The sequence below is a fragment of the Pseudomonas sp. ICMP 460 genome (genome assembly GCF_002723595.1).
Lineage (GTDB): Bacteria > Pseudomonadota > Gammaproteobacteria > Pseudomonadales > Pseudomonadaceae > Aquipseudomonas > Aquipseudomonas kitaguniensis.
This window is the reverse complement of record NZ_LKBR01000001.1, coordinates 1-56887: the sequence shown is the minus strand read 5'-3', so window position 1 is coordinate 56887 and position 56887 is coordinate 1. Positions and strand designations below refer to the sequence as shown.

At 59.4% G+C, this 56887-nt stretch carries 50 protein-coding genes, 3 tRNA genes and 1 rRNA gene (1 of these 54 cut by a window edge); 28 read left to right on the top strand and 26 right to left on the bottom strand.

The window, feature by feature from the left end; genetic code table 11:
• From rpoD to rpsU, 3 genes are all read right to left on the bottom strand, one after another.
• Positions 1-537: the 5' end (the start) of an RNA polymerase sigma factor RpoD gene (gene rpoD / locus AO240_RS00275; protein WP_099234711.1), read on the bottom strand. It extends 1311 nt beyond the left edge of the window; only the first 537 of its 1848 coding nucleotides appear in the window; its start codon is at positions 535-537; the stop codon falls past the left edge of the window.
• A gap of 67 nt (positions 538-604) precedes the next feature.
• Entirely contained in the window at positions 605-2575 is a 1971-nt protein-coding gene (gene dnaG / locus AO240_RS00270; RefSeq protein ID WP_099234710.1) for a DNA primase, read from the bottom strand.
• A gap of 445 nt (positions 2576-3020) precedes the next feature.
• Positions 3021-3236, bottom strand: coding sequence for a 30S ribosomal protein S21 (gene rpsU, locus AO240_RS00265; RefSeq protein ID WP_002551877.1), 216 nt, complete (start codon positions 3234-3236; stop codon positions 3021-3023).
• 202 nt (positions 3237-3438) lie between these two features.
• Here rpsU and tsaD point away from each other — a divergent pair, with 202 nt between their 5' ends.
• The gene (gene tsaD, locus AO240_RS00260; RefSeq protein ID WP_058415255.1) at positions 3439-4464 is read left to right on the top strand and encodes a tRNA (adenosine(37)-N6)-threonylcarbamoyltransferase complex transferase subunit TsaD; all 1026 of its coding nucleotides are present in this window, start codon (positions 3439-3441) and stop codon (positions 4462-4464) included.
• 33 nt (positions 4465-4497) lie between these two features.
• Here the strand turns inward: tsaD and plsY are convergent, their stop codons facing one another.
• On the bottom strand, positions 4498-5067 hold the full coding sequence (plsY, locus tag AO240_RS00255) for a glycerol-3-phosphate 1-O-acyltransferase PlsY (RefSeq protein ID WP_099234709.1): 570 nt from the start codon (positions 5065-5067) through the stop codon (positions 4498-4500).
• 72 nt (positions 5068-5139) lie between these two features.
• Here plsY and folB point away from each other — a divergent pair, with 72 nt between their 5' ends.
• Positions 5140-5493, top strand: a complete 354-nt coding sequence (folB, locus tag AO240_RS00250; RefSeq protein WP_058415257.1) for a dihydroneopterin aldolase — start codon at positions 5140-5142, stop codon at positions 5491-5493.
• On the top strand, positions 5484-6002 hold the full coding sequence (gene folK, locus AO240_RS00245; RefSeq protein ID WP_099234708.1) for a 2-amino-4-hydroxy-6-hydroxymethyldihydropteridine diphosphokinase: 519 nt from the start codon (positions 5484-5486) through the stop codon (positions 6000-6002). The genes folB and folK overlap by 10 nt, the downstream gene beginning before the upstream one ends.
• A 176-nt stretch (positions 6003-6178) precedes the next feature.
• On the opposite strand, the gene AO240_RS00240 is transcribed toward folK, so the two are convergent.
• The 11 genes from AO240_RS00240 to AO240_RS00190 all read right to left on the bottom strand — a co-directional run bounded on the left by AO240_RS00240 (position 6179) and on the right by AO240_RS00190 (position 20310).
• Positions 6179-7411, bottom strand: coding sequence for a multifunctional CCA addition/repair protein (locus AO240_RS00240; protein ID WP_099234707.1), 1233 nt, complete (start codon positions 7409-7411; stop codon positions 6179-6181).
• A gap of 63 nt (positions 7412-7474) precedes the next feature.
• Positions 7475-9040 carry a SpoVR family protein gene (locus tag AO240_RS00235; RefSeq protein WP_058415260.1) on the bottom strand — a complete coding sequence of 522 codons (1566 nt, stop codon included), beginning with the start codon at positions 9038-9040 and terminating at the stop codon, positions 7475-7477.
• Positions 9037-10308 carry a YeaH/YhbH family protein gene (locus AO240_RS00230; protein WP_099234706.1) on the bottom strand — a complete coding sequence of 424 codons (1272 nt, stop codon included), beginning with the start codon at positions 10306-10308 and terminating at the stop codon, positions 9037-9039. Before AO240_RS00230 ends, AO240_RS00235 begins: the two co-directional genes overlap by 4 nt.
• 119 nt (positions 10309-10427) lie before the next feature.
• On the bottom strand, positions 10428-12350 hold the full coding sequence (locus AO240_RS00225; protein ID WP_058415262.1) for a PrkA family serine protein kinase: 1923 nt from the start codon (positions 12348-12350) through the stop codon (positions 10428-10430).
• A 285-nt stretch (positions 12351-12635) separates the two neighbouring features.
• On the bottom strand, positions 12636-12965 hold the full coding sequence (glpE, locus tag AO240_RS00220) for a thiosulfate sulfurtransferase GlpE (protein ID WP_099234705.1): 330 nt from the start codon (positions 12963-12965) through the stop codon (positions 12636-12638).
• A 33-nt stretch (positions 12966-12998) separates the two neighbouring features.
• On the bottom strand, positions 12999-13847 hold the full coding sequence (locus AO240_RS00215) for a symmetrical bis(5'-nucleosyl)-tetraphosphatase (protein ID WP_099234704.1): 849 nt from the start codon (positions 13845-13847) through the stop codon (positions 12999-13001).
• Positions 13847-14227, bottom strand: a complete 381-nt coding sequence (gene apaG, locus AO240_RS00210; RefSeq protein WP_058415265.1) for a Co2+/Mg2+ efflux protein ApaG — start codon at positions 14225-14227, stop codon at positions 13847-13849. The genes AO240_RS00215 and apaG overlap by 1 nt, the downstream gene beginning before the upstream one ends.
• Positions 14228-14380: 153 nt before the next feature.
• The gene (gene rsmA, locus AO240_RS00205; RefSeq protein WP_058415266.1) at positions 14381-15193 is read right to left on the bottom strand and encodes a 16S rRNA (adenine(1518)-N(6)/adenine(1519)-N(6))-dimethyltransferase RsmA; all 813 of its coding nucleotides are present in this window, start codon (positions 15191-15193) and stop codon (positions 14381-14383) included.
• Positions 15190-16179: a 4-hydroxythreonine-4-phosphate dehydrogenase PdxA gene (gene pdxA, locus AO240_RS00200; protein ID WP_099234703.1), complete on the bottom strand. Its 990-nt coding sequence runs from the start codon at positions 16177-16179 to the stop codon at positions 15190-15192. Before pdxA ends, rsmA begins: the two co-directional genes overlap by 4 nt.
• Positions 16176-17510 (bottom strand): peptidylprolyl isomerase, encoded by a 1335-nt coding sequence (locus tag AO240_RS00195; RefSeq protein ID WP_099234702.1) that lies wholly within the window; start codon positions 17508-17510, stop codon positions 16176-16178. The genes pdxA and AO240_RS00195 overlap by 4 nt, the downstream gene beginning before the upstream one ends.
• A complete protein-coding gene (locus tag AO240_RS00190) occupies positions 17491-20310 on the bottom strand; it encodes an LPS-assembly protein LptD (protein ID WP_099234701.1) in 2820 nt (939 codons plus the stop codon). The genes AO240_RS00195 and AO240_RS00190 overlap by 20 nt, the downstream gene beginning before the upstream one ends.
• 130 nt (positions 20311-20440) lie before the next feature.
• On the opposite strand from AO240_RS00190, the gene AO240_RS00185 reads away from it, so the two are divergent.
• Genes AO240_RS00185 through AO240_RS00175 form a run of 3 tightly spaced genes read left to right on the top strand, consistent with a single transcriptional unit; the run spans position 20441 to position 22906 of the window.
• Positions 20441-21466, top strand: a complete 1026-nt coding sequence (locus AO240_RS00185; protein WP_099234700.1) for an aminoglycoside phosphotransferase family protein — start codon at positions 20441-20443, stop codon at positions 21464-21466.
• Positions 21463-22137, top strand: a complete 675-nt coding sequence (gene murU, locus AO240_RS00180; RefSeq protein WP_099234699.1) for an N-acetylmuramate alpha-1-phosphate uridylyltransferase MurU — start codon at positions 21463-21465, stop codon at positions 22135-22137. The genes AO240_RS00185 and murU overlap by 4 nt, the downstream gene beginning before the upstream one ends.
• 1 nt (position 22138) lies before the next feature.
• Positions 22139-22906 carry a TerB family tellurite resistance protein gene (locus tag AO240_RS00175; protein ID WP_099234698.1) on the top strand — a complete coding sequence of 256 codons (768 nt, stop codon included), beginning with the start codon at positions 22139-22141 and terminating at the stop codon, positions 22904-22906.
• 62 nt (positions 22907-22968) lie between these two features.
• Here the strand turns inward: AO240_RS00175 and AO240_RS00170 are convergent, their stop codons facing one another.
• Positions 22969-23943 carry an alpha/beta hydrolase family protein gene (locus tag AO240_RS00170; RefSeq protein ID WP_099234697.1) on the bottom strand — a complete coding sequence of 325 codons (975 nt, stop codon included), beginning with the start codon at positions 23941-23943 and terminating at the stop codon, positions 22969-22971.
• Between the two features lie 77 nt (positions 23944-24020).
• On the opposite strand from AO240_RS00170, the gene AO240_RS00165 reads away from it, so the two are divergent.
• The 10 genes from AO240_RS00165 (at position 24021) to trpE (ending at position 36851) form a co-directional block, all read left to right on the top strand.
• A complete protein-coding gene (locus AO240_RS00165; protein WP_099234696.1) occupies positions 24021-26015 on the top strand; it encodes a histidine kinase in 1995 nt (664 codons plus the stop codon).
• A gap of 18 nt (positions 26016-26033) precedes the next feature.
• Entirely contained in the window at positions 26034-26663 is a 630-nt protein-coding gene (locus AO240_RS00160; protein ID WP_099234695.1) for a response regulator transcription factor, read from the top strand.
• 225 nt (positions 26664-26888) lie between these two features.
• Positions 26889-28001, top strand: coding sequence for an ABC transporter ATP-binding protein (locus tag AO240_RS00155; protein ID WP_099234694.1), 1113 nt, complete (start codon positions 26889-26891; stop codon positions 27999-28001).
• 43 nt (positions 28002-28044) lie between these two features.
• A complete protein-coding gene (locus AO240_RS00150; protein ID WP_099234693.1) occupies positions 28045-29085 on the top strand; it encodes an ABC transporter substrate-binding protein in 1041 nt (346 codons plus the stop codon).
• Positions 29086-29282: 197 nt separating this feature from the next.
• On the top strand, positions 29283-30515 hold the full coding sequence (locus AO240_RS00145) for an ABC transporter permease (RefSeq protein WP_099234692.1): 1233 nt from the start codon (positions 29283-29285) through the stop codon (positions 30513-30515).
• Positions 30516-30526: 11 nt separating this feature from the next.
• Positions 30527-31351: an ABC transporter permease gene (locus tag AO240_RS00140; protein ID WP_099234691.1), complete on the top strand. Its 825-nt coding sequence runs from the start codon at positions 30527-30529 to the stop codon at positions 31349-31351.
• A gap of 1228 nt (positions 31352-32579) precedes the next feature.
• Positions 32580-33728 carry an iron-containing alcohol dehydrogenase gene (locus tag AO240_RS00135; protein ID WP_099234690.1) on the top strand — a complete coding sequence of 383 codons (1149 nt, stop codon included), beginning with the start codon at positions 32580-32582 and terminating at the stop codon, positions 33726-33728.
• Positions 33729-33811: 83 nt separating this feature from the next.
• The gene (gene rpe / locus AO240_RS00130) at positions 33812-34486 is read left to right on the top strand and encodes a ribulose-phosphate 3-epimerase (protein WP_099234689.1); all 675 of its coding nucleotides are present in this window, start codon (positions 33812-33814) and stop codon (positions 34484-34486) included.
• Positions 34483-35301, top strand: a complete 819-nt coding sequence (locus AO240_RS00125) for a phosphoglycolate phosphatase (RefSeq protein WP_099234688.1) — start codon at positions 34483-34485, stop codon at positions 35299-35301. Before rpe ends, AO240_RS00125 begins: the two co-directional genes overlap by 4 nt.
• Before the next feature lie 68 nt (positions 35302-35369).
• Positions 35370-36851, top strand: a complete 1482-nt coding sequence (gene trpE, locus AO240_RS00120) for an anthranilate synthase component I (protein ID WP_099234687.1) — start codon at positions 35370-35372, stop codon at positions 36849-36851.
• A gap of 60 nt (positions 36852-36911) precedes the next feature.
• Here the strand turns inward: trpE and estP are convergent, their stop codons facing one another.
• The gene (estP, locus tag AO240_RS00115) at positions 36912-38834 is read right to left on the bottom strand and encodes an esterase EstP (RefSeq protein WP_099234686.1); all 1923 of its coding nucleotides are present in this window, start codon (positions 38832-38834) and stop codon (positions 36912-36914) included.
• A gap of 422 nt (positions 38835-39256) precedes the next feature.
• Between estP and AO240_RS00110 the strand changes: the two genes are divergently transcribed.
• The 4 genes from AO240_RS00110 to AO240_RS00095 all read left to right on the top strand — a co-directional run bounded on the left by AO240_RS00110 (position 39257) and on the right by AO240_RS00095 (position 42522).
• Positions 39257-39850 carry an aminodeoxychorismate/anthranilate synthase component II gene (locus AO240_RS00110; protein ID WP_099234685.1) on the top strand — a complete coding sequence of 198 codons (594 nt, stop codon included), beginning with the start codon at positions 39257-39259 and terminating at the stop codon, positions 39848-39850.
• Positions 39851-39859: 9 nt separating this feature from the next.
• Positions 39860-40909: an anthranilate phosphoribosyltransferase gene (gene trpD, locus AO240_RS00105; protein ID WP_058415279.1), complete on the top strand. Its 1050-nt coding sequence runs from the start codon at positions 39860-39862 to the stop codon at positions 40907-40909.
• Entirely contained in the window at positions 40906-41745 is an 840-nt protein-coding gene (gene trpC / locus AO240_RS00100) for an indole-3-glycerol phosphate synthase TrpC (RefSeq protein WP_099234684.1), read from the top strand. Before trpD ends, trpC begins: the two co-directional genes overlap by 4 nt.
• A gap of 81 nt (positions 41746-41826) precedes the next feature.
• Complete coding sequence (locus tag AO240_RS00095) at positions 41827-42522, top strand: lipoate--protein ligase family protein (RefSeq protein WP_099234683.1); 696 nt, start codon at positions 41827-41829, stop codon at positions 42520-42522.
• Here AO240_RS00095 and crp read toward each other — a convergent pair.
• A complete protein-coding gene (crp, locus tag AO240_RS00090) occupies positions 42519-43163 on the bottom strand; it encodes a cAMP-activated global transcriptional regulator CRP (protein WP_099234682.1) in 645 nt (214 codons plus the stop codon). The genes AO240_RS00095 and crp overlap by 4 nt on opposite strands.
• A gap of 245 nt (positions 43164-43408) precedes the next feature.
• Here crp and AO240_RS00085 point away from each other — a divergent pair, with 245 nt between their 5' ends.
• Entirely contained in the window at positions 43409-43831 is a 423-nt protein-coding gene (locus AO240_RS00085; protein WP_005792019.1) for an OsmC family protein, read from the top strand.
• 58 nt (positions 43832-43889) lie between these two features.
• Here the strand turns inward: AO240_RS00085 and coq7 are convergent, their stop codons facing one another.
• From coq7 to hemJ, 6 genes are all read right to left on the bottom strand, one after another.
• Positions 43890-44537 carry a 2-polyprenyl-3-methyl-6-methoxy-1,4-benzoquinone monooxygenase gene (coq7, locus tag AO240_RS00080; protein ID WP_058415283.1) on the bottom strand — a complete coding sequence of 216 codons (648 nt, stop codon included), beginning with the start codon at positions 44535-44537 and terminating at the stop codon, positions 43890-43892.
• 91 nt (positions 44538-44628) lie between these two features.
• Complete coding sequence (locus AO240_RS00075; protein ID WP_058415284.1) at positions 44629-44967, bottom strand: histidine triad nucleotide-binding protein; 339 nt, start codon at positions 44965-44967, stop codon at positions 44629-44631.
• Between the two features lie 46 nt (positions 44968-45013).
• Positions 45014-45802 (bottom strand): SDR family oxidoreductase, encoded by a 789-nt coding sequence (locus tag AO240_RS00070; RefSeq protein ID WP_099234681.1) that lies wholly within the window; start codon positions 45800-45802, stop codon positions 45014-45016.
• A 63-nt stretch (positions 45803-45865) separates the two neighbouring features.
• Complete coding sequence (locus AO240_RS00065) at positions 45866-46828, bottom strand: DUF805 domain-containing protein (protein ID WP_099234680.1); 963 nt, start codon at positions 46826-46828, stop codon at positions 45866-45868.
• Positions 46829-46897: 69 nt separating this feature from the next.
• Positions 46898-47860, bottom strand: coding sequence for a nitronate monooxygenase family protein (locus AO240_RS00060; RefSeq protein WP_099234679.1), 963 nt, complete (start codon positions 47858-47860; stop codon positions 46898-46900).
• Positions 47861-47884: 24 nt separating this feature from the next.
• Positions 47885-48313 carry a protoporphyrinogen oxidase HemJ gene (gene hemJ, locus AO240_RS00055; protein WP_099234678.1) on the bottom strand — a complete coding sequence of 143 codons (429 nt, stop codon included), beginning with the start codon at positions 48311-48313 and terminating at the stop codon, positions 47885-47887.
• Positions 48314-48448: 135 nt separating this feature from the next.
• On the opposite strand from hemJ, the gene argC reads away from it, so the two are divergent.
• Positions 48449-49483: an N-acetyl-gamma-glutamyl-phosphate reductase gene (gene argC / locus AO240_RS00050; protein WP_010206935.1), complete on the top strand. Its 1035-nt coding sequence runs from the start codon at positions 48449-48451 to the stop codon at positions 49481-49483.
• Positions 49484-49691: 208 nt separating this feature from the next.
• A complete protein-coding gene (erpA, locus tag AO240_RS00045; RefSeq protein ID WP_007906865.1) occupies positions 49692-50042 on the top strand; it encodes an iron-sulfur cluster insertion protein ErpA in 351 nt (116 codons plus the stop codon).
• Between the two features lie 87 nt (positions 50043-50129).
• Here erpA and AO240_RS00040 read toward each other — a convergent pair whose 3' ends face one another.
• Together AO240_RS00040 and AO240_RS00035 are read right to left on the bottom strand one after the other, a co-directional pair.
• Positions 50130-51221, bottom strand: coding sequence for an anhydro-N-acetylmuramic acid kinase (locus AO240_RS00040; RefSeq protein WP_099234677.1), 1092 nt, complete (start codon positions 51219-51221; stop codon positions 50130-50132).
• 3 nt (positions 51222-51224) lie between these two features.
• Positions 51225-52637, bottom strand: coding sequence for a peptidoglycan DD-metalloendopeptidase family protein (locus AO240_RS00035; protein WP_099234676.1), 1413 nt, complete (start codon positions 52635-52637; stop codon positions 51225-51227).
• A 209-nt stretch (positions 52638-52846) separates the two neighbouring features.
• On the opposite strand from AO240_RS00035, the gene tyrS reads away from it, so the two are divergent.
• The 5 genes from tyrS (at position 52847) to AO240_RS00005 (ending at position 56732) form a co-directional block, all read left to right on the top strand.
• Positions 52847-54046: a tyrosine--tRNA ligase gene (tyrS, locus tag AO240_RS00030; protein ID WP_099234675.1), complete on the top strand. Its 1200-nt coding sequence runs from the start codon at positions 52847-52849 to the stop codon at positions 54044-54046.
• 628 nt (positions 54047-54674) lie between these two features.
• Positions 54675-56302: ribosomal RNA gene (locus AO240_RS00020) — 16S ribosomal RNA — on the top strand.
• Positions 56303-56457: 155 nt separating this feature from the next.
• A tRNA-Ile gene (locus AO240_RS00015) sits at positions 56458-56534 on the top strand.
• A 15-nt stretch (positions 56535-56549) separates the two neighbouring features.
• Positions 56550-56626: transfer RNA gene (locus AO240_RS00010), tRNA-Ile, on the top strand.
• 30 nt (positions 56627-56656) lie between these two features.
• Positions 56657-56732, top strand: a tRNA-Ala gene (locus AO240_RS00005).
• Positions 56733-56887 lie beyond the last annotated feature (155 nt).

The window sequence follows — 56887 nt, the reverse complement described above, 5'->3', positions numbered from 1 at the left end:
GGCGGCAGGCGGCGCAATGCCGTCGTCCGGGTCGATATAGCCGCTCAAGACGTCGGACAGGCGACCACCTTCGGTGGTGACGCGAGTGTACTCGGAGAGAATGTGGTCAACCGTGCCAGGGAAGTGCGCGATTGCGCCCATCACTTCACGGATACCCTCTTCAATACGCTTGGCGATTTCAATTTCGCCTTCACGTGTCAGCAACTCGACGGTGCCCATTTCACGCATATACATGCGCACAGGGTCAGTCGTGCGACCGATGTCGGTCTCCACCGCAGCCAGCGCGGCAGCGGCTTCTTCAGCGGCTGCCTCGTCGGTGTCGGAGTCGGCCAACATAAGGGCGTCCGCATCCGGAGCACTCTCGTGTACGGGGATCCCCATGTCATTAATCATGCGGATGATGTCTTCCACCTGCTCTGGATCTGAAATATCCTCAGGCAGGTGGTCGTTGACCTCTGCGTAAGTCAGATATTTCTGCTCACGACCAAGGGTGATCAACTCTTTGATACGAGACTGCTGTTGCGCTTTTCCGGACATAACACCCTATCCACTGAAGGTCTTGGCGGGCAAAAAACAAGCCGAGGATTATACCCGAGCTATGACCTCACACGCCAGCTGAGGTCGGGTTTGATGCGCAAACATTCTGTTTTAAGAGGTCACGCATCTGTTTTGCTATCTGAATTTGCTCTTCGGCCGATAATCCCGGCTGTTTTGCTCTTTTGATCAGGTCATCCAGGGTCTGCGTATGTTGACCCGCCGATAACCTAGTAATGGTGTCTAAAAACTGTTGTTCAAGGTTATCCCCGTCAATTAGCCACTCCTTTTCCGCGAGTGCTTTCAAAAGACGCCCCTGATCCGTGCCATGCCAGCGAGCCATCAGCTGAATGGAGTTTAGCTTGGGATTTTTCTGCAACGCTCCGATCAGCGCAATTAACAGCTGGGCGTAAGTGTTGCTCTCGTTGGCGAAGTGATCTGCCGTTTCAACCTTTCCGGCCATCTGGGGGTGGTGAATCAGTGTGCGAAGCGCAATAAGTGTAGGCGCCTCTACCCCAACCGGTGTTCGCGGCCCGCGAGGTTCATCGCGAGCGCCGCGCTTGGCATTTTTGCTCCAGGGCTTGTCGTCCCATTTCTTGCCGCCGGCGCCAGGTTTCTTCGGCGTCCAATCCTGCTGAGGCGCGTAGGCGTCTTGCGATGGATGGAAGTCGGCGTAGTCCGGCATCGCATCGTAATTCATGCCTGGGTCGTAGGCGGGCGGCGCCTCTTGCGGCGCGCTGTGCACCAATTGGCTGACGGCCTCACCGCTCAAACCGGTAATTTCCATGAGTCGCTGGCGCATCAAGGTGCGCAGGTTGGCGCCCGGCACTTTATCAATCAATGGCGCCGCGAGGGTGGCCATGTGGGCCTTGCCTTCGAGGGAGCGCGGGTCGGCTTCTTCGGTCAGTTGCTGGAAGAAATAGTCCGCCAGCGGCTGCGCATGTTGATTGATGCGCGCGCGGAACGCGTCGGTGCCTTCGGAACGCACCAGGGTGTCCGGGTCTTCGCCTTCGGGCAAGAACAGAAAGCGCGCACGCCGCCCATCCTGCAAGCTTGACAACGTGGCCTCGAGTGCGCGCCAGGCGGCGTTGCGGCCGGCCTGGTCACCGTCGAAGCAAAACAGCACGCTGGGCACTACGCGAAACAGGCGTTTCAAATGTTCTTCGCTGGTGGCGGTGCCGAGCGTCGCCACGGCGTTACGCAGGCCTTGCTGGGCCAGTGCGATCACGTCCATGTAGCCTTCAACCACAATGATCTCATCGAGGTTGCGATTGTTTTTGCGCGCCTCGAACAGGCCGTAGAGTTCCTGGCCCTTGTGAAATACCGCGGTTTCAGGGGAGTTCAGGTACTTGGGCTTGTCGTCCCCCAAGACCCGGCCACCGAACGCGATGATTCGGCCGCGGCTGTCGCGGATCGGAAACATCACGCGGTCGCGAAAGCGGTCGTAGCGCTTGCCGGTCTCGGCGTTTTCCACCAGAAGGCCGGCGTCGATCATGGCTTTCTGCTGCAGGGTGTCGCTGCTCAGGTGCTTGTACAGGTTGTCCCAGCCTGGCGGTGCGAAACCGAGGCCGAAGTCCCGGGCGATTTCGCCGGTGAGGCCGCGGCCCTTGAGGTAGTCGACGGCGGCCTTGCGCTGCGGATGGCTTTTTAATGCCTGACGATAAAAGTCGGCAGCGGCAGTCAGCAGCGGGTACAGCGGCGAGTCGGTGGGTTGCCGTGGTTTGTGCGGCCGGCCACTCTCTTCGCGCGGGACTTCCATGCCGGCGGCTTTCGCCAAGTCCTCGATAGCCTGGGGGAAATCCAGGTTGTCGTGGTCCATGAGGAAGCCGAGGGCATTGCCGCCCGCGCCGCAGCCGAAGCAGTAATAGAACTGCTTGTCGGGGCTGACGCTGAACGATGGGGTCTTTTCCTTGTGAAACGGGCAGCAGGCCGTGTAGTTCTTGCCGGCTTTTTTCAGTTGCACGCGCGAGCTGACAACATCGACGATGTCGGTGCGGTTCAGAAGGTCGTCAATAAAGCTCTGGGGAATTAGCCCGGCCATGGCGTTCTCGTCATCACTGCGTGTAAATGAGGGCCCGTGAAGTGTTCAAGCGCACGTAACGAGTGCTCGAGCATCTAGCGTCTGCATGGGTTGTAAGGAAGTGTATCTGCCGAATGCTCGCTGACGTTAACTTCAGGTCAGTTTTCGACGTGGAAATGTTGCCCCAAGAGCCCGGTCTTGACCAGTGGTGGCCTCGGAAACTCATCGGCGGGCACAGTCGACCTGTTGATCGGCTGCCTGAAAAAAAGGGGTGTGCTCGTCAGTAGCCTTGTAAGGCTCGTCAGAAGAGACGTGCACCGCTGGCAAAAGAGCCAGTCCTGACGTGTGAAGCGGTGTCTCGGTCGCATGGGCGGCGTCGACGATAAAACATCAAGCGATATCCGCAAATGCCAATAGCCCGGCTGAGGGCCGGGCTTGGCAGAAGCTTGCTACGAACGTCTGTGTATTAGTACAGACGAACGGCGCGGCGCTGCTCGCGCTGAACTTTCTTGGCGTGACGCTTAACAGCGGCTGCTGCTTTACGCTTACGCTCAGAAGTTGGCTTCTCGTAAAATTCGCGGCTACGAACTTCAGCCAGTACACCGGCTTTTTCGCAGGAGCGCTTGAAACGACGCAGAGCTACGTCGAAGGGTTCGTTCTCTTTAACTTTGACGGCTGGCATCCAGAGCTACCTTCTTTCATTACCGGGATCAACGTTCTCGTCGCAAAAAATTCGCGGCTGAGGTCGTCGGTTTTTAAGGGTTGCGGATGTTAACCTCTCATTGCCCGGAATGCAAAGCCTCTGATCGAAAACCGCTAGTCGGGAGGGGGAGTGGGGACTATTATGCGCGCCTTCGAATTCAGCCTCTACAAGGCGCAAACCCATGCTAGTACTGGGACTTGAAACCTCCTGCGATGAAACCGGTGTCGCACTTTACGACAGTGAACGCGGGCTTTTGGCCGATGCACTGTTCAGCCAGATCGACCTGCACCGCGCCTATGGTGGCGTGGTGCCGGAGCTGGCCAGCCGTGATCACGTCAAACGTATGTTGCCGTTGATTCGCCAAGTGTTGGACGAGGCCGGTTGCGTACCGACCGAGATCGACGCCATTGCCTATACCGCTGGCCCCGGATTGGTCGGAGCCCTGCTGGTTGGGGCCTCTTGCGCCCAGGCGCTGGCATTTGCCTGGGGCATTCCGGCCCTCGGCGTGCACCACATGGAAGGCCATTTATTGGCGCCCATGCTGGAAAAAACACCGCCGCAGTTCCCGTTCGTCGCTTTGTTGGTTTCGGGGGGGCATACGCAGCTGGTTCAGGTCGATGCGATCGGCCAATACACCCTGTTGGGCGAGTCTCTGGATGACGCCGCCGGTGAAGCTTTCGACAAGACCGCGAAGATGATGGGCCTCAATTATCCGGGTGGCCCGGAAATCGCCCGGCTTGCCGAAAAAGGCGCTCCAGGCCGCTATACCTTTCCGCGCCCGATGTGTGATCGCCCGGGTTTGATGTTCAGCTTCAGCGGCTTGAAAACCTCCGCGCTGAATACCTGGCAGCACAGCGTCAGCGCCGGAGACGACAGTGAGCAAGCCCGTTGCGACATCGCACTGGCGTTCCAGCAGGCCGTGGTGGAGACTTTGACCATCAAGTGCAAGCGCGCCCTGAAGCAGACGGGCATGCAGCGCCTGGTAATCGCTGGTGGCGTCAGCGCCAACAAGGCGTTGCGCACTTCACTGGAAAAAATGCTCGGTGACATCAAGGGCGAGGTGTTTTACGCGCGCCCTGAGTTTTGCACCGACAATGGCGCGATGATCGCCTACGCGGGTTGCCAGCGATTGCAGGCCGGGCAGCATGAAAGCCTGGCGATCAGCGTGCAGGCACGTTGGCCGATGGAGCAATTGTCACCGTTGTAGTCGCCAGGCGTGAGCCGGGTTCACCGACGGTATTTAAAAATGCCGTTCGCGCCCGGCAAACAGGTCGCGTAAATTGCCGCGGTGGCGCCATGCGATCAGCAGTGTCAATACGCTCATCGGCAACAGCGCTGCAGGTGCTTGCCAAGCCAGCAATGGCAGGGTGAGCGGCGTGGCGATCAACGCCGCCAGTGAGCTGGTGCGGGTCAGGTAGAACGTCAGCAACCAGGCAAGCACGGCCAGCAACGCTGCCGGAGGGTAAATCGCCAGCAACATGCCGGCCGCCGTGGCGACACCTTTGCCACCGCGAAAGCGGAAGTACAGCGGAAGCATATGGCCGAGCACCGCACACACGCCCACCCAGGCCTGTTGTTGCAAGGGCAGGCCTGCAACGCTGGCGATCAGTACGGGCAGCAGGCCCTTGCAGGCGTCGCCCAGCAGCGTCAATACGGCGAGTTTCTTGCCGGCCAGGCGCAACATGTTGGTGGCGCCGGCATTGCCTGAGCCACTCATTCGCGGGTCGGGCTTGCCCGTCAGGCGGCTGAGCAAAATGGCGAAGGACAGCGAGCCAAGCAGGTAGGCAAAAATTGCCAGTGACCAAAACATGCTAACTATTCCGGGCGAGGACGCCCTGATTCTAACGGGGCATCGCGCCCTTGTCGTGCTGCGGAGAAGAGCGTGGACAGAGTGTTTATCGAAGGCCTGGAAGTCGACACCGTGATCGGGGCCTACGACTGGGAGCGCGGCATCAAGCAATGCTTGCGCCTGGACCTGAGTTTCGCCTGGGACAATCGCCCAGCCGCCGCCGGTGACGACCTGGCCCTGGCGCTGGATTACGCCAGTGTGTCCGCGCGTATTCAGGCCTTTGCCGAGCAGTCGCAGTACCAACTGGTAGAAACCTTTGCCGAGCGCCTGGCCGAAGTGCTGATGAGCGAATTCCAGATTCCCTGGCTGCACCTCAAGTTGACCAAGCCCGGCGCCGTGCCGGCTGCCAGTGGCGTAGGCGTGGAGATCGAGCGCGGATGTCGCTGACTCAGATTTACCTGGGGCTTGGCAGCAATATCGAGCGCGAGCGCCATCTGCGCGCTGGCCTGGATGCGCTGGCGAGTTTTTTAACGGACGTGCGGTGTTCGCCGGTGTTCGAAAGCCAGCCGGTGGGTATCAAGAGTGGGCCATTCTTCAACCTGGTGGTGTCGGCCTATACCGAGCTGCCCTTGATGGAGCTGGACCGCCGATTGAAATTCATCGAGGCCGACAATGGCCGTTATGCACCCGACCGCAAAGGCCTGCCGCTGGACATTGACGTGTTGCTGTACGGCGAGCAGGTAGGGAATTTCGACGGCCTGATGCTGCCGCGCGCAGAGATCCTGAAAAACGCCTTTGTGCTGTGGCCGCTGTCGCTGATGGCCCCCGACCGTGTGCACCCGCAGGCAGGCAAAACACTGGCTGAGCTGTGGCGCGACGCGCAGATCGACCAAGTGCTGGCGCCTGTCGGCTTCGAGTGGCAAGGCCAGCAACTGACCCCGGCTGCGTTGCTCTAGACACCAGGCTCCCCACGGCAAGCATGCTTTCTGCAGCCGAGCGAGCTTACTGTGGTGAGGGCGCTTACTGTGGCGAGGAGGCTTGCTGTGGTGAGGAGGCTTGCTGTGGCGAGGGGGCTTGCTCCCGTTGGGCTGCGTAGCGGCCCCAAAAATCTCAGAGCCACGCACCCAATGAATCATGGAGCAGCCTTTTGCTCTTTGTAAGCCTTCAGCGCCCCAAGCCGCTCACGCTTTAACGCCTCGCCCAACTCCGCGCCTTTAAACCCCTTCTCCAGCAGCGGCGCCACCGCAACATCGCGCGCCACCTGCGCCGCGCCGCGCAAATAATCCGCCTGTGGATAACTTCGTTGCTCAAAGCCCTTGCGGCCTCGTGCATCCATCTCACACGCCGCCACAAATTCCTCAAAGCGCTGCGGTCGACGATACACGTCAAAACTCTGCAGCAATTCCAGCAATGTCGAGGCTTTCAGCTCCAGCGCGCGGTGCCCATGCGTGTGGTATTGGCCCACCAGCAGCGCCAGCTCCTGGCAGTCCCTTGGCACTTTAAAGCTCTCGTTGACCGCCTTGATCAGCTTCAAACCCGTGTGCTCGTGGGCAATATGCTGCGGCAACTTATCCACAGGCGTCAGGCCTTTGCCCACGTCATGCAGCAAGCACGCCCAGCGCACAGTCAGCGGCTGGGCGTGCAGGGCTGCCTGTTTGAGCACGCTCAACGTGTGTACGCCGGTGTCGATTTCCGGATGATGAATTGCGGGCTGCGGCACGCCGAACAGCGCATCCACCTCCGGCATCAAAGTTTTCAGCGCGTTGCAGTCGCGCAGTACCTGGATAAATACCTGAGGTTGATCTTCCATCAGCGCCCGCGAGATTTCCTTCCAACTGCGCTCCGGCGTCAACGCTTCCAATTCGCCGGATTCGCTCAGATGGCGCATCAGTTCCAGGGTTTGCGGCGCCACGGTGAAACCCAAGGGCGCATAACGCGCTGCAAAGCGTGCAACGCGGAGTACGCGCAGCGGATCTTCGGCGAACGCGGGCGAAACGTGACGCAAAATGCGTGCTTCCAGGTCTCGCTGGCCGTGGTAGGGGTCGGTCAAGTTGCCGTCATCGTCCTCCGCCATCGCGTTGATGGTCAGGTCGCGGCGAATCAGGTCTTCTTCCAGCGTGACCTCGGGGCTGGCGTGGAACACAAAGCCGCCATAACCCCGGCCACTCTTGCGCTCAGTGCGTGCGAGGGCGTATTCGTCGCCGTTTTTCGGGTGCAGGAATACCGGAAAATCAGCGCCGACCGGCTTGAAGCCTTTGGCCAGCATTTCTTCGGTGGTTGCGCCGACGACGACGCGGTCGATGTCGGTGACCTTGATGCCTAGCAAGCGGTCACGTACCGCACCGCCGACTGTGTAGATTTTCATGAAAAAGCCTCCATTAGCGGCACAGGATAACGCCTGCGCCCGACCCGTGGAGGCTTTGCTGTTTCAGAGATGAACCACGGCCATGTCCAGGCGGCCGTAGTCGTTGTCGCTGTGCTCGCTGCGTGGGGGCACATGATGGGTTTTCATCACTTGATCGCCCTGCAGCGTCTCCAGGTGGATGTCGAAACCCCACAACCGATGCAGGTGCTTGAGCACTTCTTCGGTGGACTCGCCCAACGGCTTGCGGTCGTGCTGCTGGTGGCGCAGGGTCAGCGAGCGGTCGCCGCGCACATCGATGCTGTAGATCTGCACATTCGGTTCGCGATTGCCCAGGTTGTACTGCGCCGCAAGTGTTTCGCGAATGGTGCGGTAGCCGGGCTCATCGTGGATCGCAGGCACCACCAAGTCATCCTTAAGGTCGTCATCCATGATGCTGAACAGCTTGAGATCACGAATCACCTGAGGTGAAAGGTACTGCAGGATGAAGCTCTCATCCTTGAAGCTGCTCATGGCGAATTTGATCGTCGACAGCCAGTCGCTGCCGGCGATTTCGGGAAACCAGTGGCGGTCTTCGTCGGTTGGGTGTTCACACATGCGCCGGATGTCGCGGTACATTGCAAAGCCAAGGGCATAGGGGTTTATACCGCTGTAATACGGGCTGTCAAAACCAGGCTGGAACACCACGCTGGTGTGCGAGGTGAGGAACTCCATCATGAAACCGTCGGTGACCAGGCCCTCGTCATACAGGTCGTTCATCAGCGTGTAATGCCAGAACGTCGCCCAGCCTTCGTTCATCACTTGGGTTTGGCGCTGTGGGTAAAAGTACTGGGCGATCTTGCGCACGATGCGCACAATTTCGCGCTGCCACGGTTCCAGCAGAGGCGCGTGTTTTTCCAGAAAATACAGGATGTTTTCCTGAGGTTCGGCGGGAAAGCGCGCATTGTCTTTATCGCTGTTCTTGTCGGCACGTTTGGGAATGGTGCGCCACAGATCGTTGATCTGCTTCTGCAGGTGCTCCTCGCGCTCCTTCTGGCGCAGGCGTTCTTCCTCGGCAGAAATCGGGTAGGGGCGTTTGTAGCGGTCGACGCCGTAGTTCATCAGGGCGTGGCAGGAGTCGAGCAGGTCCTCCACCGCGTCGATGCCGTGGCGTTCCTCGCATTGCATGATGTACTGCTTGGCGAACACCAGATAGTCGATGATTGAGCTGGCATCGGTCCAGGTGCGGAACAGGTAGTTGCCCTTGAAGAAACTGTTATGCCCATAACACGCGTGGGCGACCACCAGCGCCTGCATGCAGATGGTGTTTTCTTCCATCAGGTAGGCGATGCACGGGTCGGAGTTGATCACGATCTCGTAGGCCAGGCCCATCTGGCCTCGGGTATAGGACTTTTCGGTGCTGAGGAAGTGTTTGCCGTAGGACCAGTGGTGATAGCCCAGCGGCATGCCGACGGAGGCGTACGCGTCCATCATCTGTTCGGCGGTAATCACTTCGATCTGGTTGGGGTAGGTATCCAGCGCATAACCCGCCGCAATGCGGCTGATTTCCCGGTCATACGCCTGGATCAGTTCAAAGGTCCACTCGGAGCCAGTGGAAAGGGGTTGGCGCTTATGCTCTTTTTTGGCGGTCATGTCACTAACCTGCGCTGGAAGAGTTCACGGAAGACCGGGTAAATATCGCCGGCCGAGACCAGTTGCTGCTGGGCGAACGTGTCGGCAAAGGCGTCGCCGATGCGCTCATATTCGAACCACAGGGCCTGATGCTCACGAGGGGTAATTTCGACGTAGGTGTAGTACTGCACGAACGGCATGATCTGCTTGATCAGGATATCGCGGCAGATCGGCGAATCGTCGTTCCAGTTGTCGCCGTCAGAGGCTTGCGCCGCATAGATATTCCACTCACTGGCCGGGTAGCGCGCAGCCATGATCTCTTGCATCAGCTTCAAGGCGCTGGACACGATGGTGCCGCCGGTTTCCCGTGAATAGAAAAATTCTTCTTCGTCCACTTCCCGGGCGCTGGTGTGATGGCGGATGAACACCACGTCGATCTTGTCGTAGTTTCGCTTGAGAAACAGGTACAGCAAAATAAAGAAGCGCTTGGCGATGTCTTTGGTGGCCTGGGTCATTGAGCCCGACACGTCCATCAGGCAGAACATCACGGCCTTGGAACTGGGGTTGGGCTGTTTGACCAACAGGTTGTATTTCAAGTCGAAGGTATCAAGAAACGGCACACGATGTATGCGTGCGCTGAGTTTCGCGATTTCACCCTCAATCTCCTGAATATCGCCGAAGTTATCCGGTTCTTCGCGTTTCAGGCGCTCCAGTTCGGCCTTGGCCTCGCGCAGTTTCGCGCGGCTGCTGCCAGACAGCGCGATACGCCGCGCATGCGCGGAGCGCAGTGTGCGAATAATGTTGATCCGCGACGGGTTGCCCTCGTTGCTGATGCCGGCGCGCACCGTCTTGAAGGTATCGGTACCGGTCAGGTTGCGTTTGACCAGATTGGGCAGTTCCAGGTCCTCAAACATGAATTCCAGGAATTCTTCCTGGGTGATCTGGAACACGAATTCATCCATGCCTTCGCCGGTATTGCCGGCTTTGCCTGGGCCTTTGCCGCCGCCACCGCCTTGGGGGCGCTGGATATGCTCGCCAGTGGTGAATTCCTTGTTGCCGGGGTGTACGACGGTTTGCTTGCCGCCACGGCCGTGGTGCAGCACCGGTTCGTCAATGTCGCGTCCGGGAATACTGATTTGTTCGCCATGCTCCATGTCGGTAATGGAGCGGCGGCTGACGGCCTCTTCAACGGCCTTTTTGATGTGGTCACGGTAACGCCGCAGGAAACGCTGACGGTTTACCGTGCTCTTGTTCTTGCCATTGAGGCGTCGGTCGATCACATAGCTCATAGGGGCCCCTCCGGGGAGCTTCAAGTCGTAAGCTATAAGCTGCAAGCAAGCGCCCGATGAAGCCAGGCACAGTGGCTCTTGCCTTGCAGCTTGTAGCTAAAAGCTTGCCGCTGCCGCTCTTACTGCGATTTCCGGACCCGTAGGTACCATTCCGAAAGAAGGCGTACCTGTTTGTCGGTGTAGCCACGTTCGACCATGCGCGTCACGAAGTCGTTGTGTTTTTGCTGGTCCTCCTTGCTGGCCTTGGCGTTGAAGCTGATCACCGGCAGCAGGTCCTCGGTGTTGGAGAACATTTTCTTCTCGATAACCACCCGCAGCTTCTCGTAGCTGAGCCATGTAGGGTTCTTGCCATTATTGTTGGCCCGGGCGCGCAGCACGAAGTTGACGATTTCGTTGCGGAAATCCTTCGGATTGCTGATGCCAGCGGGTTTCTCAATCTTCTCAAGCTCCTCGTTGAGGGCCACTCGGTTGAGAATTTCGCCGGTTTCCGGGTCGCGGTATTCCTGGTCCTGAATCCAGAAGTCGGCGTACAGCACGTAGCGGTCGAAGATGTTTTGACCGTACTCGCTGTAGGACTCCAGGTACGCGGTCTGGATTTCCTTGCCGATAAACTCGATGTAGCGCGGCGCCAGGTATTCCTTGAGGAAACGCAGGTAGCGCTCGCGGGTCTCGGCCTGGAATTGCTCCTGTTCGATTTGCTGTTCCAGCACGTAAAGCAGGTGCACCGGGTTGGCGGCAATCTCGTGCGGGTCGAAGTTGAAGACTTTGGAGAGGATCTTGAACGCGAACCGCGTGGAAAGGCCGTTCATGCCTTCATCCACGCCCGCCGTGTCGCGGTATTCCTGAATCGACTTGGCCTTGGGGTCGGTGTCCTTGAGGTTTTCGCCGTCGTACACACGCATCTTCGAGTAGATGTTCGAGTTTTCCGGCTCTTTGAGGCGCGACAGCACGGTGAACTGCGCCAGCATCTTCAGGGTGTCAGGCGCGCAATGGGCTTTGGCCAGGGAACTGTTGAACAGCAGTTTGTCGTAGATTTTGATCTCATCGCTGACCCGCAGGCAGTACGGCACCTTGACGATGTAGATCCGATCGATGAAGGCTTCGTTGTTTTTGTTGTTGCGGAAGGTGTGCCATTCCGACTCGTTGGAGTGGGCCAGCAGAATGCCGGTGAACGGAATCGCGCCGAGCCCTTCGGTGCTGTTGTAGTTACCTTCCTGGGTCGCGGTAAGCAGTGGGTGCAGCACCTTGATCGGTGCCTTGAACATTTCGACGAACTCCATCAAGCCTTGGTTGGCCCGGCACAGCGCGCCCGAATAACTGTAGGCATCGGCGTCGTTCTGCGGGAATTCCTCGAGTTTGCGAATATCAACCTTACCCACGAGCGCCGAAATATCCTGGTTGTTCTCATCACCCGGCTCAGTCTTGGCCACGCCGATCTGGTTGAGGATCGACGGGTAGAGTTTCACCACGCGGAACTGGCTGATATCGCCGCCAAATTCGGCCAGGCGCTTGGTGGCCCAAGGCGACATGATGGTATTGAGGTAACGCCGTGGAATGCCGAAGTCTTCTTCGAGGATCGCGCCATCTTCCGTGGCGTTGAACAGCCCCAGGGGCGACTCGAACACCGGTGAACCCTTGATCGCGTAGAAGGGCACCTTTTCGATCAACTGTTTGAGCTTTTCGGCCAGCGACGACTTACCGCCGCCGACAGGGCCGAGCAGGTACAGGATCTGTTTCTTCTCTTCCAGGCCTTGGGCGGCATGGCGGAAGTAGGAGACGATCTGGTCAATGCATTCTTCCATGCCATGGAAGTCTTCAAAGGCCGGGTAGCGGCGGATCACCTTGTTGGAGAAGATTCGCGACAGGCGCGAATTATTGGCCGTTTCGACCAGTTGAGGCTCGCCAATTGCCAATAACAGGCGTTCGGCGGCAGACGCATAGGTGCTGCGGTCCTTTTTGCACAGGTCGAGATACTCTTGCAACGAGAGTTCTTCGTGCTGTGTGGACTCAAAGCGCTGTTGGAAGTGGCTAAAGATACTCATGACGTCGTCACCTCGCTCGATACGTGGAGCCGACGCCGGGTCAATCAGTCGATGCTGGCAGTCATTGGTGATCACCCATGACCGTTTTCCCCCCAGAACACCCTGAAACGTTACCGATGACCCGCACGCCGGTGTACCGGCTCTCCCCTGATTTGGATGGCCTGCGCTTAAGGATAGTTCGGAATCAGGGAGGTCAAGGCGGGATGCGTAATTAGTTTGCCCGCGCCGTTCGTCAGAAACGGCGCGAGCCCAAGCGTCACGCGGGGTAGCGGGGTGTGAAAAAAATTATTGCGAATCGCCGGAGTCAATGTCTGCAGGATAGGTCGTACGCCACAGTTCAAAGCCACCGTCCAGGCTGTAGACGTCGCTGAAGCCCTGGCTGATCAGATAAGCCGCTGCGCTCTGGCTGGAATTGCCGTGGTAGCACCCCACGATCACTGGCGCGTCGAGGTCGGCTGCGCGGATAAAGTCGGCAATGTTGACGTTGTCCAAGTGCCGTGCACCGCTGATATGCGCGGCGGCATACGTCGGCTGATCGCGGATGTCGACGACCACAGCACCTTGCTCGCGCAGGGCCTGTGCTTGTTCGGGAGAGATACGTTTGAATTCGCTCATGGCGGGCTCCTTGGGCAGGGTTGCAAGCGGCGTCTAGCGCTGGGCGGCCGGCAGTGTAACGGGAATAGGGGCGTTGCACTGGCAGTTCAGGCGCTCGCCGGTGTCGATGTTCATCAGGGTCATGCTGCCGCCCCACACACAGCCTGTGTCGAGGGCGAACACGCCAGGTTCTTCGCATTTGCCTTCAAGGGCCGCCCAGTGGCCGAAGATGATCTTCGTGTCACGGGTTTTGCGTTCCTTGTGCGCAAACCACGGCTTATAGCCGGGCAGTGCGGTATCGGCGCCTTCCTTGCTCTTGAGGTCCAGCTTGCCTTCGGCGGTGCAGAAACGCATGCGCGTGAAGTAGTTGGTGATCACGCGCAGGCGGGGCACGCCGTTCAGGTCGTTGTCCCACTTGACCGGCTCGTTGCCGTACATGCCGTCGAGGTAGGCGCTGTACAGGGCGTCATCGGCCAGCGCGCTTTCGACTTCGGCGGCGCACTTGAGGGCTTTCTTCAGCGTCCATTGGGGTGGGATGCCCGCATGCACCAAGGCGGTGTTGCGGCCTTCGTCGTAATGCATGAGCTTTTGTCGGCGCAGCCAATCCAGCAGTTGCGCGCGGTCGGGCGCTTGAAGAATTTCGCGCAGGGTGTCGCCCTTTTTCAGGCGCTCGATGTTCTTGTCGGCCGCCAGCAGGTGCAGGTCGTGGTTGCCCAATACGCACACCAGTGAGTCGCGCAGGTCATACAGGTAGCGCAGGGTGGCGAGGGACTCGGGGCCGCGATTGACCAGGTCACCGACCAGCCACAAACGGTCGCTTGCCGGGTCGAAGGCGACTCGCTCCAGCAAGCACTTGAGAGGCTCAAGGCAGCCTTGCAGGTCGCCGACCGCGTACGTCGTCATCAGTGCAGCGCCCCAGGCACCGCGAGGCGGAAGGGCGCGATGATGGCATCGAACAGTTTGCCGTCAGTGGCTTTCATCTGAAACGAACCCTGCATGGTGCCGACCTTGGAGGTCATCACCGTGCCGCTGCTGTAGGTGTGGCTTGCGCCGGTGTCGATCAAGGGTTGCTGGCCGACCACACCCGCGCCGCGCACTTCCTCGACCTGGCCGTCACCGTCGGTGATCACCCAGTGGCGCGACAGCAGCTTGGCCGGCACCTGCCCGTTGTTTTTCACGGTAATGGTGTAGGCAAAAGCGAAACGGTTATGTTCGGGTTGGGACTGGTCCGCGAGGAAGCGGGTAACGACGCTGACGTCGATCTGGTAGCGAGGATCGGACATGCAAGAGGCCTTAAAAGCAAAAGCTTGGGACAGCAGATGCGGGTCAGTCTAGGCCAAGAGCAGGGCACTAGGCCAGAAATGCTCACAGGCTTGTCGCGATAGCATCAGCGCGCATTGGCTGACGCATCGCGAGCAAGCCCGCTAACGCACGCTTTAGTCCGCAGCGGGCGCAGGCTGTATGGCCAACTGGTCGGCCAGGCGCACGAACGCTGCCAGGTCCAGTTGCTCGGGGCGCAGGCTGCCATCAACGCCGGCCGCCTGGATTTCGTCGTTGCTGAGCAGGTTCTTCAGCGTGTTGCGCAAGGTTTTGCGGCGCTGGTTGAACGCTTCACGTACCACGCGCTCCAGCAGCTTGTGATCTTTGGCCGGGTGCGGCAGCACAGCGTGTGGCACCAGGCGCACGATGGCCGAATCAACCTTCGGCGGCGGGTTAAACGCGCCGGGGCCGACGTTGAACAAGTGTTCCACGCGGCAGTGGTACTGAACCATGATCGACAGGCGACCCCAATCGCCGCCACCTGGGCCTGCGGCCAAGCGCTCAACCACCTCTTTTTGCAGCATGAAGTGCATGTCGCGGATGAGGCCTGCGTTGTTCAGCAGGTGAAAAATCAGCGGCGTAGAGATGTTGTACGGCAGGTTGCCGACCACTCGCAGGCTGTTGGGGGCTGCATCAAGGCTGGTGAAGTCGAACTTCAGTGCATCGCCCTGGTGCAAGTTGAAGTTGGGCATGCCGGCGAATTGCTGATTGAGGATCGGGATCAGGTCCTTGTCCAACTCAACTACGTCCAGCTGGCCACCGCTGTTCAGCAGGCCTTTGGTCAGTGCACCCTGGCCTGGGCCGATTTCCAGCAAGCGGTCGGAAGATTTGGCGTGGATGGAGCGCAGGATGCGGTCGATTACGCCAGCGTCGTGCAGGAAGTTTTGCCCGAAGCGCTTGCGCGCCCGGTGTTGGTAATGCTCGGTCATAGTCGGGTCTCGGCCATCTGATAGGCGGTTTCCAGGGCCACGTGCAGGCTGCCGGTATCGATCCTGCCGCTGCCTGCCAGGTCCAGGGCAGTGCCATGGTCGACGGAGGTGCGGATGATCGGCAGGCCCAGTGTCACGTTGACTGCGGCGCCGAAGCCTTTGTATTTCAGCACGGGCAGCCCCTGGTCATGGTACATCGCCAGCACTGCGTCGCAGTGCTCCAGATATTTGGGGGTAAACAGAGTGTCCGCTGGCAGTGGGCCGCGCAGGTCCATGCCTTCTTGGCGCAGACGCTCTAATGTCGGTTCAATGATGTCGATTTCTTCATGGCCCAAGTGGCCGCCTTCACCGGCATGCGGGTTGAGCCCACAGACCAGGATGCGTGGTTGGGCAATGCCGAATTTCTGTTGCAGGTCGGTGTACAGAATGCGAGTAACGCGTTCAATGCGCTCGGCGGTGATGGCATCGGCGATGTCACGCAGCGGCAGGTGCGTGGTGACCAAGGCCACGCGCAAGCCGCGTGTGGCCAGCATCATCACCACTTGGGCGGTGTGGGTCAGCTCTGCAAGGAACTCGGTATGGCCCGAAAAGGCGATGCCGGATTCATTGATCACACCCTTGTGCACGGGCGCGGTGATCATGCCGGCGAAGTCGCCGTCGAGGCAGCCTTGGCCGGCACGCGTCAGGGTTTCCAGCACAAATGCCGCATTGGCCTTGTTCAGCTGGCCGGCAACCACGTTGGCTTGCAGTGGGGTGTGCCACACATACAGGCTGCCCGCCGGTGCGGGCTGGTCGGGCCAGTTGCCTGGCGCCGCGTCCAGCAGCGTGACGGCCACGCCCAGTTGCGCGGCCCGCTCAAGGAGCAGGTCACGGCTGGTAATGGCAATCAGAGGGTGTGGCTGGGGTTGCGAGGCGAGCAGCAGGCAAAGGTCTGGACCAATGCCGGCCGGCTCGCCGGGTGTTACCGCGAAACGCTGTGGTTTCACTGAGTTGCCTGGTCGGTGCCTGTTTGTTCGGCGCCTGGCAGCTTGTTTTCTACATAGGCTTCGTCACGGATCTGACGCAACCAGGTTTGCAGCTCTTCGTCGTACTTGCGGTTACGCAAAACGGTCAGTGCTTGTTGCTCGCGGGCCTGGTTGGTGTTGTCGGTCGCGCGGCGACCCAGCACTTCCAGTACGTGCCAGCCATATTGAGTTTTGAACGGCTTGGACAGCACACCTTGCGGCGTTTTGGCCATGACGTCCTGGAACTCCGGTACCAGTGCTTTCGGGTCGATCCAGTTCAGGTCGCCGCCGTTAAGGGCCGAGCCCGGGTCTTCCGAGAAGCTCTTGGCCAGGGTGGCGAAGTCTTCACCCGCCTCTATGCGGTCATAGATCTTCTGGGCCAGTTCCCTGGTTTGCGCCTCGGTACGGATTTCGCTTGGTTTGACCAGAATGTGACGAACATGCACTTCGTCTCTCAGTGAGGTCTCGCCGCCGCGTTTTTCCAGCAACTTGAGGATAATAAAGCCGCCTGGCGTACGTGCTGGCTGGGTGATTTCACCCGGCTGCATGGCGCTCAGCTCACGGTCGAACGGAGGTGGCAATTGGGCAGCTTTACGCCAGCCCATATCACCGCCGTCCAGGGCGTTGTCGCTGCCCGATACGGCAATCGCGGTCTGCGCAAAATCAGCACCGGCTTTCAGGCGGTCATAAACGGCCTGAGTTTTTGCGGCGGCGGCATTGAGCTGCTCGGCGTTGGCGCTGTCCGGGGTCGGGATCAGAATGTTGGCCAGGTGCAGCTCTTCAGAGAGCTGCATCTTGCCAAGGTCGGAGGCCAGGAAGTTTTTGACTTCCTGCTCGGACACTTGAACCCGCTCGGCCACACGGCGCTGACGCACACGGCTGATGATCATTTCGCGGCGGATCTGGTCACGCGCGTCCTCATAGGACAAACCGTCGTGGGCCAGTGCAGCACGGAACTGGTCAATGCTCATGTTGTTGCGTTGAGCGATGGTGCCGACGGCCTGGTTCAGTTCTTCGTCCGAAATACGGATGCCGGAACGATCGCCGATCTGCAGTTGCAGGTTTTCGACGATCAGGCGTTCCAGCACCTGTGGGTCCAGGACGCTGGTAGGCGGTACGCCGCCGCCACGTTTGGCGATGGTTTGCTGAACTTCCTTGACCCGTTGGTCCAGTTGGCTCTGCATGATCACGTCGTTATCGACGATGGCCACTACCTTGTCCAGCTGTTGAACCGCAGCGTGTGCCGATGCGGTCCCCAGGAACAGCGCGCCCAGCACGAGTGGGCGCAAGCAATCAGAAAGCTTGATCTTCACGTTCACGATAACCTTGAATGCCTTTGTCGAGGAAGCTCTCTACCTTGGCGCCGGTCAGGCCGCCGAGTCCTTTAAGGACTACCTGGAAGAAGAGCCCGTGGTCACCCTTTTCGTTAAGCGGGGCGATCTGGCTGTATTCGTCGTTGGAAACCCAGTAACGGTTGATGACGCGCAGTTTCCAGCAGCAGTTGTCGTACTCGAAACCACCGAAGGCTTCCAGGGTACGGTTGCGGGCATAGTCATACTGCCAGCGGGAGATCAGGTTCCACTGCGGAATGATCGGCCACATCATCGAGAAGTCGTGTTGCTGGATTTTGTAGTAATCCTTCACGTAGTTCGCGGTATCCGATGGCACGCTGTAGTCACCACCAAACTGCCACTTGCCGGTCAGCTGGTTGTACACCACCTGGTCGTTGCGATAGCGGTAGCCGAGGTTGATGATCTTGTTCGGGTTGTCTTCCGGCTGGTAGTGGAACATCGCGCTGCCCGAACGTGGGCTGTGCTCTTCGGTGTCCCAGTTGTAGTCGGCCGTGGCGCGCCAGTCGCGGTTGAAGCGGAACTCGTATTCCAGGGCGATTGGCGACACGTCAGACTGTGCGTCGGCACGATCAGCCGCCAGGATGCCCGGCAGTTGAACCTCGCGGTTCTTGAAGTACACCGCCTGGCCCACGGAAACGCGCTGACGTTCAAAGCCGTTCTCTTCGATCCAGCGGCTGGTCAAGCCCAGGGACAGCTTGTTCTCGTCGCCGATCCGGTCGGTGCCGCTGAAGCGGTTATCGCGGAACAGCGAGGCGTAGCTGAACGAGTACTCACTGGTGTCGAATACCGGAATATCGCTTTGGTCCTTGTTAGGCACATAGAGATAGTAGGCACGTGGCTCCAGGGTCTGGCGATACTCTTTGCCGAACCAGTTGGTATTGCGGTCGAAGTACAGGCCGCTGTCGACGCTGGCGACTGGAATTGCGCGGTCCTGGGAGCTTTTGAACACCCCGCCTGCATAAGGAGAGGCACCCGGCTGCAGAGCAGCGGCTTGAGCGGCAATAATGTCGTTCTTGCCTTTGCTATCCAGGTCAAGATCGTACTTGGTATAGACGTACTTGAGCTTCGGCGTAATAAAACCGTAGGTCCAGTTCATCGGGTAATCGACGGCCGGGGCGGCGGTCAGGCGCGTACCGTTTGCACGCGTGAGGCCGGCGACGTTGGTGTCCAGACGCGGTGACGTAGCACCGTCTTCGTTAGTAAACGTGCCAGTTTCCAGGTCACGGTCAAAGCGAACAGCTTCCGTCTCATAGGTAAAGTTCAGCCCGCCCGGGTGGTAAGGCAGCGCACCGTTGAAGGTGATCTGCGGCAACCGGTCATAAGGCGTGATCTGGGAGATCGTCGACAGCTGGTAAGCCTGCAGGTTAACGCGGGCTTGATACGAGTCGCCCCGATACGTCACAGAACCTTGCTGGTTAAGGAAGTCGCGGTTTTGAACCCCTTCCTCGTAGGACTTCAGGTCCTGGAAGTAATAAGGATCGCTGATTTTGGTGTAATCGACCTGGGTCGATATCCGCGAGTCCAAGCCGCCACGGTGCTGCCAATTGAGCATGTAGCGGGTACTTTCGTAATCGCTCTGCTTGTTGCGCTCGTCGTTGTCGTCGTTCAGGTACGCACCGCCGAACTGGCCTTCGCTGGACTTGGTGAGGTAGCGGAATTCGCCTTCCATCATCATGCCGCGTTTGGTCATGTATTGCGGGTACAACGTGGCGTCGTAGTTCGGCGCCAGGTTGAAGTAGTAAGGCGTGACGAGTGTAAAGCCGCTTTCGCTGCCGGTGCTGAAGCTCGGCGGCAGGAAGCCGGATTGACGACGATCGTCGATCGGGAAATAGATGTACGGGGTGTACAGGATCGGAATGTTCTTGATCCGCAACGTCGCGTTGGTCGCCGTACCGAAACCGGTGGCGGGGTTCAACGTGATGTTGTTGCCGCGCAGTTGCCAGGCGTTGCTGTCTGGCTCGCACGTGGTGTACGTACCGTCTTTGAGACGGATGATCGCGTTTTCAGCACGTTTTGCGTACAGCGCGTTACCGCGGATACGCGACTTGTGCATCACGTATTCAGCGTTGTCGATCTGGGCCGCGCCGGTATCGAGCTGTACCTGGGCATGATCGCCGACGATCAGCGCACCGTTGTCGCGCAAGCGAACGTTGCCGTTCAGCTCGCCACGGTTCTCGGCCTGATACAGGCTCGCCTCTTCAGATTCCAGCTGCATGCTGCCCTGGCGCATGACGACGTCACCGGCCAGGGTCGCGACTTGCTGTTCCTGCTCGTAACGAGAGGCCTTGGCACCGATAAAGGTCGGCGCATCGCTCTTGTTGGTCTTGTCGTTCATGCCGGGACGCATCGGCTCGACGTACGCGCCGGAGCAATAAGGACCGGTTTCGGCCAACTGGGCGGCGGTCAGCTTCTCGCGAGGCACCCAGTCCAGGTGGCTATAGTCGGCGCTGCGCGAACGCAGGCCACGGCCCTTGGACTCGGTAACCAGAGCGGTCTTCGGTGCGGCGTCGGCGCTGCCACCAGCGTCGGCTTGCGCCGTGCTGTTGGCCGAGCTGACGGCTGCACCGTCATGCACCGGTCGCGGTGGCAATGGGGCTGCGGCGCTTTTCGGCGCACAATCCCAGGCACCCGAAGCAGAGACTGAGCAGTCATACTGTTCCGCGGCGACCACGAATGAGGTGGCGAAAGGTTGCATGGCCAGCAGACTGCCGGTTACCAGCAACGGAAATTTTCTACGAAACGCGGGGGATTTCAATGCCATCTTATTAGTCCGGGCTTCCTGCGTGCCATCTGCCCGCGGTGTGGGCCGCACGCCTCTCGATGGTCTGAAAAAGATGCGTGATAATAAAGCATGACCCGCTTGACGGCTAGCGCCGTCGGAGACCCTTGTAATGCCCGAGCAAGATCTACGTTTACAACAGCTGAAAGTCTGGCTGGATGAGCAGCTGCCGATCCTTTTCAACGCGCAAGGTTGGGGCTCCGTACCCCCGGCCACATTGACTGCGGCCAGCAGTGACGCGAGTTTCAGGCGTTACTTCCGGTGGGAGGGCGGTGGGCATGGTTTTGTCGTAATGGACGCACCGCCACCCCAGGAAAACTGCAAACCTTTCGTCGATATCGCTGATTTACTCGCGAAATCCGGCATAAACGTTCCAAAAATTTATGCAGAAGATTTGCCGCGCGGCTTTCTTTTGCTGAATGACCTGGGCACAAAAACCTATCTGGACGTAATTGACGACAAAAACGCCGATCAATTGTTTGCCGATGCCATCGACGCGTTGCTCGCGTTTCAGCAATTGCCGATGGACGCGCCGTTGCCCAGTTATGACGTCGCCTTGTTGCGCCGTGAGCTGGAATTGTTTCCGGAGTGGTACGTTAAAAGGCACTTGGGCATCACGTTCGACGCCCAGCAACACGCGCTCTGGCAGCGCGCCAGCGATCACTTGATCGACAGCGCCCTGGCCCAGCCAACAGTGCTGGTGCATCGCGACTATATGCCGCGCAACCTGATGATCAGCCAGCCGAACCCCGGCGTACTGGATTTTCAGGACGCGGTCTACGGCCCGGTTACTTATGACATCACGTGCCTGTTCAAGGACGCGTTCCTCAGTTGGCCCCACGCCCGCGTGCGTGAATGGCAGCGCGGTTACTGGCAGCGCGCCGGTGCGCTGGGCATTCCCGTGCAGGCAGACTTTGAAGAGTTCCTGCGGGCCAGCGACCTGATGGGCGTGCAGCGCCACCTCAAGGTAATCGGCATTTTTGCGCGCATCTGCCACCGTGACGGCAAGCCGCGCTACCTGGCGGATGTGCCGCGCTTCTTTGCTTATATAGAAGCGGTACTGGCAGACCGGCCTGAATTGGACGCGTTGGCTGAGTTACTGGCCAGTTTGCGCCAACCGGTCGAGGCCGGCCTATGAAGGCCATGATTTTGGCGGCCGGCAAAGGCGAGCGCATGCGCCCGCTGACGCTGCACACGCCCAAGCCGCTGGTGCAGGCGGGTGGCAAGCGGTTGATCGAATATCACCTGGAAGCACTGGCCAAGGCGGGGTTCACCGATATTGTGATCAACCATGCCTGGCTTGGGCAGCAGATCGAAAGCTACCTGGGCGACGGCGCGCAGTATGGCCTGCGCATCCAGTATTCAGCCGAAGGCGAGCCGCTGGAAACCGGCGGCGGGATCTTCCAGGCATTGCCGCTGTTGGGCGACGAACCCTTCCTGGTGGTCAACGGGGATATTTGGACGGACTACGATTTCACCCGGTTGCGCCAGCCTCTTCAGGGCCTGGCCCACTTGGTGATGGTGGATAACCCGGCGCATCACCCGTCAGGCGGTGATTTTTACCTCGATCAGCAGTTGCTTCATGATGCGGCGCCCGGTGCCGATAACCTGACCTTCAGTGGCATTTCAGTGCTCGACCCGCAGTTGTTCGCAGGTTGCAGCGCGGGCGCCTTCAAGCTGGCGCCGCTGTTGCGCGCGGCGATGGCGAAAGGTCTGGTAACGGGGGAGCACATGACGGGACGCTGGATTGATGTCGGCACGCTGGAGCGTCTGGCGCAGGTCGAAACCTTGCTGATTGCGGGGCAATAAAATGTTGTGGCCAGGGACGCTGATCGGCGCCGGGGCTGGCTATGCCATTGCCAGTATTCCGGGGGCCTTGTTGGGCGCATTGCTGGGGCAGGCGCTGGACCGCCGCCTGCAACTGCAGAGTTGGGCGCAGTTGCGCGAGCGCCTCGGCGGGCGCCCGGCGTTACGCAACGATGAATTGCTGTTCGTGCTGTTGGGGCGCCTGGCCAAAAGTAACGGGCGGGTGGTGGACGGGCATATTCAGCAGGCGCGGCAAGAAATGCGCTCGTTGGACATGAGCGAGTCAGCCCAGCGCCGGGCGATTAATGCGTTTAATCGCGGCAAGTCGGGTTCTGACGGCATGCGCACGTATCTGCGGGTGCTCAAGGCTCAGCCGCATGCTGCGGAAGGCGTTTTGCGTGCGTGTTGGCGGATGGCGTGGGCGGATGGCAGGGCGGATGAGGTGGAGCGCCGTTTGATCAACCTGTGGGGAAAGTGGCTCGGTTGGACGCCGCAGCAGTTGCAGGCGCTGGCGCTGGATTTCGCACCGGAGCGTAAACCGTTGGCTAATCGCGGTGGCGCGTATCAGGAGGCGTTGCGGGTGTTGGGTGTGACGGCGACGGCTGAGCCTGATGCGATCAAACGAGCTTATCGCCGACTGCTCAGCCGGCATCACCCGGACAAAATCGCCGGCAGTGGCGCTACGCCTGCTCAGGTGCGCGAGGCGACTGAGCGAACGCGCGAGTTGCACAATGCTTATGCGTTGATTCGCGAGCGCCGCGATTTTCGATAGGCTCGGATGATCGTCCCCACGCAGAGCGTGGGAACGATCAAACGCGCGCAACCCGACCCGAATCAGTCGGTGGCCGGCTGTGGGCTCAGCCACCCGCGAATTCGCCGGTACAACTGCTCTTGCTCAGCCGAGCTGTTACCGGGCAGTGTCTTCAGTGACACCTGTTTATACCCGTCATTCTTCGCACGCTTGGCCGCCTGAACACGTGCCAATGCATCCTTACGCTCTTGCGCGCCGTCTTGATAGAACACATCCGCCGTAGGCACTTTCAGCGTTGGCGCGAGTTTTTGCAGGTCTGGCTGCCGAGCCACCGGCGTCTTGCCGGCCACCATCACCAGCTTCTGCACCTGAGATGGCTGCTTCTCGCTCAGGTAACGCGCAGCCCACCAGGCGCCGGTGCCATGCCCGAGCAGCACTACGCTGCGCGCGCCTTGGGTCTGGGCAAAGGCAACGCCGGCGTCGATGCGGTCGAAAATCCGCTTGGCGTCGGTTTTGTCCTGTTCATCTGCGCCCGGCACCACCGCCGGGTCGGTGCCTTCGGCTTCGGCGCTGGCGGCTTGCTCGATGGGTTTGGCGGCCGTGCTGCCGTCTTTGCTGCTGGTGTCGACGGCTGCCTTGGGGGCTTCGATGACCCGTGGTGGCAGCGTGTCCATGTTCACATCCGGCAGCGACAGGCTGAGGGTGCCCCAGTTGGCGTCCGGTAATTTGTTGCGCAACGGCGCGATTGCTTGCGGCCAGTCAGCACTTTCGCCCGCGCCCGGCACGATAATCACCACGCCTTCGGCTTCTGCGCTGTTGGCCGGTTTCCACAGGGCCAGGAACGAATCACTGCCGGCCTGCAACTGTTGCTGCTGTTGCTGGGGAATTATGCGTTCAAGGGCGTTGGCCTCTTCCTTGCTGCGTTCGGGCAGGGCTTGGCGTTCCAGCGGTTTTTCTGCGGTGGAGGCGGGTTCGTCGGCGGCCTGAACAGAAAAGACGCTGGTAAATAGCAGCGACAGGCACAATGCTGGCAGTGCCGAGCGGTTTCGATAGGGCATTGTTAAATTCCGGCCAGAGGTGATTACAGCAGCCTAATAGGTTGGTCAGTATTTGTCAGTGATGTGAGACGTGGATCATGGGTTTTCGCTTCCTGCTGATTATAGGCTGTGTGCTTTTTGCGCTGATGGCGAGTGCCGCGCCAGCGCCCGCCGCCGCGCAGGCACAGCTCAATGCGCAGCAACGCGAGTGGTTGGCCGAGCACCCGCAACTGCGCGTGGGCGTGGTATTGCAGGCGCCGTACGCGCAATACGATCGGCGCTTGCAGCGCTTGTCCGGGGCCAATGTCGAGTTGATGCAGTGGCTGGCCAAAGCGCTGAATATCGAGCTGACGTGGCGCAACTTCCAAAGTCAGGAGCAATTGGAAGCCGCCGTGCGCGAGGGCGAGGTGGACATCGCCCCCGGCCTGCAGCAGACCCCGACCAGCTTGCGCCTGTGGTTATTTACCGACCCTTATATGCGCGTGCCCCAGCACATTGTGGGTATCCGCGAAGGCGGTGGCGCGGTGGAGCTGGAGAAACTCGATGAGGTTTCTCGCGTCGCCGTGCGCATGCCCAGCGTCGTGGCCGACTACTTGCGCAGCAATTATCCCAACCTGAACCTGCAAGGTGTGCCCATGGAACGCCAGGCCTTGCAATTGCTGGTCAGCCAGCAAGCGCGTTATGCCGTGGTGGATGAAGCGCAACTGAGCCGCTTGTCCGGCGAGGCGGAGTTCGCCGGGCTGGCGGTGGTGGGCGACATCGGCCTGCCGCAACTGCTGCGCGTGGCCACCCGGCGGGAATGGCCGCCATTGGCAAGCATCATGCAAAGCGCCTTGCGCGCTATACCCGCGCGCGACCTCGACCAGTTGCATAACCGCTGGCTGCAACCGCAGGCCCCCCGGTTGGCGGAGTCTGCGGCCGTGTGGAAAAACCTCAGCCTGCTGTTGGCGATGTTCCTGCTCGGCAGCCTCGCAGTGGTGGCTTGGCAGCGTCGCCAGCAACGTGGCCTGGAGCAAAGCTTGTTGGCGGCTCGGGAAGAAAGTGCAGCGCGCGCAGCCGGTGCCGAAGCCTTGCAGTTGACGCAGTTTTCCATCGATCAAAGTACGGTCGGCATCCTCTGGGTCAACTGGGACAGCCACGTGCGTTACGCCAACTTCGCCGCCGAAACCATGCTGGGTTACCGCCCGGGCGCGTTGATCGAGCGGCCGCTGATCGATGTTGACCCGGCGTTGAACATGGACCGCTGGCTTGACGTGTGGAAACGCGCGCGTGCCAGCGAGGAGGGCGCGCAAAACTTCGCCACCGATTGCGTGCGCGCCGACGGCAGCCGCCTGCCCGTCGATGTGTCGTTGAGCTTTCTGCGGTTTGCCGAGGCTGAATACCTGGTGGTCTACCTCAACGACGTCACCGAGCGTCGCCGCTACGTGGCCGCCCTGCTGCAAAGCGAGGCACAGTTGCGCGAGCTGTCCGCCCACCTCGAAACCGTGCGCGAAGAAGAAAAAGCGCGTATCGCCCGTGAAGTCCACGATGAACTTGGGCAGATGCTCACGGTGCTCAAGTTGGAAACCTCGATGTGCGAGCTGGCCTATGCGCAACTCGACCCCGGCTTGAACGAGCGCTTGAACAGCATGAAGCGCCTGATCGCCCAGTTGTTTCAACTGGTGCGCGACGTGGCGACCGCGTTGCGCCCGCCGATTCTGGACGCCGGCATCGCCTCGGCTATCGAATGGCAAGCCCGCCGCTTCGAAGCGCGCACGCAAATCCCTTGCCTGGTACAAGTCCCGGAGAACCTGCCAGCCTTGAGCGATGCCAAGGCGATCGGCCTGTTCCGTATCCTGCAGGAAGCGCTGACCAATGTGATGCGCCATGCCCAGGCGCATACTGTCGAGCTGAGTTTGGTGGTAGAGGGCGCCCACCTGCGGTTGACCATCAGCGACGACGGCGTTGGCTTCGTGCAGGCGCAAGGGCGCGCGGTGTCATTCGGCTTGGTCGGCATGCGCGAGCGCGTGCTGATCATGGGCGGGCAACTGAGCCTGGACAGCGAATTGGGCGAGGGCACCACCTTGAGTGTCACGGTGCCGCTGGATACATAACCCTAAGAGGAACGCCCTGTGATTCGCGTATTGGTAGCCGAAGACCACACCATTGTTCGTGAAGGCATCAAGCAATTGATCGGCCTGGCCAAAGACCTGCTGGTGGTCGGCGAGGCGAGTAATGGCGAGCAATTGCTCGAGACCTTGCGCCACGTGCCGTGCGAGGTGGTGTTGCTGGACATCTCGATGCCGGGCGTGAATGGCTTGGAAGCCATCGCGCGCATTCGTACATTGAACAACCCGCCGGCTATTTTGGTGTTGTCGATGCACGACGAGGCGCAAATGGCCGCGCGTGCGCTTAAAGTCGGTGCGGCAGGGTATGCCACCAAAGACAGCGACCCTGCGCTGTTGCTCACGGCGATTCGCAAGGTCGCCGCCGGCGGGCGTTATATCGACCCGGACCTGGCCGACCGGATGGTCTTTGAGGTCGGCCTGACCGATTCCCGACCCTTGCATTCGCTGCTGTCGGAACGTGAGTTTTCGGTGTTCGAGCGCCTGGCTCAAGGCGCCAACGTCAATGACATCGCCCAGCAACTGGCGCTGAGCAGCAAGACCATCAGCACCCACAAAGCGCGGCTGATGCAGAAGCTCAATATCACCTCGCTGGCCGAGTTGGTGAAGTACGCCATGGAACACAAACTGATCTGACCACCTGTCTATAAACGACACTGCGAAAACACCGCCAAGCCCGTTCTTGTGGCTTGCAGCTCGACCCTTGCGGCGGCACCGTTCCATCCCCGCCATCGGTGTAGGGCAATCCCTACCCAAAACCTTCCATCCGGCTGATGCAATTCTCTCCCAGCCCCCGATTTCCGGGGGCTCGCGGCTGGACTACGCTTGTGCCACAGCAGTCCAAAATACAAAGGTGCGGGTATGAGCGAGGTGGATTCAAATGATGTGCTGGTCAGCTTTCGTGGCGTGCAAAAGAGCTACGACGGCGAGAACCTGATCGTCAAAGACCTCAACCTGGAGATTCGCAAGGGCGAGTTCCTCACCCTGCTCGGGCCATCGGGTTCGGGCAAGACCACCAGCCTGATGATGCTCGCAGGTTTTGAAACCCCCACCGCCGGTGAAATCCTGCTGGCCGGGCGCTCCATCAACAACGTGCCACCGCACAAACGTGACATCGGCATGGTGTTTCAGAACTACGCCTTGTTCCCGCACATGACCGTCGCCGAGAACCTGGCCTTCCCGTTGTCGGTGCGCGGCTTGAGCAAGACCGACATCAGCGAGCGGGTCAAACGCGTGCTGAGCATGGTGCAGCTCGACGCCTTCGCCCAGCGCTACCCGGCGCAATTGTCCGGCGGCCAACAACAGCGGGTGGCGCTGGCGCGTGCGCTGGTGTTCGAACCGCAACTGGTGCTGATGGACGAACCCCTCGGCGCCCTCGACAAACAACTGCGCGAACACATGCAGATGGAGATCAAGCACCTGCACCAGCGCCTCGGCGTGACCGTGGTGTACGTGACCCACGATCAGGGCGAGGCCTTGACCATGTCTGACCGCGTGGCGGTGTTCCATCAGGGCGAGATCCAGCAAATCGCCGCGCCGCGCACGTTGTACGAAGAACCGAAAAACACCTTTGTTGCCAACTTTATCGGCGAAAACAATCGCCTCAGTGGGCGCCTGCACAGCCACACCGGCGAGCGCTGCGTGGTCGAGTTGGCGCGCGGCGAGAAGGTCGAGGCGCTGGCGGTGAATGTCGGCCAGCTCGGCGGCCCGGTGACCCTGTCGGTGCGCCCCGAGCGCGTCAGCCTCAATAGCGCCAGCGAAGCCTGCGTGAACCGTTTTTCCGGGCGCGTGGCGGAATTTATCTACTTGGGCGACCACGTGCGCGTGCGCCTGGAAGTCTGCGGCAAGGCCGATTTTTTTGTGAAACAACCGATTGCCGAGCTGGACCCAGCACTGGCGGTCGGCGACGTGGTACCGATTGGCTGGCAAGTCGAGCACGTGCGTGCACTCGACCCACTTCTAGAGGCGAATTAATCGCCCCCATGGCTTCACCACCCCTGCATCGGAGAGAACAACAATGTTGAGATCCCTTAAATATTCAGCCCTGGTTTTAGGCGTGATGGGCGCGGCACAGGCCATGGCAGGCCCGGACCTTACCGTCGTGTCGTTTGGTGGCGCGAACAAGGCGGCGCAGGTAAAGGCCTTCTACGCACCGTGGGAAAGCGCGGGCAACGGCAAGATCGTCGCCGGCGAGTACAACGGTGAAATGGCCAAGGTCAAGGCGATGGTCGACACCAAAAGCGTGTCCTGGGACTTGGTGGAAGTCGAGTCGCCGGAGCTGTCGCGTGGTTGCGACGAAGACATGTTCGAACCGCTGGACCCAAAACTGTTCGGTAACTCGGCTGACTACGTGAAAGGCGCTATCCAGCCGTGCGGCGTGGGCTTTTTCGTGTGGTCGACCGTGCTGGCCTACAACGCCGACAAGCTGAGCAGCGCGCCGACCAGTTGGGCGGATTTCTGGGACACCAAGAAATTCCCGGGCAAGCGCGGCCTGCGTAAAGGCGCCAAGTACACCTTGGAATTCGCCTTGATGGCTGACGGTGTGGCGCCCAAGGATGTGTACAAAGTGCTGGCCGGCAAAGACGGCCAGGACCGCGCATTCAAGAAGCTCGACGAACTCAAACCGTCGATCCAATGGTGGGAAGCCGGCGCACAACCGCCGCAATACCTCGCCTCGGGTGACGTAGTGATGAGCTCGGCCTATAACGGCCGGATCGCCGCCGTGCAAAAAGAAAGCAACCTGAAAGTGGTGTGGAACGGCGGCATCTACGACTTCGACGCGTGGGCCATTCCTAAAGGCCTGGCCAAGGACCGCGCTGAAGCCGCGAAGAAATTCATCGCGTTCACGGTGCAGCCGCAGCAGCAGAAGACCTACTCGGAAAACATCGCCTACGGCCCGGCCAACACCCAGGCCGTACCGTTGCTGGCCAAGGACATCCTCAAGGATATGCCGACCACGCCGGAAAACATCGCCAACCAGGTGCAGATCGACGTGAGCTTCTGGGCTGATAACGGCGAGCAACTTGAGCAGCGTTTCAATTCCTGGGCCGCCAAGTAACCAGCCACACCGCTAAACCCCTGTGGGAACCGGTAAGTGTGGGAGCGGGCTTGCTCGCGAATGCGGTGGGTCAGTCTCTTCATTTGTTGACTGTCACATCGCCTTCGCGAGCAAGCCCGCTCCCACACAAGCCCGCAGCCACATGAGATCCGCTGTGTTGGGCAGAGTGCTTTCATTTTCACGTTCCGGAGTTTGCCATGGTTATCGCCATTCCCAGCCCCACCCTCAAGCAGCGCCTGGCGCGTGCCGAGCGGCTTAATCGCTGGAAGGCCCAAGCCTTGATTGCGCCGCTGGTGCTGTTTTTGCTGCTGGTGTTTCTGGTGCCGATTGTAGCGCTGCTCTACAAAAGCGTCGGCAACCCGGAAGTGGTGGGCGGTTTGCCGCGCACCGTGGTGGCGGTCAAGACGTGGGATGGGCGCGGCCTGCCGGGTGAGCCGGTGTACCAGGCGCTGAGCGAAGACTTGGGCGAAGCGCGTAAAAACCAGACCTTGGGCGATCTGTCGAAACGTTTGAACATGGAATTGGCCGGCTATCGCAGCCTGCTGACCAAAACAGCGCGGGCGCTGCCGTTTGCCCAAGCGCCGGGCTCTTATAAAGAAGCGCTGGAAAGCCTTGATGAACGCTGGGGCGACCCGGCGTACTGGCAGGCTATCCGGCGTAACACCAGCAACCTTACGCCTTACTACTTGCTGGCGGCCGTCGATCACCGTATCGATGACCTTGGCGAAGTGGCCCCGGCCACCCCTGACCAAGCGATCTATCTGGACATCTTCGCGCGGACCTTCTGGATGGGCCTGGTAATCACGGCCATCTGCCTGTTGCTGGCCTATCCTCTCGCGTACCTGCTGGCCAACCTGCCGGCGCGCAAAAGTAACTTGCTGATGATTCTGGTGTTGCTGCCGTTCTGGACTTCGATTCTGGTGCGGGTGGCGGCGTGGATCGTGTTGCTGCAGTCGGGTGGCTTGATCAACAGCGCCCTGATGGGCATGGGCCTGATCGACAAGCCGCTGGAGTTGGTGTTCAACCGCACCGGGGTGTACATCTCAATGGTGCACATTTTGCTGCCGTTCATGATTCTGCCGATCTACAGCGTGATGAAAGGCATCTCGCCGACCTATATGCGCGCGGCGATTTCGCTGGGCTGCCACCCATTCGCCAGCTTCTGGCGCGTGTACTTCCCGCAAACCTACGCGGGTGTCGGCGCCGGTTGCCTGCTGGTGTTCATTTTGGCGATTGGTTACTACATCACCCCGGCGCTGCTGGGCAGCCCCAACGACCAGATGGTGAGCTACTTCGTGGCGTTTTACACCAACACCAGCATTAACTGGGGCATGGCCACCGCTTTGGGCGGCTTGCTGCTGCTGGCGACCGTGGTGCTGTACCTGATCTATAACCGGCTGGTGGGCGCCAGTCGCCTGCGCCTGAGCTGAGGAACCTTGCGATGCTGAGCCCTTATCTGTCACCGGTGGAACGCCTGTGGTTCTACAGCTTGCGGATTCTCTGCGGCTTGATCCTGCTGTTCCTGATATTGCCCGTGCTGGTGATCATCCCGTTGTCATTCAACAGCGGCAGTTTCCTTGTGTACCCGCTGCAAGGTTTCTCGCTGCATTGGTATGAGGATTTCTTCGGCTCGGCCGAATGGATGCGTGCGCTGAAGAACAGCATTATTGTGGCGCCAGCGGCCACGGTGCTGGCCATGGTGTTCGGCACCTTGGCGGCGATTGGCCTGACCCGTGGGAATTTTCGCGGTAAGGCGCTGGTGATGGCCCTGGTTATTTCGCCGATGGTGGTGCCGGTGGTGATCATCGGCGTGGCCAGTTACCTGTTCTTTGCGCCGTTGGGCCTGGGCAACAGCTTCTTCTCGCTGATCGTGGTGCATGCGGTGCTGGGCGTGCCGTTTGTGATCATCACCGTGTCGGCGACGTTGCAGGGCTTCAATCACAACCTGGTGCGGGCGGCGGCCAGTCTTGGCGCATCGCCATTGACTGCGTTTCGTCGGGTGACCTTGCCATTGATCGCGCCGGGCGTGATTTCCGGGGCGCTGTTTGCCTTTGCCACCTCGTTTGATGAGGTGGTGGTGACGCTGTTCCTCGCCGGCCCCGAGCAAGCGACCTTGCCGCGCCAGATGTTCAGCGGTATCCGCGAAAACCTCAGCCCGACGATTGCCGCCGCTGCGACCTTGCTGATCGCGTTTTCGGTACTGCTGTTGCTGACCCTGGAATGGCTGCGTGGGCGCAGCGAAAAACTGCGCACCGCCCAGGTCTAAAGCCCTGCAGAGGTCAACATGTGGGAAGGGGCTTGCTCCCGATGGCGGATTGCCGGCCGACTTATTTATCAACTGACAGAATGCTATCGGGAGCAAGCCCCCTCCCACAGTGGTTTTGTGTTGGCCCTGAAGTCACCATTACTGTTGCTGACCCACCGCCCAGGTCTAAAGCCCAGCAGCCATCAACATGTGGGAGGGGGCTTGCTCCCGATGGCGGAGTGCCAGCCGACTTATTTATCAACTGACAAAATGCTATCGGGAGCAAGCCCCCTCCCACAGTGGTTTTGTGTTGGGCCTGAGGTCACTATTACTGTTGCTGACCCACCGCCCAGGTCTAAAGCCCAGCAGCCATCAACATGTGGGAGGGGGCTTGCTCCCGATGGCGGATTGCCGGCCGACTTATTTATCAACTGACAAAATGCTATCGGGAGCAAGCCCCCTCCCACATTGGTTTTGTGTTGGGCCTGAGGTCACCATTACTGTTGCTAACCCACCGCTCAGGTCTGGAGCCTGGCAGAGGTCAATATGTGGGAGGGGGCTTGCTCCCGATGGCGGATTGCCGGCCGACTTATTTATCAACTGACAAAATGCTATCGGGAGCAAGCCCCCTCCCACAGTGGTTTTGTGTTGGGCCTGAGGTCACTATTACTGTTGCTGCCCCACCGCTCAGGTCTAAAGCCCGGCAGAGGTCAATATGTGGGAGGGGGCTTGCTCCCGATGGCGGAGTGTCAGCCGACTTATTTATCGACTGACAAAATGCTATCGGGAGCAAGCCCCCTCCCACAGTGGTTTTGTATGGGGCCTGAAGTCACCACTACTGTTGCTGACCCACCGCTCAGGTCTGGAGCCTGGCAGAGGTCAACATGTGGGAGGGGGCTTGCTCCCGATGGCGGATTGCCGGCCGACTTATTTATCAACTGACAAAATGCTATCGGGAGCAAGCCCCCTCCCAAAGTGGTTTTGTGTTGAGCCTGAGGTCACCATTACTGTGCTGCCCCACCGCTCAGGTCTGAAGCCCGGCAGAGGTCAACATGTGGGAGGGGGCTTGCTCCCGATGGCGGAGTGTCAGCGACTTATTTATCAACTGACAAAATGCTATCGGGAGCAAGCCCCCTCCCACTGGTTTTGTGCTGGCCGGGTAATGACCATTCAGCTGCTGAATGGAAGACAACGCTTTTCAGTCAGCTACTCTCAATGCCAGCCCATCTATTAATAAGAGGCCGCGCACATGAGTACTTCCTCATTCAAGATCGCCCACAAACTGCTGACCGGCGCGGGTGCCATTGAGCAATTGGCTGCCGAACTCACGCGCCTGGATGTAGATAACCCGCTGATCGTCACCGATGCCGCGCTGGTCAAATCCGGCACGGTTGCGCTGGCGCTGGCGCACTTGGGCGATCGCGCCTACGAGATTTTCGACCGCGTGCTGCCTGACCCGGAAATCGCCATCGTCGAAGACTGCATGCGCGTGTACCGCGAGGGCGGGCATGACGGCCTGATCGGCCTGGGCGGCGGCAGTGCTATCGACATTGCCAAGAGTGTCGCGGCCTATGCCGGTTACCACGGCGCACTGGCGGACTTGTTTGGCGTCGATCAAGTGCCGCGTAAAGGCCCGCCGCTGATCGCTATCCCGACCACTGCCGGTACAGGCTCGGAAGTGACCAATGTGGCGATCCTCTCCGACAAGGTCGCGCAGCTGAAAAAAGGCATCGTCAGCGACTACTTGCTGCCGGATGTGGCGCTGATCAGTCCACAAATGACCCTCACTTGCCCGCGCAGCGTTACCGCTGCCAGTGGCGTGGATGCGCTGGTGCACGCGATCGAATCTTACCTGTCGCTGAACGCCTCGCCGATCACCGACGCGCTGGCCATCGGCGCGGTCAAGCTGATCGCCAACGCGCTGCCCAAGGCCTACGCCAACCCGGCCAACCTGCAGGCGCGCGATGACATGGCCACCGCCAGCCTGATGGCCGGTATGGCGTTCGGCAATGCCGGCGTGGGCGCGGTGCATGCGTTGGCGTACCCGTTGGGCGGGCGCTTCAATATCGCCCACGGCGTGAGTAATGCCTTGTTGCTGCCCTACGTGATGCACTGGAACAAGCTGGCCTGTGTCGAGCGCATGCGCGACATTGCCCAAGCCATGGGCGTAAACGTAACGGGTTTGAGTGTTAACGATGCCGCCGACCAGGCCGTAGAGGCGATGACGCGACTCTGCGCCGCGGTCGAGATCCCGGCGGGCCTGCGCACCTTCGGGGTTCCCGAGGATGCTATCGCGGCCATGGCCACGGAAGCGGCGGGCATCGAGCGGCTGATGCGCAACAACCCGCGCAAGCTCAGCGCGGCGGATATCGAGAAAATCTACCGGGCAGCTTACTAGTCGTTGAGTCAGGTCACGGTGCGCAGGGCAAAGCATGAGGTATACAATGCGCGCCATCGTGATTTAGCTCAAAAAGGTGCGTCATGCAGCCCTTCGTTATCGCTCCATCGATTCTCTCCGCCGATTTCGCCCGCCTCGGTGAAGAAGTGGACAAGGTGTTGGCCGCCGGTGCCGACTTCGTGCACTTCGATGTCATGGACAACCACTACGTGCCCAACCTGACCATCGGCCCGATGGTTTGCGCGGCGCTGCGCAAGTACGGCATCACCGCGCCGATCGATGCGCACCTGATGGTCAGCCCGGTAGACCGCATCATCGGCGACTTCGTTGACGCCGGCGCGACCTACATCACCTTCCACCCGGAAGCCTCGCTGCACGTTGACCGCACCCTGCAACTGATCCGCGAAGGCGGCTGCAAGGCGGGCCTGGTATTTAACCCGGCCACGCCGCTGAGCGTGCTTGAGTACGTGATGGACAAGGTCGACATGGTCTTGCTGATGAGCGTCAACCCGGGTTTCGGCGGGCAGAAGTTCATCCCCGGCACCCTCGACAAGCTGCGCCAGGCGCGTGCGCTGATCGATGCCTCGGGGCGTGACATCCGCCTGGAAATCGACGGTGGGGTCAACGTCAATAACATCCGCGAAATCGCTGCTGCCGGTGCCGACACGTTCGTCGCGGGTTCGGCGATTTTCAATGCGCCGGACTACCAGCAAGTCATCGACACGATGCGAGCCGAACTGGCGCTGGCGCGTCCATGAGCGGCTTCGAGCAGTTGTTCCCCGGCAAACTGCCACGGCTGGTGATGTTCGATCTGGACGGTACGTTGATCGACTCGGTGCCAGACCTGGCCGCAGCCGTGGACGAGATGCTGCTCAAGCTGGGGCGCAAGCCGGCCGGGGTCGAGTCGGTACGCGACTGGGTCGGCAACGGCGTGCAGATGCTGGTGCGCCGCGCGTTGGCCAACCACATCAATGCCGAAGGGGTGGACGAGGTCGAGGCCGAGCACGCGCTGACGTTATTCAATGCGGCGTATGAAAGCAGCCACGAGCTGACGGTGGTGTACCCCGGCGTGCGCGACACCCTCAAGTGGCTGCACAAGCAAGGCGTGGAAATGGCCTTGATCACCAACAAGCCAGAGCGTTTTGTTGCGCCGCTGTTGGACCAGATGAAAATTGGCCGGTATTTTCGCTGGATCATCGGTGGCGATACCTTGCCGCAGAAGAAGCCCGACCCGGCGGCGCTGTTTTTCGTGATGAAAATGGCCAATATTCCGGCCTCACAGTCGTTGTTTGTCGGTGATTCGCGCAGCGATGTACTCGCCGCAAAAGCTGCGGGCGTGCAGTGTGTGGCGCTGAGCTACGGCTATAACCATGGCCGGCCGATTGCCGAAGAATCGCCGGCACTGGTGATTGATGATCTGCGGTTGTTAATCCCCGGTTGCTTGGGAGCGGGCGCTGAGATAACGTTGCCCGATACCGACTCAACCCCTTCTGGAAATCCCATCGTGGTGGTCACTCGCAAACTCTGGATGAAAGTCATCAAGGCCCTGGCCCGCTGGCGTTGGCGCGCCTGACCGAGCCTGGCCGCGCTGCGGCACGTTTGCACACCTGACCGTTTGACCCTCAAGCCACGAGGCACCCCATGATCCGCGAAGAATTCCTGCGTTTGGCCGATGCCGGCTACAACCGTATTCCCTTGGCCTGCGAAACCCTGGCCGACTTCGATACGCCGCTGTCGATCTACCTGAAGCTGGCCGATGCGCCCAATTCCTACTTGTTGGAGTCGGTGCAGGGCGGCGAAAAATGGGGCCGTTACTCGATCATCGGGCTGCCGTGCCGCACCGTACTGCGCGTGCATGACCACCATGTGAGCATCACGCATGACGGCGTCGAGATCGAAAGCCTTGATGTAGAAGACCCGTTGGCCTTTGTCGAAGCATTCAAGGCGCGCTACAACGTGCCGACCATTGCTGGCCTGCCGCGTTTCAACGGCGGGCTGGTCGGTTACTTCGGCTACGACTGCGTGCGCTACGTCGAAAAACGCTTGGGCAAATGCCCGAACCCGGACCCTCTGGGCGTGCCGGATATTCTGCTGATGGTGTCTGATGCGGTGGTGGTGTTCGACAACCTCGCCGGCAAGATGCACGCGATTGTGCTCGCCGACCCGTCCCAGGCGGACGCCTTCGAGCAAGGCCTGGCCAGCCTCGAAGCGCTGATGGAAAAACTGCGTCAGCCGATCACTCCGCGTCGCGGCCTGGACCTCAGCCGTCCACCGGCCGCCGACCCGGTGTTTCGCTCCAGTTTTACCCAGGCTGACTACGAGCGCGCAGTCGATACGATCAAGGACTACATCCTGGCCGGTGACTGCATGCAAGTGGTGCCGTCGCAACGCATGTCCATCGATTTCAAGGCCGCGCCGATTGACCTGTACCGCGCGCTGCGTTGCTTCAACCCGACGCCGTACATGTTCTTCTTCAATTTTGGCGACTTCCACGTCGTCGGCAGTTCGCCGGAAGTGCTGGTGCGCGTCGAAGACAACTTGATCACCGTGCGCCCGATCGCCGGTACTCGCCCGCGTGGCGCGACCGAAGAGGCCGATTTGGCGCTGGAAAAAGACCTGCTGAGCGACGCCAAGGAAATCGCCGAGCACTTGATGCTGATCGACCTGGGCCGCAACGATACCGGGCGCGTCTCGGAAATCGGCTCGGTGAAGCTCACCGATAAGATGGTTATCGAGCGTTACTCCAACGTGATGCACATCGTGTCCAACGTCACTGGCGAGCTGAAAGCCGGGTTGACCGCAATGGATGCACTGCGGGCGATTCTGCCGGCGGGCACCTTGTCGGGCGCGCCTAAAATTCGCGCGATGGAAATTATCGACGAACTGGAGCCGGTCAAGCGTGGCGTCTACGGCGGCGCCGTGGGTTACTTTGCCTGGAACGGCAATATGGACACTGCGATTGCGATCCGTACCGCCGTCATCAAGAACGGCGAGTTGCATGTGCAGGCGGGCGGCGGAATTGTTGCCGACTCGGTGCCGGCCCTCGAATGGGAAGAAACTCTGAACAAACGCCGCGCGATGTTCCGTGCGGTGGCGTTGGCTGAGCAAACCCCGCAAGACTGAAGCCAGATGAAAATCCAAATGTGGGAGGGAGCACGCTCCCTCCCACAGTGGTTTTCTGGCTTAGAAATCCAGGCTTACCCCGACACTGGCCCCTTGCTGGGTGAAGCTGTCGTCCTTGCGCACGTTATAAGCCGCGCGTAACGCCAGCGCCTCAGTCAGTTTGTGGCTGACGCCGAGGCTCAAGCGGTCCGAATTGCTGCGCGGTGTGTAGCCGTCCAGTTTGAAGTCGATCGCCTGCACGCTGTTCAGCGAAATATTGACCTTTTGGGTGTCATTTTCGAACTCATGCTCGTGGGCCACTTCGCCAAACACCTGAGTCTGCGCAGTGATGCGGTAGCTGCCCTGCAGGCCAACGCCGAGGCGCTTGGAGTCGCGTTGCTGATCGTCGAATGTCAGCGCGGTGGAGCGGTTGTCTTTCTCCGAATAGCCATTCACTTCTACGCGCGCATAGTCGGCGCTGATGAAGGGTGACAGGTGCCAGTCGCTGCCGGCACCGGCGATGTCATAGCCCACACGGCTGCTCAAGGCCCACAGCCAGCCATCGGTGTCGCCTTTTTCCGAGCCTTCGCTGACGCCGAGGGCGAACTTGCGTTTGAGGCTGTCGAAGTCCAGTTTGCCGCCGGTCAAGGCTACGTCGGCCCACCAGTGATTCTGTTGATACTGGGCGAACGCGGTGCCCATGTAGCTATTGAGTTTGTAGTCCGAATCGCTGGCGCCTGCTTCGAGCGTCTGCCGATACAGCCCGGCTGCAATGCCTACGCGCCAGTTCTCGTCGAGCCGGTAGCTGCCGCCGAGATTAAGGCTATAGCCACTGCCGTCGCCGCTGGCCGAACTGCTTTGATCATCGAAGTCCAGGCGCTGCCCACCGCCTGCCACAATGGCCCGCCATTGCCCGACGGCTTGCCAACTGCCGTTGTCTGCTTGCCATTGGTTGCGCAATTCATCCTGGTGGGCGCGCACTGTGCCTTGGGCCATTTCCGGCAGCAACGACAGTTCCCATGGCGCCGCGAGCAGGGAATAGGCGTAGTCGGCGATCAAGCGTTGCCCGGCGATGGTGGGGTGCACCGAGTCGTTGTAGATCAGCTTGGTCGGGTCCGGGTTGGTGCCGCCGATGCCATAGGTCGGGTTTGCGGTGCACCCGTTGCCGCTGAAGCAGGTGCCGGTGAGGTTTTGCCCGGTGGCCAGGCCAAAGCGGGCTGGGTCGGCGAAGCTTTCTTGCAGCAACAACGGAATATTCAGTGGGATGACTTGGGCGTCGATCTGCGACAGGCGTTGCACCAGCGCCTGGTTGAAAACACTGCTCAGCGCCGAACTCGTCGCCTGCAACGGGGTGCCGTTGAGGGCCGGGGTCAGGCCAAGGTCGGGCAGCATCCACACCATGATGTAGCGCGCGCCGGCTTGTTGCAGCGTCTGGGCACTGTCGGCCAGGCGCCCGCCCGCGGCAACGGCTTGGCCGGCGCTGAGCACGCGCCCTTGCAGGAAGTCATTGCCGCCACCCGAAATAAAGTACAGCGCGTTGGGATCGGCCCGCCCGCCGTTTGCCGGTAGATAACCCTGACGGCTGCGCAGCACGGTGCCGCCACCGGGGTTTCCAGGCGGAATCGCCGCGTTGGAGACCGAGTTGATCGAGTCCAGGACATTGTCGGTACGGTAGCCGCCGACTGCCCAGTTGTTTCCGTCCGGCAAGCCTTGCGCCGCACGCACAGGTGAGGTCGAGGCGTTCAGGTCGTTTGGCGCCACGCCCAGCTTTGAGCCCAACAAGGTTGATGAGACCAGGCCAAAATCGCCCTGGAACGTCGGCCCTGTGCGGTTGGTAAAGCGCAAGGTGGCGCCATTTGAGCCATCGGGGAACTGGCCTGCGTCGGCCAGGCTATCGCCGAAAACCACCATGGTCGTGTACGGCGAAGGTGCTGCCAATGCTTGCGCGCAGGCCAGTGACAGGAGGCAACTGGCCAGTGGCGCAAAAAACGGTGGTCTGAGCATGCGGGATTCCATCTCGTTATTTTTGTATCGGAAGTGAAACACTAATAATGTATTCAGGCTTTTCATCGAAGAAAACAGTTTTTTCCGATAAACACTCTGCGGTGATGCCCCCGTATTCGCTGCGCCATATTGCACCGCTGGCGAGGCTACGTTACTGTGCTTAAACGTATGAATGAGACCCTCCCCGTGTTGATTATCAGCAAACTCTTGATGCGAGTAATCAAGGCACACGCCCGTTGGCGTTGGCGCGCCTGACATTTTCTCTGCCGGCCCGGCCGGACCTGTACCGATTTGCCTTCTTCACCCGTTGTTTGACGCCCCTTGCCGGCCAACCCCGGCAACCGGAACGTGCGTCTGGCAGCGGGTCACTCTCTTGGAAGGCGGTCATTCGAAATCAGTGAATTCAAGAGGTTTGAACCCACATGTTGCTGATGATTGATAACTACGATTCCTTTACCTATAACGTTGTGCAGTACCTGGGCGAACTCGGTGCCGAGGTCAAGGTGGTGCGCAACGACGAGCTGAGCGTCGCCGAAATTGTCGCCCTGAACCCGGAGCGCATCGTGGTTTCGCCTGGCCCTTGCACCCCGACTGAAGCGGGTGTTTCCCTCGAAGCCATTCAGTATTTCGCCGGCAAGTTGCCGATTTTGGGCGTGTGCCTGGGGCATCAGTCCATCGGCCAGGCCTTTGGTGGTGACGTGGTGCGCGCACGCCAGGTGATGCACGGCAAGACCAGCCCGGTATTCCATAACGATGTTGGCGTATTCAACGGCCTCAACCTGCCGGTAACCGTTACCCGTTACCACTCGCTGGTGGTCAAGCGCGAAACCCTGCCGGAATGCCTCGAAGTCACGGCCTGGACCCAATTGGAAGACGGCTCGGTCGACGAGATCATGGGCCTGCGCCACAAGACATTGAATATCGAAGGGGTGCAATTTCACCCTGAATCGATCTTGACCGAGCAGGGCTACGAGCTGTTCGCTAACTTTCTCAAGCAGAGCGGCGGCACGCGCTAAGGACTTTCCATGGATATCAAGACTGCCCTGAGCCGTATCGTCGGCCATCTGGACCTGAGCACCGCTGAAATGAGCGATGTGATGCGCGAGATCATGACCGGCCAATGCACCGACGCGCAGATCGGCGCGTTCATGATGGCCATGCGCATGAAGAGCGAGAGCATCGACGAAATCGTCGGCGCCGTGTCGGTGATGCGTGAGCTGGCGGACAAGGTCGAGCTGAAGACCCTCGACGGCGTCGTCGATGTGGTGGGCACCGGCGGTGACGGTGCGAATATTTTCAACGTGTCGACCGCGGCCTCTTTTGTGGTTGCGGCGGCCGGTTGCACAGTGGCCAAGCACGGTAACCGCGCGGTCTCCGGCAAGAGCGGCAGCGCCGACTTGCTGGAAGCGGCCGGGATCTACCTCAACCTCACGCCGGTACAAGTGGCGCGGTGCATTGACAGTGTGGGCATTGGCTTCATGTTTGCCCAATCGCACCACGGCGCGATGAAACACGCCGCCGGCCCGCGCAAGGACCTTGGCCTGCGCACCCTGTTCAACATGCTTGGCCCGCTTACGAATCCGGCCGGTGTGAAACATCAGGTAGTCGGGGTGTTCAGCCAGGCGCTGTGCCGGCCATTGGCCGAAGTGTTGCAGCGCATGGGCAGCAAACATGTGTTGGTGGTGCACTCCAAAGATGGCCTGGACGAATTCAGCCTGGCGGCACCGACCTTTGTGGCGGAGCTGAAGAATGACCAGATCAGCGAGTATTGGGTGGAGCCCGAAGACCTCGGCATGAAGAGCCAGAGTTTGCATGGCCTGGCGGTTGAAAGCCCGGCAGCATCGCTGGAACTGATTCGCGACGCCTTGGGGCGCCGCAAGACTGAAAACGGCCAGAAAGCTGCAGAAATGATTGTTCTGAATGCTGGCGCGGCGCTTTACGCGGCGGACCATGCTTATAGTCTCAAAGAAGGTGTCGCTTTGGCCCACGATGCGTTACACACCGGGCTGGCTCGCGAAAAACTCGAAGAGCTGGGAGCCTTTACCGCTGTGTTCAAAATGGAGAATGAAGGATGAGTGTTCCGACCGTTCTGGAAAAAATTCTCGCGCGCAAGGCTGAAGAAGTTGCCGAGCGACGTGCGCGTATCAGCCTGGCCGAGCTGGAAGGCTTGGCGAAAAGCGCCGATGCGCCGCGCGGCTTTGCCGATGCGCTGATAAAGCAGGCCAGAGAAAAGCAGCCCGCGGTGATTGCCGAGATTAAAAAAGCCTCACCCAGCAAAGGCGTGATTCGCGAGATATTCATTCCCGAAGAGATTGCCAAAAGCTATGAGAAGGGTGGCGCAACGTGCCTCTCGGTGCTGACCGACATTGACTTCTTCCAGGGCAGCGACCTGTTCCTGCAACAGGCCCGCGCTGCGTGCAAGTTGCCGGTCATCCGTAAGGATTTCATGGTCGACCCGTACCAGATTATCGAAGCGCGTGCCTTGGGCGCTGACTGCGTGCTGCTGATCGTTTCGGCACTGGATGACGTGAAGCTGGCTGAGCTGGCGGCCGTGGCCAAAAGCGTTGGCCTGGATGTATTGGTTGAAGTGCACGACGGCGATGAGTTGGAGCGTGCACTGAAAACCCTCGACACACCGCTGGTTGGGGTCAATAACCGTAACCTGCACACGTTCGAAGTCAGCCTCGAAAACACCCTCGACCTGTTGCCCCGTATTCCGCGTGATCGGTTGGTGATCACCGAAAGCGGCATCGTCAACCGTGCCGACGTGGAGCTGATGGAAATCAGCGGCGTGTACTCGTTCCTGGTCGGCGAAACGTTCATGCGCGCCGAAAACCCGGGGGCGGAACTGCAACGTCTGTTCTTCCCGGAGCGTGGCGCTACGGCGGTCAGTGGTTCGACCCTGGATTGATCTGAAACACCATCAAAGTGGGGAGGGCGCAAGCGCCTTCCCACATTGGCTGTTGTGTTTATTCCGATGGGTAGGTGTTTGATGACTCAGCCAGTCAGGATGACCGTTGAAGCAGGGCTTGCCGCCGAGCAGGACTTGTTGGCTGCCGTTTGCGCCGGTGAGCAGGCATTCGGGTTGCTGTTCTGGCAGCCCAGCGATCAAGCGTTGGTCATGCCGCGTCGTTTGAGCCGCTTGCCGGCCTTTGATGCGGCCAGCACAGTCTCGGCAGACGCAGGTTGGCCGGTGTTGCTGCGCGAAACCGGCGGCGAACCGGTGCCGCAGTCTGCCGCTACGGTCAACATCGCCCTGGTTTACGCGCCGCCGCGCAGCGAAGGCGATCAAGGGCGCATCGAAACCGGTTACCAGCGTTTGTGCCAGCCGATCTGCGACGTGTTGATCGAATTGGGCGGCGATGCCAGTCTCGGTGAAATCGACGGTGCATTCTGCGACGGCCGTTACAATGTCAACCTTAATGGCCGCAAGATGGTCGGCACCGCCCAGCGCTGGCGGCAAAGTGCGGGTCGCCCGGTGGGGTTGGTGCACGGGGCGCTGTTGCTGGATAACCACCGCGAGGAATTGATTGCGGCGGTCAATCGCTTCAATCACGCGTGCGGCCTCGACCAGCGGGTGCGTGCAGACAGCCACATCGCGCTGCATGAAGCGTTTCCCGCAGCAGATGTGCTCAGCCGCCTCGACCGCGCGTACCGCCAGATGCTGGCCGGTTTTCCAACGGTTTAACGTGTACCGAACACCACCATCGTCTTGCCTTTGACGTTTACCAGGTTGCGCTCTTCCAGGTCTTTGAGCACGCGACCGACCATTTCCCGTGAACAGCCGACAATCCGCCCGATTTCCTGGCGCGTGACTTTTATCTGCATACCATCGGGGTGGGTGATGGCGTCGGGCTGTTTACACAATTCCAGCAAGCAGCGCGCAACCCGGCCGGTAACGTCAAAAAACGCCAGGTCGCCCACTTTGCGTGTGGTGTCGCGCAGGCGCTGGGCTATCTGGCCGCTCAGGGCGTAGAGGATGTCCGGGTCCTGTTGGGCCAATTCACGGAATGTGGTGTAACTGATTTCGGCGACTTCGCATTCCACCTTGGCCCGCACCCACGCGCTGCGTTTCTGTTCTTTACCGGCTTGTTCAAACAGCCCCAGCTCGCCAAAAAAATCCCCGGTATTGAGGTAGGCGATGATCATCTCGCGGCCGTCTTCATCCTCGATCAGGATGGTCACCGAGCCTTTGATAATGAAGAACAGTGTTTCGGAACGTTCGCCCGCGCAAATAATGTTGTGCTTGGCCGGGTAACGTCGGCGTTGGCAGTGCATCAGCAGCTTGTCGAGATTCTTGATCTTGGGTGTGGGAGTCAGAGCAACCATGGTTGTATCCCGAAAAGACTGCGCAATGTGATTGGATTTATTCTTTCAGCGTGCCGTGATGGATACACGCCGTACAAAGCATGGCGATGCGCCATTCATTTGGCGCCAGCTTAACAGACACATTCTGTCTCGATTGGGGAATTTATCGGGCCACTGGCTGACCTTGATGGTTTTTATGCAGAGCGCTGTGGTTGCAAGGCCCTGTGCTAAGCTGACGACCCTTTTTTAGCAGTGGAGTCAGGGCGATGAAGGCACGCATCCAATGGGCGGGCGAGGCCATGTTCCTCGGTGAATCGGGCAGTGGTCATGTGGTAGTCATGGACGGCCCGCCGGAAGCCGGTGGCCGAAACCTCGGCGTACGCCCGATGGAAATGCTCCTGCTGGGTGTCGGCGGTTGCAGCAATTTCGACGTGGTCAGCATTCTGAAGAAGTCGCGCCAGGCCGTGGAAAGCTGCGAAGCGTTCCTGGAAGCCGAGCGCGCGACTGAAGACCCCAAAGTATTTACCAAAATCCACATGCATTTCGTGGTGAAGGGGCGCGCGTTGAAGGAAGCTCAGGTCAAGCGTGCCATCGAGTTGTCGGCGGAGAAGTACTGCTCGGCGTCGATCATGCTCGGCGCGGCCGGTGTGGCCATCACCCATGATTACGAAATCATCGAGCTGGGCTGATCAGTTTAAGGCGGCTGGAGCCAGGAGAATGCCTGGCTCCCAAGCGGTAGTGTCAGTGTCAGACGCGGTAAGTGCTTTTGGTCATGACTTTGGCCAGCAGGCTCATGCCGAACCGCACCGGCGCCGGGAAGCGAAAGCCGCCGGCATCCAAAGCGCTGTCTGCGTGGTGCTGCTCATCAATGCGCATCTGCTCAAGAATGGCGCGGGATTTCTCGTCCTCGGCCGGCAGTTGCTCCAGATGTTCATCCAGGTGCTTGCACACCTGATGCTCTGTCGCGGCGACAAACCCGAGGCTGACCTTGTCGCTGATCAGGCCCGCGGCCGCGCCAATGCCGAACGACAAACCATAAAACAATGGGTTCAGCACGCTCGGGTGGCTACCCAGTTGGCGAATGCGTTGCTCGCACCACGCCAAGTGGTCGATCTCTTCTTCGGCAGCATGCTCCATCGCGGCGCGCACTTGCGGCAGCTTGGCGGTCAGCGCCTGGCCCTGGTACAGCGCCTGGGCACACACTTCGCCGGTATGGTTGATGCGCATCAGGCCGGCGACGTGGCGCGTGTCGGTCTCGCTCATCTGCGCATCGGGCTGCACGATGGCGGGCGATGGGCGATACGGTTGGCCACTGAACGGCAACAACGTGCGCATGGCGGTGTCGGCTTGCAGCAACAGACGGTCAATCGGCGAGTAGTGACGTTGGGTAGTCATGCTGACCTCCGGAAGAATCTCGGCGGTCAGTTTACCGCAAGAGAGGGCGAAGCGTTTGTGCTGAGTCAATTTGCCTCTATGGCAAGGGCACTCAGCCCGGCGGCCAGTGCATTTGGCGCTGACCGAGCACGTGCATATGAATGTGATAGACGGTTTGCCCGCCCTCTTCATTGCAGTTCATGACCACGCGAAAACCCTTCTCGCAGCCTTGTTCCACCGCCAGCCGCTGGGCGGTGAACAGAATGTGCCCCGCCAGGGCTTTGTCGTCTTCGGTCAGGTCATTGAGGGTGCGAATGGGTTTTTTCGGGATGACCAGAAAATGCACTGGCGCCTGCGGTGCGATGTCGTTGAACGCCAGCACCTGATCATCTTCGTAAATGATCGTGGCGGGTATTTCTCTGTTGATGATTTTGGTGAACAGAGTATCCACAGCTGTTTCTCCATTATGAAAGTGCAAGGGCAGTGTACCCAGCCTGTCAGCGCCGGCAATAGGCCTTGTTGATCGCGCCGGCTATCTTGCGCGTCAGCCAGCGCGGGCTGAAACGCGGGCTCAGGGTGAGCCAGCGGTTGCGTCGCCCGGGAATGATGATCGCGCGGTTTTTTTCCAGCGCGCGCACGGTGTAGAGCGCCACTTCTTCGGCGCTCATCAGTGTTGTGCTGCGGTCGAGTTTGGCCGTGTCCATTTGCGCGGTGCCGAAGAACGCTGTGCGCGCGGGGCCAGGGCAGAGCACCGAGACCTTGATGCCGCAGGTTTTCAACTCTTCGCGCAGGCCTTCGGAGAAGTGCAACACATAGGCCTTGCTGGCGTAATAGCTGCTCATCCAGGGGCCGGGCTGAAAGGCTGCGATCGAGGCGACATTGAGTATCTGCCCACCGCCGTGCAGCGCCATGGCGTTGCCCAGAGCGTGGCACATGCGGGTCAGGGCCAGAATGTTGACTTCGATCAGGTCTTGTTCAGTCATCCAGTCCTGAGCCAAAAATGGCCCGCTGGTGCCGATCCCGGCGCAGTTGACCAGCAGGTCGATCTGCCGCTCACCTTCTTCAAGTTCCAGCAGAAACCCGGACAACCGCAGCGGCTCGCCCAGGTCACAGGCACGAAACAGCACCTCGACGCCAAAGCGTTGAGTCAATTCGATTGCAATGCTTTCCAACTGATCACGCTGGCGGGCTACCAAAATCAAGCTGCGGCCGCGACGGGCCAATGCTTCGGCCAAGGCCAGGCCGATGCCGCTGGAAGCACCGGTGATCAGAGCGTAACGGGTCATGCCTTTCTCCATCGCAACGCCACCGTGCCTGTGACAGAGGCATCACAGGCGACGGGCGTTTTCTCACTGTTCTGGAGAGTCTACAGGTTCGGCTGTGTCGTCAGCACTTTGCACGTCTTCTTCATCAACGTTCGCGCTTTGATCGGCGGCGTCATCAGCGGTGATCGAGCTGTTCTCGTAGCGACTGCCCAGGTTGGCTTCGAGCTGGTCAAAGTAGCCGTTCATGCCCAGTGCGAGCGCGATGGCGAGTATCACCGGAATGAACGCCAGCCACAGAGCAGCGAGCACTTTTACCGCTTTGGAGTTGCGCGGCGGCGGCGGGCCGTATTGGTTGGCGCCGGTATTGCCGGGTAGCACCAGCAGCAGCAGGGGGAAAATGCTGTTCACCAGCGGCACCAGGTTCAGCAGGTACAGCCAGCCGGACCAGCCGAGGTCGTGCAGGCGCTGCACACCGATTTGTACGCTGACGCACACCAGCGCCACAAACAGCGCCAGCCCCAGCAGCACGCCGAGAATGATGCCTGCAGTCGGCGAGGCGGTCGCTACGGCGAAGCTCGCCGTGCTGATGATGCCCGAGGCGACCAGCATGGCAACCGACATTACCAGCGTCCAGGCCAGGTAGCGCAGGCGGCCGATGCGCCCGTGGGTGGTGAAGACTTTAAGTGTCGAGAACTCTGCGGTGTGGTCACCGACTGCCGCGCGTGGCGGGGCATACGGCGACGCCGAAGGGTTTGCAAAATCAGCGGCAGCAGGCGCCGTCTGGTTGGTTTTATCCAGGCTCAAGGTTAGCGGCTGTTCAGGCTCGATACGCGCATCAACGCCAGCGTTTTTCAACGCGAGCAGGTAGGTCTCGGCATCGGCGCTGGAGAGGTCACGCTTAAGCGCCACGGTGCCGCCGGTGAAGAGCCTTTCGATGGATTGCACATCGCACTTGAACAGCTCGGCGAGGTTCAGCTTGGCAGTAGTGCTTTCGACGCCTGGGAGCAAGGCTCCGTCAAACACGATCTTGAAACGGTTGTCGCTCATGCAGGCATCCTTGTCACTTGATCAGGAAGGGGGTTAAAGGCCGGCTTCAGTTGGCAGGCCTGGTGGTTGTCAGCGTGGCCAGTGTAACTGCGCTGCGTGTTCGCGCGCCTTGCGATATTCGGCATCCAGGCGAGTAATCAGTTCATCAACGCTGGGCAAGTCATCAATTTCGCCGACACCTTGGCCGGCAGACCATACGGTTTTCCACGCCTTGGCTTCATCGCCCAATGGTTTGAGCTTGGCGCCGGCGCTGCCGTCACCTTTGGCCTGCAGCGCTTTGATGTCGAAGCCAGCGTTTTCCAGGCTCTGGCGCATAAAGCTCGCGGGTACTCCGGAGACGGCGGGCGTGTGCACAATGTCGGCGGCGCGTGAGGTCAGCAGCATCTCTTTATACGCGTCCGGGGCGTGGCTTTCGGTGGTGCCGATAAAGCGCGTACCGAAATACGCGAGGTCTGCGCCCAGCAATTGGGCGGCAAGGATCTCGTGCCCGTGGTTAAGGCAGCCGGCCAACAGCAGGGTTTTATCGAAGAACTGGCGAATCTCGGCGATCAGCGCGAACGGGCTCCAGGTGCCTGCGTGGCCACCGGCGCCTGCTGCCACTGCAATCAGGCCGTCAACCCCGGCTTCGGCAGCCTTTTCGGCATGGCGCCGAGTGGTGACGTCGTGAAACACCAGGCCACCGTAACTGTGCACGGCATCGACCAGTTCCTTTACCGCGCCCAGGCTGGTAATGACAATCGGCACCTTGTGCTCGACGCAGATCGCCAAGTCGGCTTCAAGCCGTGGGTTGCTGTTGTGCACGATCAGGTTGACCGCATAGGGCGCGGGGTTGTCGAGTTGCGCGAGGCCCGCTTCGATTTCTTCCAGCCAGGCCTTGAAGCCGCTGCTTTCGCGTTGGTTGAGCGCCGGGAAACTCCCGACCACCCCATTACGGCAGCAGGCCAGGACCAGTTGCGGATTGGAAATCAGAAACATCGGCGCCACCACCACAGGCAGGCGCAGACATTGTTCAAGCAAAGCGGGCAGCGACATCGTAATGACCCCAAGTGATTGACGTTAGAACGGTTTGACCACAACCAAAATTACGATAGCCAGCAATATCAGCACGGGCACTTCATTGAACCAGCGATAAAACACATGGCTACGCGTATTTTCGCCACGCGCAAAGCGTTTTACCTGCGCGCCGCACATATGGTGGTAACCAATAAGCAGCACTACCAGGGTCAGCTTGGCGTGGATCCAGGCGCCTGATTGAAAAATGGCCGGGTTAAGGATGATCAACCAGATGCCGAATACCAGGCTGGCGATCATCGCCGGGCCCATGATGCCGCGGTAGAGCTTGCGCTCCATCACGCAGAAGCGGTCTTTGCTGACGGTGTCCTTGCTTTGAGCGTGGTAGACAAACAGTCGCGGCAGGTAGAACAGCGCGGCAAACCAGCACACGATGGCGACGATATGGAAAGCTTTGACCCATAAATAGAGCATTTTTAGTTATTCCCAGGTTCACGGTAATAGGGATAGTAGTGGCTGATGCGCCCATACGTCACGTTGATGGTTGTCGCAGGACGGCACGGCCCCTATTATCGACGGCTTTCCAATGGGTTCGTTGAGGGCAGTTTTATGGTCAAGGTCGGTATCGTCGGCGGCACGGGTTATACCGGTGTCGAGTTGCTGCGTCTGTTGGCTCAGCATCCGCAAGCTGAGGTGGTGGTCATCACTTCCCGATCCGAGGCCGGGCTGGCTGTTGCCGACATGTACCCGAACCTGCGAGGTCACTATGACGGCTTGGCGTTCAGCGTGCCGGACATCAAAACCCTTGGCGCTTGTGATGTGGTGTTCTTTGCCACGCCTCACGGTGTTGCCCATGCCTTGGCTGGCGAACTGCTGGCGGCCGGCACCAAGGTCATTGACCTGTCGGCTGACTTCCGCCTGCAGGACGCCGATGAGTGGGCCAAGTGGTACGGCCAGCCGCACGGTGCACCGGAGCTGCTTGAGGAGGCCGTTTATGGTCTGCCGGAAGTCAATCGTGAGCAGATCAAGCAGGCGCGCCTGATCGCGGTGCCGGGTTGCTATCCGACCGCGACGCAGCTGGGTTTCCTGCCGTTGCTGGAGGCCGGGCTGGCGGACGCTTCGCGTTTGATCGCCGACTGCAAATCGGGCGTGAGCGGTGCCGGTCGCGGTGCGGCGGTAGGTTCGCTGTACTCCGAGACGTCGGAAAGCATGAAGGCCTATGCGGTAAAAGGGCATCGCCACTTGCCTGAAATCCGCCAGGGGCTGCGTCGTGCTGCCGGTAAGGACGTCGGCCTGACCTTCGTGCCGCACCTGACGCCGATGATCCGTGGCATTCACTCCACGTTGTACGCAACCGTCGTGGACCGCTCGGTGGACCTGCAAGCGCTGTTTGAAAAGCGTTATGCCAACGAACCGTTCGTCGATGTCATGCCTGCCGGTAGCCATCCGGAAACCCGCAGTGTGCGCGGCGCCAATGTGTGCCGTATTGCCGTGCACCGTCCGCAGGATGGCGACCTGGTGGTAGTGCTGTCGGTGATCGATAACCTGGTCAAGGGCGCGTCGGGCCAGGCAGTGCAGAACATGAACATCCTGTTCGGCTTGGACGAGAAGCTCGGCCTGTCGCATGCAGGCATGCTGCCTTAAAGGCAGCGGCAAGCTACGAGCTACGAGCTACGAGCTACAAGCTACAAGCTACAAGCGAAAAGTCGCAGGCTGTGAGATCTGAGCTTGAAGCTTGAAGCTTGAAGCTCAAATCTGCCTTTGCTCCCTTAATAGTTGACCGCTTTTCTAGGAGAAGCGGATAATGCTGCCCATTACGCATATGGCGGCGTTACGCCGGGAGATTATCAGCATGAGCGTTGAATCCTTCACCCCCACGGCTTTGCAATTCACCCACGGTGCTGCGCACAAGGTGAAGAGCCTGGTCGATGAAGAGGGTAATGATCGCTTGAAGCTGCGCGTATTTGTTACGGGCGGCGGTTGTTCAGGGTTTCAGTACGGTTTTACCTTCGATGAAGAAGTGGCCGATGACGACACCATCGTCGAGCGCGAGGGCGTCAGCCTGGTCGTGGACCCGATGAGCTTCCAATACCTGGCAGGCGCCGAGGTGGATTACCAGGAAGGTCTGGAGGGTTCGCGCTTCGTGATCAAGAACCCTAACGCCACCACCACCTGTGGTTGCGGGTCTTCGTTCTCGATCTGATCGGCAGACTGGCTCAGGGCGAATAAAAACGCCGCGTGGCTTGATAAGCCACGCGGCGTTTTGCTGTCTGCCGATTATGCCGGGCAGTCAGGCCGGGTAGATGGCGCCCAGTACACGCAGCCCACGGGCGCCGGTTACGCTGGGGCGATTGGCGGCAATGCCCTCAAGGCAGCAATGGGCCAGCCACGCGAACGCCATGGCTTCGACCCAATCCGGGTCCACTCCGTAAGTGGCGGTGCTGCTGACGTGGGTAGACGCCAGTAGCGCCGTCAGACGGTTCATCAGCGTGGCGTTGTGCGCGCCGCCCCCACAAATCAACAGCGTTTCGGTTTCTGCCTGAGCCGCTTGCAGCGACTCAACGATGGTCAGGGCGGTCAGCTCAAGCAGCGTGGCCTGCACATCCTGCGGCTGGAAAGCAGGCAGACGGCTGAGGTGCTGTTGCAGCCATGCGAGGTTGAAGACTTCGCGCCCGGTACTTTTCGGGCCTTTGGTCACAAAGAACGGATCGCTGAGCAAGGCATTCAGTAGTTGAGGCTCGACCTTGCCACTGGCTGCCCACTCGCCGCCGCGATCAAAGTGCTCGCCGCGTTGTTGGTGTATCCAGGCGTCGAGCAGCACGTTGCCCGGGCCACAGTCGAAGCCGGCGACAGGTTTGCCGGTCTCGATCAGGCTGAGGTTGCTGAACCCGCCGACGTTCAAGACAGCACGGTTGCCGCTGCTTTCACCAAACAATGCTTCATGAAAGGCTGGCACCAACGGTGCGCCTTGGCCACCGGCGGCAACGTCGCGGCTGCGAAAGTCGCTGACCACGGTGATGCCTGTCAATTCGGTGAGCAATGCAGGGTTGCCGATCTGTACGGTAAAACCGCGCGCCGGTTCATGGCGGATGGTTTGCCCGTGGCTGCCGATGGCGCGGATGTCTTGAGGTGTTAAATGCTGCTGGTTCAACAGGGCGTAAATGCCTTGGGCGGCAAGCGTGACCCAGTGTTGTTGGGCAATCGCCGAACGAGCGATCTCGTCCGGACCGCTGGCGCACAGGCCCAACAGCTCGGTGCGCAGGGCGTCAGGCATCGGAATGTAGTGAGTGGCGATCAAATTGATCGCCGGGTCTTGCTCGATCAGGGCGATATCCAGGCCATCGAGGCTGGTCCCGGACATCACACCTATATAGAGCGGCATACCTTAACGCTTCGCCGAAGCCAGCAGGGTGGAGCGTTCCTGATCCATGCGGGCCATCAGCGGTTGGCTCTGTTGCAGGAAACGAGCGCGCTCGGCCTTGGCGATCGGGTCAGCCATTGGCAGCTTTTGGCCCAGCGGGTCGACGTGCACGCCATTGACCTGGAATTCATAGTGCAAGTGCGGTCCAGTGGACAGGCCGGTGGTGCCGATATAGCCGATTACTTGCCCTTGCTTCACGTTACTGCCGGTCGAAACGCCTTTGGCGAAGCCTTGCATGTGGCCATACAGCGTACGGTAAGTGTTGCCGTGCTGGATGATCACGGTATTGCCGTAGCCACCGCGACGCCCGGCCAGCAGTACTTTGCCATCACCGGCTGCCTTGATTGGCGTGCCGCGTGGGGCCGCATAGTCGACGCCTTTGTGCGCGCGGATTTTGTTCAGAATCGGGTGCTTGCGGCCCATGGAGAAGCGCGAACTGATACGCGCGAAATCTACCGGTGTACGAATGAAGGCCTTGCGCATGCTGTTGCCGTCAGCCGTGTAATAGCTGCTGGTGCCTTGTTTGTTGGTGTAGCGAACCGCCGTGTAGGTCTTGCCGCGGTTGGTGAAGCGTGCAGAAAGAATGTTGCCGGTGCCCACGACTTTACCGTTGGCGACTTTTTGCTCGTAGATCACGTCGAACTCGTCACCCTGGCGAATATCCTGGGCGAAGTCGATGTCGTAGCCAAACACGCTGGCCATGTCCATGGTCATGCTGTGGGACAAGCCGGCGCGGGCGGCGGACTGTGACAGTGAGCTGTTGATCACGCCGTGCACGTAGGCGGAGCGCATCACCGGCTTGGTGGTGATGCGGTTGAACGCAAAGCCTTTGGCGTTCTTGGTCAGGGTGATGCTTTCGAGGTCGCTGACGCTGCTGTGCAGGTTGTTCAACTGGCCGTCGGGCGCCAATTCAAACTCGAGTTTCTGGCCGTGTTTGAGCTGGGTGAATTGCTTGGCTTGTTTATCGCTCGCCAACACCTCATTGACCGTAGAGGCGGGCAGGCCAACCTTTTCGAACAGCGTTGAAAGCGTATCGCCTTTGGCCACGATCACTTCGCGGTGCAGCGGGTTCTTGGCAGCAGGTGTCGCAGGCTGGTCTTGAGTGGCCTGCCGCGTGTCTTCGGGCGTGCTTTCTATCTGCGCAAACGGCGATTCAGCGGGTGCATTTGTGGCTTGTTGTGCGTCTGCAGCGTCTTGGTCTTGTGTCAGTTGCTCAGCGGGACTTTCCAGGTCAAGGCTCACGGAGGTTCGTTTGGCTTCTACGTCACTGGAAGGGAATACCAGGAGTGCCAGGCTGAGGAGGGCGGCGATACCACTTGCGGCGAGCAGGTGGGTCTTCGGGTAAAGCGGCGGCGCTTTAGACGGTTCTGTGGTCATAAGTAATTTTGACTTTGAAGATGAAATGGAAAAGATGAATGACATGATGAAGATGAAATAACTGTATAAAATATAACCAAATCATCTGTGGTGCAAGCTCGCGAACGCCGGGCTTGCCGAACGGTGGCCGTGCGCAGGGCAAAACTTGTAATTAGTCCCTGATCTTGTATGGTTGGTTCCCTTTTGAATCTGAGCCTTGCGGGTCTGTTATGAAGTCGGTTGAAGAGCAGCTAGCGCTGATAAAACGTGGTGCGGAAGAACTGTTGGTCGAGGCGGAGCTGATCGAAAAGCTCAAACGTGGCCAACCCTTGCGGATCAAGGCTGGCTTTGATCCGACGGCGCCGGATCTGCACCTCGGCCACACCGTGCTTATTAATAAGCTGCGTCAGTTCCAGGAACTGGGGCATCAGGTCATCTTCCTTATAGGTGACTTCACCGGGATGATCGGTGATCCGAGCGGCAAAAGCGCAACGCGTCCACCGTTGACGCGTGAGCAGGTTCTGGCGAATGCCGAGACCTACAAGACTCAGGTGTTCAAGATTCTCGACCCGGCCAAGACCGAGGTGGCGTTCAACTCCACCTGGATGGACCAGATGGGGCCGGCGGATTTCATTCGCCTGACGTCCCAGTACACCGTTGCACGCATGCTTGAGCGTGATGATTTCGACAAGCGCTACTCCACCCATCAACCCATCGCTATTCACGAGTTCATCTACCCGCTGGTTCAGGGCTATGACTCGGTGGCGTTGCGGGCGGATATTGAGCTGGGTGGCACAGACCAGAAATTCAACCTGCTGATGGGCCGTGAGCTGCAGCGTGCGTATGGGCAAGAGGCTCAGTGCATTCTGACCATGCCGTTGCTGGAGGGGTTGGATGGCGTCAAGAAGATGTCCAAGTCCTTGGGTAACTATGTAGGTATCCAGGAAGCACCGGGCGTGATGTACGGCAAGCTGGTTTCGATTCCGGATGCGCTGATGTGGCGTTACTTCGAGCTGTTGAGCTTCCGCTCGATGGATGAGATCAATGCGCTGCGCGCAGAAGTAGAAGCGGGTGCGAATCCGCGTGACGTGAAGATCAAGCTGGCAGAAGAGATCGTTGCGCGTTTCCATGGTGAGGAGGCTGCGGCCAGCGCTCATCGTGCAGCGGGTAACCGCATGAAGGATGGCGAGTTGCCGGATGATCTGCCGGAGATCGAGCTGACGGCTACCGAGGCGATGCCAATTGCTGCCGTCCTTAATAAGGCGGGCCTGGTGAAGAACTCGGCGGTTGCGCGTGACCTTCTGGCTTCCGGCGGTGTGCGTATAGATGGTGAGGTTGTGGATCGCACCTTTATATACGAGCTGGGCGCTACCCACGTCTGCCAGGCCGGGAAGAAGGCATTTGCGCGTATTTCGCTTAAATCCGAATAAACCTGGAATTAAGTGTTGACGGCGATTTATATTTGTCTATAATTCGCCCCACTTCCGGCGCAGTCGAAACGGAAAACTCCTTGGTAAACAAAGAGTTATGCGAGATTCGACAGCGAGTTGCTTCAGTTCATCGAAGCCCAGAAGGAGTTGGTAGGGCGGTGTTGTTTGGCTCTATTAACGTTTCGATCTTCTCGGTCGAAAGCGGAGAAAAAGAGGTGTTGACAGCAGCGTGTAACGCTGTAGAATTCGCCTCCCGCTAACGAGAGATCGGAAGCGCAAGTGGTTGAAGTTGTTGAGGAATTCTTCGAAAACTTCTGAAAATAACCACTTGACAGCAAATGAGGCTGCTGTAGAATGCGCGCCTCGGTTGAGACGAAAGGTCTTAACCAACCGCTCTTTAACAACTGAATCAAGCAATTCGTGTGGGTGCTTGTGGAGTCAGAATGATAGTCAACAAGATTATCAGCATCACAAGTTACTCCGCGAGAAATCAAAGATGTAACCAACGATTGCTGAGCCAAGTTTAGGGTTTCTTAAAAACCCAAAGATGTTTGAACTGAAGAGTTTGATCATGGCTCAGATTGAACGCTGGCGGCAGGCCTAACACATGCAAGTCCCAAAGATGTTTGAACTGAAGAGTTTGATCATGGCTCAGATTGAACGCTGGCGGCAGGCCTAACACATGCAAGTCGAGCGGTAGAGAGAAGCTTGCTTCTCTTGAGAGCGGCGGACGGGTGAGTAATGCCTAGGAATCTGCCTGGTAGTGGGGGATAACGTTCGGAAACGGACGCTAATACCGCATACGTCCTACGGGAGAAAGCAGGGGTGAGTAATGCCTAGGAATCTGCCTGGTAGTGGGGGATAACGTTCGGAAACGGACGCTAATACCGCATACGTCCTACGGGAGAAAGCAGGGGACCTTCGGGCCTTGCGCTATCAGATGAGCCTAGGTCGGATTAGCTAGTTGGTGAGGTAATGGCTCACCAAGGCGACGATCCGTAACTGGTCTGAGAGGATGATCAGTCACACTGGAACTGAGACACGGTCCAGACTCCTACGGGAGGCAGCAGTGGGGAATATTGGACAATGGGCGAAAGCCTGATCCAGCCATGCCGCGTGTGTGAAGAAGGTCTTCGGATTGTAAAGCACTTTAAGTTGGGAGGAAGGGCAGTTACCTAATACGTGATTGTTTTGACGTTACCGACAGAATAAGCACCGGCTAACTCTGTGCCAGCAGCCGCGGTAATACAGAGGGTGCAAGCGTTAATCGGAATTACTGGGCGTAAAGCGCGCGTAGGTGGTTTGTTAAGTTGGATGTGAAATCCCCGGGCTCAACCTGGGAACTGCATTCAAAACTGACTGACTAGAGTATGGTAGAGGGTGGTGGAATTTCCTGTGTAGCGGTGAAATGCGTAGATATAGGAAGGAACACCAGTGGCGAAGGCGACCACCTGGACTAATACTGACACTGAGGTGCGAAAGCGTGGGGAGCAAACAGGATTAGATACCCTGGTAGTCCACGCCGTAAACGATGTCAACTAGCCGTTGGGAGCCTTGAGCTCTTAGTGGCGCAGCTAACGCATTAAGTTGACCGCCTGGGGAGTACGGCCGCAAGGTTAAAACTCAAATGAATTGACGGGGGCCCGCACAAGCGGTGGAGCATGTGGTTTAATTCGAAGCAACGCGAAGAACCTTACCAGGCCTTGACATCCAATGAACTTTCTAGAGATAGATTGGTGCCTTCGGGAACATTGAGACAGGTGCTGCATGGCTGTCGTCAGCTCGTGTCGTGAGATGTTGGGTTAAGTCCCGTAACGAGCGCAACCCTTGTCCTTAGTTACCAGCACGTCATGGTGGGCACTCTAAGGAGACTGCCGGTGACAAACCGGAGGAAGGTGGGGATGACGTCAAGTCATCATGGCCCTTACGGCCTGGGCTACACACGTGCTACAATGGTCGGTACAGAGGGTTGCCAAGCCGCGAGGTGGAGCTAATCCCAGAAAACCGATCGTAGTCCGGATCGCAGTCTGCAACTCGACTGCGTGAAGTCGGAATCGCTAGTAATCGCGAATCAGAATGTCGCGGTGAATACGTTCCCGGGCCTTGTACACACCGCCCGTCACACCATGGGAGTGGGTTGCACCAGAAGTAGCTAGTCTAACCTTCGGGAGGACGGTTACCACGGTGTGATTCATGACTGGGGTGAAGTCGTAACAAGGTAGCCGTAGGGGAACCTGCGGCTGGATCACCTCCTTAATCGACGACATCAGCTGCTCCATAAGTTCCCACACGAATTGCTTGATTCATTGAAGAAGACGATATCCTCCTTAATCGACGACATCAGCTGCTCCATAAGTTCCCACACGAATTGCTTGATTCATTGAAGAAGACGATAGAAGCAGCCCGAAATTGGGTCTGTAGCTCAGTTGGTTAGAGCGCACCCCTGATAAGGGTGAGGTCGGCAGTTCGAATCTGCCCAGACCCACCAATTTTGTTCGAAATTGGGTCTGTAGCTCAGTTGGTTAGAGCGCACCCCTGATAAGGGTGAGGTCGGCAGTTCGAATCTGCCCAGACCCACCAATTTTGTGTGGGAAACGCCTGTAGAAATACGGGGCCATAGCTCAGCTGGGAGAGCGCCTGCCTTGCACGCAGGAGGTCAACGGTTCGATCCCGTTTGGCTCCACCACTACTGCTTCTGACGTAAGTAAAGCTTAGAAATGAGCATTCCATCATTGTGATGGTGAATGTTGATTTCTAGTCTTTGATTAGATCGTTCTTTAAAAATTTGGGTATGTGATAGAAAGATAGACTGAACGTTACTTTCACTGGTAACGGATCAGG

Bases quoted from the DNA above. Each gene is read 5' to 3' on its own strand.
- coq7 (WP_058415283.1), bottom strand. From the start codon at position 44,537: ATGACTACCCAACGTCACTACTCGCCGATTGACCGTCTGTTGCTGCAA.
- plsY (WP_099234709.1), bottom strand. From the start codon at position 5,067: ATGTTTTGGTCACTGGCAATTTTTGCCTACCTGCTTGGCTCGCTGTCC.
- AO240_RS00155 (WP_099234694.1), top strand. From the start codon at position 26,889: ATGAGCGAGGTGGATTCAAATGATGTGCTGGTCAGCTTTCGTGGCGTG.
- AO240_RS00060 (WP_099234679.1), bottom strand. From the start codon at position 47,860: ATGTCGCTGCCCGCTTTGCTTGAACAATGTCTGCGCCTGCCTGTGGTG.
- AO240_RS00150 (WP_099234693.1), top strand. From the start codon at position 28,045: ATGTTGAGATCCCTTAAATATTCAGCCCTGGTTTTAGGCGTGATGGGC.
- AO240_RS00065 (WP_099234680.1), bottom strand. From the start codon at position 46,828: ATGAGCGACAACCGTTTCAAGATCGTGTTTGACGGAGCCTTGCTCCCA.
- AO240_RS00165 (WP_099234696.1), top strand. From the start codon at position 24,021: ATGGGTTTTCGCTTCCTGCTGATTATAGGCTGTGTGCTTTTTGCGCTG.
- AO240_RS00185 (WP_099234700.1), top strand. From the start codon at position 20,441: ATGCCCGAGCAAGATCTACGTTTACAACAGCTGAAAGTCTGGCTGGAT.
- AO240_RS00085 (WP_005792019.1), top strand. From the start codon at position 43,409: ATGAAGGCACGCATCCAATGGGCGGGCGAGGCCATGTTCCTCGGTGAA.
- AO240_RS00225 (WP_058415262.1), bottom strand. From the start codon at position 12,350: ATGAGTATCTTTAGCCACTTCCAACAGCGCTTTGAGTCCACACAGCAC.
- AO240_RS00175 (WP_099234698.1), top strand. From the start codon at position 22,139: ATGTTGTGGCCAGGGACGCTGATCGGCGCCGGGGCTGGCTATGCCATT.
- AO240_RS00170 (WP_099234697.1), bottom strand. From the start codon at position 23,943: ATGCCCTATCGAAACCGCTCGGCACTGCCAGCATTGTGCCTGTCGCTG.
- trpD (WP_058415279.1), top strand. From the start codon at position 39,860: ATGGATATCAAGACTGCCCTGAGCCGTATCGTCGGCCATCTGGACCTG.
- AO240_RS00110 (WP_099234685.1), top strand. From the start codon at position 39,257: ATGTTGCTGATGATTGATAACTACGATTCCTTTACCTATAACGTTGTG.
- AO240_RS00190 (WP_099234701.1), bottom strand. From the start codon at position 20,310: ATGGCATTGAAATCCCCCGCGTTTCGTAGAAAATTTCCGTTGCTGGTA.
- dnaG (WP_099234710.1), bottom strand. From the start codon at position 2,575: ATGGCCGGGCTAATTCCCCAGAGCTTTATTGACGACCTTCTGAACCGC.
- apaG (WP_058415265.1), bottom strand. From the start codon at position 14,227: ATGTCCGATCCTCGCTACCAGATCGACGTCAGCGTCGTTACCCGCTTC.
- estP (WP_099234686.1), bottom strand. From the start codon at position 38,834: ATGCTCAGACCACCGTTTTTTGCGCCACTGGCCAGTTGCCTCCTGTCA.
- folK (WP_099234708.1), top strand. From the start codon at position 5,484: ATGTCGCTGACTCAGATTTACCTGGGGCTTGGCAGCAATATCGAGCGC.
- rpsU (WP_002551877.1), bottom strand. From the start codon at position 3,236: ATGCCAGCCGTCAAAGTTAAAGAGAACGAACCCTTCGACGTAGCTCTG.
- trpE (WP_099234687.1), top strand. From the start codon at position 35,370: ATGATCCGCGAAGAATTCCTGCGTTTGGCCGATGCCGGCTACAACCGT.
- argC (WP_010206935.1), top strand. From the start codon at position 48,449: ATGGTCAAGGTCGGTATCGTCGGCGGCACGGGTTATACCGGTGTCGAG.
- AO240_RS00215 (WP_099234704.1), bottom strand. From the start codon at position 13,847: ATGACGACGTACGCGGTCGGCGACCTGCAAGGCTGCCTTGAGCCTCTC.
- AO240_RS00040 (WP_099234677.1), bottom strand. From the start codon at position 51,221: ATGCCGCTCTATATAGGTGTGATGTCCGGGACCAGCCTCGATGGCCTG.
- AO240_RS00240 (WP_099234707.1), bottom strand. From the start codon at position 7,411: ATGAAAATCTACACAGTCGGCGGTGCGGTACGTGACCGCTTGCTAGGC.
- murU (WP_099234699.1), top strand. From the start codon at position 21,463: ATGAAGGCCATGATTTTGGCGGCCGGCAAAGGCGAGCGCATGCGCCCG.
- AO240_RS00235 (WP_058415260.1), bottom strand. From the start codon at position 9,040: ATGACCGCCAAAAAAGAGCATAAGCGCCAACCCCTTTCCACTGGCTCC.
- AO240_RS00125 (WP_099234688.1), top strand. From the start codon at position 34,483: ATGAGCGGCTTCGAGCAGTTGTTCCCCGGCAAACTGCCACGGCTGGTG.
- trpC (WP_099234684.1), top strand. From the start codon at position 40,906: ATGAGTGTTCCGACCGTTCTGGAAAAAATTCTCGCGCGCAAGGCTGAA.
- rsmA (WP_058415266.1), bottom strand. From the start codon at position 15,193: ATGACCGAGCATTACCAACACCGGGCGCGCAAGCGCTTCGGGCAAAAC.
- hemJ (WP_099234678.1), bottom strand. From the start codon at position 48,313: ATGCTCTATTTATGGGTCAAAGCTTTCCATATCGTCGCCATCGTGTGC.
- AO240_RS00095 (WP_099234683.1), top strand. From the start codon at position 41,827: ATGACTCAGCCAGTCAGGATGACCGTTGAAGCAGGGCTTGCCGCCGAG.
- tyrS (WP_099234675.1), top strand. From the start codon at position 52,847: ATGAAGTCGGTTGAAGAGCAGCTAGCGCTGATAAAACGTGGTGCGGAA.
- AO240_RS00140 (WP_099234691.1), top strand. From the start codon at position 30,527: ATGCTGAGCCCTTATCTGTCACCGGTGGAACGCCTGTGGTTCTACAGC.
- AO240_RS00135 (WP_099234690.1), top strand. From the start codon at position 32,580: ATGAGTACTTCCTCATTCAAGATCGCCCACAAACTGCTGACCGGCGCG.
- tsaD (WP_058415255.1), top strand. From the start codon at position 3,439: ATGCTAGTACTGGGACTTGAAACCTCCTGCGATGAAACCGGTGTCGCA.
- rpe (WP_099234689.1), top strand. From the start codon at position 33,812: ATGCAGCCCTTCGTTATCGCTCCATCGATTCTCTCCGCCGATTTCGCC.
- AO240_RS00145 (WP_099234692.1), top strand. From the start codon at position 29,283: ATGGTTATCGCCATTCCCAGCCCCACCCTCAAGCAGCGCCTGGCGCGT.
- AO240_RS00230 (WP_099234706.1), bottom strand. From the start codon at position 10,308: ATGAGCTATGTGATCGACCGACGCCTCAATGGCAAGAACAAGAGCACG.
- crp (WP_099234682.1), bottom strand. From the start codon at position 43,163: ATGGTTGCTCTGACTCCCACACCCAAGATCAAGAATCTCGACAAGCTG.
- AO240_RS00070 (WP_099234681.1), bottom strand. From the start codon at position 45,802: ATGACCCGTTACGCTCTGATCACCGGTGCTTCCAGCGGCATCGGCCTG.
- AO240_RS00035 (WP_099234676.1), bottom strand. From the start codon at position 52,637: ATGACCACAGAACCGTCTAAAGCGCCGCCGCTTTACCCGAAGACCCAC.
- glpE (WP_099234705.1), bottom strand. From the start codon at position 12,965: ATGAGCGAATTCAAACGTATCTCTCCCGAACAAGCACAGGCCCTGCGC.
- erpA (WP_007906865.1), top strand. From the start codon at position 49,692: ATGAGCGTTGAATCCTTCACCCCCACGGCTTTGCAATTCACCCACGGT.